Source organism: Rhodanobacteraceae bacterium, assembly GCA_016713135.1.
Taxonomy (GTDB): Bacteria; Pseudomonadota; Gammaproteobacteria; order Xanthomonadales; family SZUA-5; genus JADKFD01.
Window position 1 is genome coordinate 172,004 of record JADJPR010000010.1, and the last position, 57,671, is coordinate 229,674.

Annotated in this window: 40 protein-coding genes and 2 pseudogenes (2 of these 42 running past the window's edge); 22 read left to right on the forward strand and 20 right to left on the reverse strand. The window is 67.9% G+C overall.

The window, feature by feature from the left end; genetic code table 11:
* A protein-coding gene (locus IPK27_10745) for a diguanylate cyclase (GenBank protein MBK8068079.1) crosses the window boundary here: on the reverse strand, positions 1 to 152 show its 5' portion. Its footprint begins 2,845 nt before the window's first position; the window shows 152 of its 2,997 coding nt (coding positions 1–152); its start codon is at positions 150 to 152; its stop codon lies beyond the left edge, outside the window.
* A gap of 149 nt (positions 153 to 301) precedes the next feature.
* Between IPK27_10745 and IPK27_10750 the strand changes: the two genes are divergently transcribed.
* Both IPK27_10750 and IPK27_10755 read left to right on the forward strand, forming a co-directional pair.
* A complete protein-coding gene (locus IPK27_10750; GenBank protein MBK8068080.1) occupies positions 302 to 2,419 on the forward strand; it encodes an arachidonate 15-lipoxygenase in 2,118 nt (705 codons plus the stop codon).
* 150 nt (positions 2,420 to 2,569) lie between these two features.
* Positions 2,570 to 3,268 (forward strand): DNA alkylation repair protein, encoded by a 699-nt coding sequence (locus tag IPK27_10755; GenBank protein ID MBK8068081.1) that lies wholly within the window; start codon positions 2,570 to 2,572, stop codon positions 3,266 to 3,268.
* A gap of 98 nt (positions 3,269 to 3,366) precedes the next feature.
* Here the strand turns inward: IPK27_10755 and IPK27_10760 are convergent, their stop codons facing one another.
* Positions 3,367 to 5,754, reverse strand: a complete 2,388-nt coding sequence (locus IPK27_10760; protein MBK8068082.1) for a hypothetical protein — start codon at positions 5,752 to 5,754, stop codon at positions 3,367 to 3,369.
* 164 nt (positions 5,755 to 5,918) lie between these two features.
* Between IPK27_10760 and IPK27_10765 the strand changes: the two genes are divergently transcribed.
* The gene (locus IPK27_10765; GenBank protein MBK8068083.1) at positions 5,919 to 6,185 is read left to right on the forward strand and encodes a hypothetical protein; all 267 of its coding nucleotides are present in this window, start codon (positions 5,919 to 5,921) and stop codon (positions 6,183 to 6,185) included.
* Positions 6,186 to 6,256: 71 nt separating this feature from the next.
* Here the strand turns inward: IPK27_10765 and IPK27_10770 are convergent, their stop codons facing one another.
* From IPK27_10770 to IPK27_10780, 3 genes are all read right to left on the reverse strand, one after another.
* Entirely contained in the window at positions 6,257 to 6,499 is a 243-nt protein-coding gene (locus tag IPK27_10770; GenBank protein ID MBK8068084.1) for a hypothetical protein, read from the reverse strand.
* Positions 6,500 to 6,875: 376 nt separating this feature from the next.
* Positions 6,876 to 7,430: an NTP transferase domain-containing protein gene (locus IPK27_10775; protein ID MBK8068085.1), complete on the reverse strand. Its 555-nt coding sequence runs from the start codon at positions 7,428 to 7,430 to the stop codon at positions 6,876 to 6,878.
* Positions 7,431 to 7,466: 36 nt separating this feature from the next.
* The gene (locus IPK27_10780; GenBank protein MBK8068086.1) at positions 7,467 to 8,387 is read right to left on the reverse strand and encodes an XdhC family protein; all 921 of its coding nucleotides are present in this window, start codon (positions 8,385 to 8,387) and stop codon (positions 7,467 to 7,469) included.
* A 739-nt stretch (positions 8,388 to 9,126) separates the two neighbouring features.
* Here IPK27_10780 and IPK27_10785 point away from each other — a divergent pair.
* Positions 9,127 to 9,438, forward strand: a complete 312-nt coding sequence (locus IPK27_10785) for a hypothetical protein (protein ID MBK8068087.1) — start codon at positions 9,127 to 9,129, stop codon at positions 9,436 to 9,438.
* A 177-nt stretch (positions 9,439 to 9,615) separates the two neighbouring features.
* Here the strand turns inward: IPK27_10785 and IPK27_10790 are convergent, their stop codons facing one another.
* The 6 genes and pseudogenes from IPK27_10790 to IPK27_10815 form a co-directional block, all read right to left on the reverse strand.
* Positions 9,616 to 10,626 (reverse strand): hypothetical protein, encoded by a 1,011-nt coding sequence (locus IPK27_10790; GenBank protein ID MBK8068088.1) that lies wholly within the window; start codon positions 10,624 to 10,626, stop codon positions 9,616 to 9,618.
* 127 nt (positions 10,627 to 10,753) lie between these two features.
* Positions 10,754 to 11,638: an Hsp33 family molecular chaperone HslO gene (locus tag IPK27_10795; protein MBK8068089.1), complete on the reverse strand. Its 885-nt coding sequence runs from the start codon at positions 11,636 to 11,638 to the stop codon at positions 10,754 to 10,756.
* A gap of 159 nt (positions 11,639 to 11,797) precedes the next feature.
* Complete coding sequence (typA, locus tag IPK27_10800) at positions 11,798 to 13,615, reverse strand: translational GTPase TypA (GenBank protein ID MBK8068090.1); 1,818 nt, start codon at positions 13,613 to 13,615, stop codon at positions 11,798 to 11,800.
* A 244-nt stretch (positions 13,616 to 13,859) separates the two neighbouring features.
* Entirely contained in the window at positions 13,860 to 14,933 is a 1,074-nt protein-coding gene (locus IPK27_10805) for a 2OG-Fe(II) oxygenase (GenBank protein ID MBK8068091.1), read from the reverse strand.
* Between the two features lie 109 nt (positions 14,934 to 15,042).
* Positions 15,043 to 16,933: pseudogene (locus IPK27_10810) on the reverse strand (aromatic amino acid lyase).
* A gap of 29 nt (positions 16,934 to 16,962) precedes the next feature.
* A complete protein-coding gene (locus tag IPK27_10815; protein MBK8068092.1) occupies positions 16,963 to 18,375 on the reverse strand; it encodes a histidine--tRNA ligase in 1,413 nt (470 codons plus the stop codon).
* A 104-nt stretch (positions 18,376 to 18,479) separates the two neighbouring features.
* On the opposite strand from IPK27_10815, the gene IPK27_10820 reads away from it, so the two are divergent.
* The 8 genes from IPK27_10820 (at position 18,480) to IPK27_10855 (ending at position 28,731) form a co-directional block, all read left to right on the forward strand.
* On the forward strand, positions 18,480 to 19,250 hold the full coding sequence (locus IPK27_10820) for a hypothetical protein (GenBank protein MBK8068093.1): 771 nt from the start codon (positions 18,480 to 18,482) through the stop codon (positions 19,248 to 19,250).
* Between the two features lie 261 nt (positions 19,251 to 19,511).
* Entirely contained in the window at positions 19,512 to 20,273 is a 762-nt protein-coding gene (locus tag IPK27_10825; GenBank protein MBK8068094.1) for a glucose 1-dehydrogenase, read from the forward strand.
* Between the two features lie 353 nt (positions 20,274 to 20,626).
* The gene (locus tag IPK27_10830; protein ID MBK8068095.1) at positions 20,627 to 21,208 is read left to right on the forward strand and encodes a 2-oxoacid:acceptor oxidoreductase family protein; all 582 of its coding nucleotides are present in this window, start codon (positions 20,627 to 20,629) and stop codon (positions 21,206 to 21,208) included.
* Positions 21,201 to 22,454 (forward strand): pyruvate ferredoxin oxidoreductase, encoded by a 1,254-nt coding sequence (gene porA, locus IPK27_10835; GenBank protein MBK8068096.1) that lies wholly within the window; start codon positions 21,201 to 21,203, stop codon positions 22,452 to 22,454. Before IPK27_10830 ends, porA begins: the two co-directional genes overlap by 8 nt.
* 223 nt (positions 22,455 to 22,677) lie before the next feature.
* Positions 22,678 to 23,697: a pyruvate ferredoxin oxidoreductase gene (locus tag IPK27_10840; GenBank protein MBK8068097.1), complete on the forward strand. Its 1,020-nt coding sequence runs from the start codon at positions 22,678 to 22,680 to the stop codon at positions 23,695 to 23,697.
* A gap of 2 nt (positions 23,698 to 23,699) precedes the next feature.
* Complete coding sequence (locus IPK27_10845) at positions 23,700 to 25,322, forward strand: NAD(P)-binding protein (protein ID MBK8068098.1); 1,623 nt, start codon at positions 23,700 to 23,702, stop codon at positions 25,320 to 25,322.
* Positions 25,323 to 25,396: 74 nt separating this feature from the next.
* Positions 25,397 to 25,960 carry a sigma-70 family RNA polymerase sigma factor gene (locus tag IPK27_10850; GenBank protein MBK8068099.1) on the forward strand — a complete coding sequence of 188 codons (564 nt, stop codon included), beginning with the start codon at positions 25,397 to 25,399 and terminating at the stop codon, positions 25,958 to 25,960.
* Positions 25,945 to 28,731: a serine/threonine protein kinase gene (locus IPK27_10855; protein MBK8068100.1), complete on the forward strand. Its 2,787-nt coding sequence runs from the start codon at positions 25,945 to 25,947 to the stop codon at positions 28,729 to 28,731. Before IPK27_10850 ends, IPK27_10855 begins: the two co-directional genes overlap by 16 nt.
* A gap of 34 nt (positions 28,732 to 28,765) precedes the next feature.
* Here IPK27_10855 and IPK27_10860 read toward each other — a convergent pair whose 3' ends face one another.
* The 4 genes from IPK27_10860 to IPK27_10875 all read right to left on the reverse strand — a co-directional run bounded on the left by IPK27_10860 (position 28,766) and on the right by IPK27_10875 (position 35,527).
* Entirely contained in the window at positions 28,766 to 31,897 is a 3,132-nt protein-coding gene (locus IPK27_10860) for a choice-of-anchor D domain-containing protein (GenBank protein ID MBK8068101.1), read from the reverse strand.
* Between the two features lie 289 nt (positions 31,898 to 32,186).
* Positions 32,187 to 34,238: an elongation factor G gene (locus tag IPK27_10865; protein MBK8068102.1), complete on the reverse strand. Its 2,052-nt coding sequence runs from the start codon at positions 34,236 to 34,238 to the stop codon at positions 32,187 to 32,189.
* A 189-nt stretch (positions 34,239 to 34,427) separates the two neighbouring features.
* Positions 34,428 to 35,138 (reverse strand): RNA methyltransferase, encoded by a 711-nt coding sequence (locus IPK27_10870; GenBank protein ID MBK8068103.1) that lies wholly within the window; start codon positions 35,136 to 35,138, stop codon positions 34,428 to 34,430.
* Positions 35,135 to 35,527, reverse strand: a complete 393-nt coding sequence (locus IPK27_10875) for a VOC family protein (GenBank protein MBK8068104.1) — start codon at positions 35,525 to 35,527, stop codon at positions 35,135 to 35,137. Before IPK27_10875 ends, IPK27_10870 begins: the two co-directional genes overlap by 4 nt.
* A 385-nt stretch (positions 35,528 to 35,912) precedes the next feature.
* Between IPK27_10875 and IPK27_10880 the strand changes: the two genes are divergently transcribed.
* The 3 genes from IPK27_10880 (at position 35,913) to IPK27_10890 (ending at position 41,106) form a co-directional block, all read left to right on the forward strand.
* The gene (locus tag IPK27_10880; GenBank protein ID MBK8068105.1) at positions 35,913 to 36,446 is read left to right on the forward strand and encodes a DUF4440 domain-containing protein; all 534 of its coding nucleotides are present in this window, start codon (positions 35,913 to 35,915) and stop codon (positions 36,444 to 36,446) included.
* 349 nt (positions 36,447 to 36,795) lie between these two features.
* The gene (locus IPK27_10885; protein ID MBK8068106.1) at positions 36,796 to 40,170 is read left to right on the forward strand and encodes a hypothetical protein; all 3,375 of its coding nucleotides are present in this window, start codon (positions 36,796 to 36,798) and stop codon (positions 40,168 to 40,170) included.
* A gap of 243 nt (positions 40,171 to 40,413) precedes the next feature.
* A complete protein-coding gene (locus IPK27_10890; protein ID MBK8068107.1) occupies positions 40,414 to 41,106 on the forward strand; it encodes a nuclease in 693 nt (230 codons plus the stop codon).
* A gap of 101 nt (positions 41,107 to 41,207) precedes the next feature.
* On the opposite strand, the gene IPK27_10895 is transcribed toward IPK27_10890, so the two are convergent.
* Both IPK27_10895 and IPK27_10900 read right to left on the reverse strand, forming a co-directional pair.
* Positions 41,208 to 41,777, reverse strand: coding sequence for a hypothetical protein (locus tag IPK27_10895; protein MBK8068108.1), 570 nt, complete (start codon positions 41,775 to 41,777; stop codon positions 41,208 to 41,210).
* 532 nt (positions 41,778 to 42,309) lie between these two features.
* Positions 42,310 to 44,949 (reverse strand): CSLREA domain-containing protein, encoded by a 2,640-nt coding sequence (locus IPK27_10900; protein ID MBK8068109.1) that lies wholly within the window; start codon positions 44,947 to 44,949, stop codon positions 42,310 to 42,312.
* A 362-nt stretch (positions 44,950 to 45,311) separates the two neighbouring features.
* Here IPK27_10900 and IPK27_10905 point away from each other — a divergent pair, with 362 nt between their 5' ends.
* Entirely contained in the window at positions 45,312 to 46,487 is a 1,176-nt protein-coding gene (locus tag IPK27_10905; GenBank protein MBK8068110.1) for a hypothetical protein, read from the forward strand.
* A complete protein-coding gene (locus IPK27_10910; GenBank protein MBK8068111.1) occupies positions 46,477 to 47,616 on the forward strand; it encodes a trypsin-like peptidase domain-containing protein in 1,140 nt (379 codons plus the stop codon). The genes IPK27_10905 and IPK27_10910 overlap by 11 nt, the downstream gene beginning before the upstream one ends.
* 158 nt (positions 47,617 to 47,774) lie before the next feature.
* On the opposite strand, the gene IPK27_10915 is transcribed toward IPK27_10910, so the two are convergent.
* A complete protein-coding gene (locus tag IPK27_10915; protein MBK8068112.1) occupies positions 47,775 to 49,751 on the reverse strand; it encodes a S8 family serine peptidase in 1,977 nt (658 codons plus the stop codon).
* Between the two features lie 795 nt (positions 49,752 to 50,546).
* Between IPK27_10915 and IPK27_10920 the strand changes: the two genes are divergently transcribed.
* The 5 genes and pseudogenes from IPK27_10920 to IPK27_10940 all read left to right on the forward strand — a co-directional run bounded on the left by IPK27_10920 (position 50,547) and on the right by IPK27_10940 (position 54,369).
* Complete coding sequence (locus IPK27_10920) at positions 50,547 to 52,013, forward strand: amidohydrolase family protein (protein ID MBK8068113.1); 1,467 nt, start codon at positions 50,547 to 50,549, stop codon at positions 52,011 to 52,013.
* 58 nt (positions 52,014 to 52,071) lie between these two features.
* Positions 52,072 to 52,521: a nuclear transport factor 2 family protein gene (locus tag IPK27_10925; GenBank protein MBK8068114.1), complete on the forward strand. Its 450-nt coding sequence runs from the start codon at positions 52,072 to 52,074 to the stop codon at positions 52,519 to 52,521.
* A 45-nt stretch (positions 52,522 to 52,566) separates the two neighbouring features.
* Positions 52,567 to 53,001, forward strand: coding sequence for a GNAT family N-acetyltransferase (locus IPK27_10930; protein MBK8068115.1), 435 nt, complete (start codon positions 52,567 to 52,569; stop codon positions 52,999 to 53,001).
* Positions 53,002 to 53,069: 68 nt separating this feature from the next.
* A pseudogene (locus IPK27_10935) lies at positions 53,070 to 53,628 on the forward strand (NADAR family protein).
* 198 nt (positions 53,629 to 53,826) lie between these two features.
* On the forward strand, positions 53,827 to 54,369 hold the full coding sequence (locus IPK27_10940) for a cold shock domain-containing protein (GenBank protein ID MBK8068116.1): 543 nt from the start codon (positions 53,827 to 53,829) through the stop codon (positions 54,367 to 54,369).
* On the opposite strand, the gene IPK27_10945 is transcribed toward IPK27_10940, so the two are convergent.
* Positions 54,268 to 54,744: a hypothetical protein gene (locus tag IPK27_10945; protein ID MBK8068117.1), complete on the reverse strand. Its 477-nt coding sequence runs from the start codon at positions 54,742 to 54,744 to the stop codon at positions 54,268 to 54,270. The genes IPK27_10940 and IPK27_10945 overlap by 102 nt on opposite strands.
* A gap of 281 nt (positions 54,745 to 55,025) precedes the next feature.
* Positions 55,026 to 57,671: the 3' portion of a diguanylate cyclase gene (locus tag IPK27_10950; GenBank protein MBK8068118.1), read on the reverse strand. Its footprint extends 165 nt past the window's final position; the window shows 2,646 of its 2,811 coding nt (coding positions 166–2,811); its start codon lies beyond the right edge, outside the window; it ends in the stop codon at positions 55,026 to 55,028.

A 57,671-nucleotide genomic window follows, 5' to 3' on the forward strand; every position in this document is an offset into this window, starting at 1 on the left:
ACGTCCACCGCGCTCCAGATCTCGTCCGACAGCCCGTCCTGCGAGGTGTAGGCGGTGAACTGCGGCGCGCCCTGATCGGTCACGTCCAGCGGCGTGACTGCCGCCGACGCCAGGCTCCAGACGCCCGCGATCAGCCCGGCCCACGCCCTCATGCGATCGATCCCACCGAGTGCCCATCTCACGCCGCTGCCGATGGCGCCAGCATAGCCTTGCCGCCTTCTCGCCCGCGCCGTGAAATTCGTGTAGCAATGCAACCCGGATTCCGCTCCGGACTCCGCCGCCCACTGCCCAAGGAAGCGCCATGCCGTCGACCGTCAGCCTGCCCAGCCTGCCGCAGCACGCCACGCCCGCCGAGCGCGATCAGCGCCAGTTCCAGCTCTCGCTGGCGCGCACCGAATACAACTACATGCGCAGCTACCTGGAAGGCGTGCCGATGTCGGCCGATCTGCCGGACGGCGAGAAGTTCAGCCTGGACTTCGAGGCCCAGGTGCTGAAGGTGCTGCACGTGATGCTGAAGAACTTCACCGACGTGGTGATGTTGCTGCTGCGCCGGGAGCTGGAAAGCGACCTGCCGACCGACGCGGTCAAGGCGGTCGAGGAGGCCTACGCCAAGCTGGAGGACGGCTTCAGCCTGCTGCACCCGATCCGCGACATCAAAGAGTTCAAGGCCTTCCTCGAAGCTCTGGCGGCGCTGCCGAAGGCACTCGAAGGCATGATGAACCTGCCGAAGGACCTGGAGCGCATGGCCACCGGCCTGAAGACGCTGATCGAGCAGATGGTCAAGACCGGCCCCACCGAGTTCCTCAAGTCCTCGTTGTTCGACCTGCTCGACCACGACCCTGGCCGCGATTACCTGCAGGCGCAGTCGATCGCCGACTACGAAATGCTGTTCGATTCGATCGACAAGCCGCTGATGCTGACCCTGCCGCGGCAGCCCTGGATGACCTCGGACGACAAGCCCTGCCTGCAGGACTGGTTCCTGGGCTGGCTGCAGATCGCCGGTTTCAACACCACCCAGTTGCGCGGCGTGGTGGCCAGCGCCACCCCCGGCAGCCAGGCCATCGCGCTGGCGGAGCTCCAGGCCAAGCTGCCGCTGACCGATGCGATCCTGCAGTCGGTCACCGGCGACCGTTCGCTGACGCTGGATGGCGCGATTGCCGCCAATCGCCTGTATGTCTGCGATTACTCGATGCTGGCCGGCGCCTATGCCACCCCGCTGCACGGCGAGCAGCGCTACATGTGCGCGCCGATCGCAGTGTTCTACTGGAACCCGACCCCGCCGCCCGGCTATCCGCCCGGCGCTGGCGCGATGCAGCCGGTGTGCATCCAGTTGGCGCAGCAGCACGATCCGGAAGCCGCGCCGGTCTACACCCCCAACGACAGCGCCGGCGGCAACGATCCGAAGCTGCTCAAGTGGCGCATCGCCAAGTACCTGGTCAATGTGGTCAGCGCGATCCAGCACGAGGCCGTGGCGCACCTGGGCGACTGCCACCTGACGGTCGAGCCGGTGATCGTGGCCGCGCACCGCCAGCTCTCCACCCAGCACCCGCTGCTCAAGCTGTTCATCCCGCACTTCCGCTTCACCATCAACATCAACGACGACGCCATCCACAGCCTGATCGTGCCGGGTGGTGTGGTCGCCACCAACGTTGGTCCGGCCATCGAATGCACCCGCGATCTGGTCGCCAGCGCGCACCGCGCCTGGCGCTGGGACGAGAACAGCCCGGCGCGCGTGTTCGAGGTCCGCGGGGTCGACCAGTTGCCGGTGTTCCCCTTCCGCGACGACACGCGTCTGCTGTGGGCCGCCACGCGCAATTTCGTCTCTGGCTACCTGCGGGTCTACTACGCCAGCGATGCGGACGTTGCCGCGGACGAGGAACTGCAGGGCTGGGTGCGCGAACTGGTCTCGCCGCTGTATTGCGGCTTCAAGGGCCTCGGCGGACTCAGCTACGGCGACGACGGCAGCGTCAGCCTGCGCAGCCTCGACTACCTGATCGACATGGTCGCGCACATCGTTTACCTGGCCGGCCCGCAGCACGCCTCGGTCAACTACGCGCAATACCCGCTGATGTCCTACATGCCCAGTGTGGCCGGCACCATCTACAGCCCGCCGCCCACCCGCAGCACGCAGATCGCCTCGGTGGAGGATTGTGTGAAATGGTACCCGCCGCTGGACGTGGCGCTGTACACCTTCTCCTTCGAGTACCTGCTGAGCGGGGTCCAGTATGACACCTTCGGCCACTACGAGCACAACCCGCGCGACCCGTACTTCACCGATCCGCGGGTGCAGCCGCTGGTGGCCGAGTTCCAGAGCGAACTGGCACTGATCGAGATCGAGATCCGCAAGCGCAACGCCGCGCGCCCGGTGCCCTATCTCTACCAGGTGCCGTCGATGATCCCGAACAGCATCAGCATCTGAGCTGGAGACGGGAGCAGTTGCCGTCGGAAACCGCGTGGGGCGCGCATCGCAATCGCTGCGGTGGCGCGCCGCGCGCGCTGACGGGTCCACCAGGCCTCGCCTGTGCTGGTCCACGGGCGGGTGCCTGCCTTCTCCTGCCGGGGACGCATGATGACGACTGATCTCGCAGCCGTACTGGCCGACCTGCAATTGCATGCCAGCCCCACCTACCGCGAGGGCCTGAAGCGCTTCGGCATCCCAACCGAGCGTGCCATCGGCGTGTCGATGGTGGACCTGAAGGCGATCGCCCGGCCCTTGCGCAAGCGTCATGACCTGGCGCTCGCGCTCTGGCAGGAGGGCTTCTACGAGGCGCGCCTGCTGGCGGCGCTGGTCGACGATCCGGGGCAGGTGGACGTCGCGCAGATGCAGGCGTGGGCGGCCGGCTTCGACAACTGGGGGGTCTGCGATACCGCCTGTTTCGCCTTGTTCGATCGCACTCCGGCGGCCTGGGAGATGGTCGATGCCTGGGCGTGCCGCGAGGAAGAGTTCGTGCGGCGCGCGGCCTTCGCGCTGCTCGCCAGCCTGACCGTGCACGACAAGCGCGCGCCCGACGGCGCGTTTCTGCAGCGGCTCCCGCTGATCGACGCGGCGGCCGGCGACAACCGCATTTACGTCAAGAAGGCGGTCAACTGGGCATTGCGCTCCATCGGCAAGCGCAACGCCGTGCTGCACGCCGCAGCCGTGGAACTCGCGCAGCGTTGCGCCGCGCGCACCGAAACGCCGGCGCGCTGGATCGGCAAGGACGCCTTGCGTGAGCTGCGCCACCCCAAGGTCATCGAGCGCGTGGAGCGCAAACCGGTTCGCCGGTGACGCTACCCTTTGGTCGCTCGCACCGCCAAGCCGCGCGCTTCCGGATCGCGCGCCGCGGGTCTTTCTGGTAACCGTCGGTCCACCCTGGCTCTCCCGCCCTACTCACTGTCGTGCAGGCGGGCTGCGGCGCGCGCTGCGCGCATCAGCGCCACCCGTCGCTGCGCGCGCTGCGGCGCGCTGCGGGCCAGCGCGGCCCAGGTGTCCGCGGGCAGCGAAATGGCGTCCGTGTCCCAGTCCCCGGCGCCCAGCGTGGCCAGGATCGCCAGCTTGCCGGCGAGCGGACTCGCCGGGTGGAATTGCGCCTGGTGGCCGAGCGCCGGGTCGGGGTGGTCGATCAGCCATTGCACGGCCTGCGCAGTGCTGTGCGGGTGCAGTGCGGCCTCGCGCAGCCTGGGCGACGACGATTTCGCCAGTGCCAGCCAGAATTCGCCTTCCGGCAGGCCGGCGGTTGCGGCCAGGTCGGCCTGCAATTGCGCGTCATCGTCGTACCAGCGGGCGAGCGCGCGCGTCAGCTGCGCGCGGTTGGCGTGCGCCTGCAGCATCAGGGTCAGAGCCCAGTCCGAGCTGAAGCCCAGGCGCTGGTCCAGTTGCGCGATCACCGTGGGCGGCAAGATGCGCAAGTGGAAGAAGCTGTTCTGGAACGAGCCATCGTCCGGCCGGATGCCGATCTCCAGGATCAGCGCCAGCGTGTCCTCGATGGCTGCCGCGGCCAGCGCATCGTTCTGCAGCAGCGTGTCCAGGGTGCCGGCCGGGCTCTCGCGCATCTGCACGATCCGCTCGGCGATTTCCCGCGCACTCGCGCGCGAGGCCGCCTGGCGCTCGGCGCGGATCCAGTCGGCGGCGCGGCGGACCAGCAGGCGCTGCAGGTTCACCGGCAGCAGCGGGTTTTTCGCCAGCGACTCCGCCAGCGGTTCCATCTGCGGCACCGTGAGCCGGCCGGCCAGCAGTTGCAGCACCGGCGCGCTGCGCGTGTGCTGCGCAATCCGCAGCAGATCCAGCCGCGGCGGCCGGCGCGCCGCGATATCGTCGAGCGCGGCGTCCAGTTCCGCGGCCAGGCGCGTGGCGTGCGCACGCGGGTCCAGGCTCAGCCATGCGGCGGTGCGGATGCCCGCCATTGCCTGGGCACGGGCCCCGCCGCCTTTCACCTCGATCGCCAGCCAGCGCATCGCCAGCGCATCGTGCTGCGAGACGGTCAGCTTGCCCGGTGCCGCACCCAGCGCCTGGTCGAGTATCTGGTCGGCCAACGTGCGCTGTCCGTCCGTGCTCAGCTGCGGCCACAGCGTCTCGATCTGCGCGGTGTCCAGCGGGGTGTAGACCATCGCCTCGCGAACCTCCGCCACTGCATCCCGCAGGCGCGCGTCGATCGCCTCGGCGCCGGGTTCCCAGCCGAATCCGGTTTCCCAGCCATGCAGCCGCCACAGGCGCTCGCGCACGCCAGGGTCCGGATCGTCCTGCAAGCGCTCCAGCACCGCGTCGGCCAACTGCTCGCGAGAGGCCACCCGCAGGCGCACCTCGGCGTCCTGCGCGGCGGCCAGCGCCGCGACCATCGCCTCCGGGGTCTGGGGATTCTCCGCCAGGCTGCGCTGCAACGCGGGCGACAGCGTCAGTGGATCGCGCGCGGCCATGCGCTCTGGCGCGTGTCGCCCCAGCCAACGGTCCACCTGGCCATCGCCCAGCTGCGCCAGCGCCGCCATCACCGCCGCCGGCCGACCCGGCACCGAGGCGATCAGCTGCGCCAGCAGCGGATCCTCCTGCAGCAGCTCCAACTGTTCGGCCTGCGTGACCTCGGTGGCCAGCGCGCGCAAGGCCTTCCCGGCCAGACCCTCGGGCCCCGGCTGCTCGCGGAACACGGGCTCGCCGCTGCGCATGCGCGCGCGCAGCCAGCCCTCGTCCACCCGCAGCTCCCACAGCTCGGCGTCCGCCGCGGCGTCCAGGTGCTCCGGCGCGGTGTAGGCCTCGGGCAACAGGTGGCGCAGGGCCAGCGCGCGCTGCCCGTCGCTGGCGTCATCGGTCAGCGCAAGCGCGATATCGCCTGCCGGATAGTCGCTGCTCTTGTCGGAGATCAGCAGCAGCCGAGTGTCCACCGGGCCGCGCACTTCGAAGGTGTAGTCGTTGTAGACCGCCATCAGCACGCCGGGCACGCGCAATCGGCCGCCCACCCACAGTGCGCCCCAGCTGTACACCTGCGCTGCATCCATGTCGCCTTCCACCACCAGCACGCCCGGGCCGCCGACGTAGTCGTCGTACATGCCCTGCACGCGCAGCGATCCGCGCACCACCACGATGTCGCCGTTGTCGAAATGGCCACGAACCGTGAGGTCCCCGTCGTGGATCAGCACCCGCTCCGCCTGCTCCAGGTTGTAGACCATCTGGGTGTGCTTGAGCCGGCCGCGGACCGCGGCAATCTCCTCGGCCGTGGCCACGCGCAGCGGCAGATCATCCGCCTGCAGGCGGGGCGCATCCGGAAAGGGCAATTCGGTCGTCATGAACAAAGTCCACAGGCAAAGGCAAGGCGTGAGCATCGGTTCCTCCTGATCCTCGGGAACGCAATAACGGCCGGGAACGGACAAGCGCACGGATCCACGCGGACGCTGGCGATCGCCAGCCGTTCGCGTCAGGATTGCCCCAGGCGCACCGGAGCAAGGCCGCGATGAAGCTGGAATCCACCCTGGGCCACGCCATCAGCCAGTTCTGCGCGAACGGCTTTGCAGATCCCGCCCAAAACCACTGCGCCCATTTTGTCGGCCATGTGCTCGCGGTCGACACCGGCTACGACTGCCGTACCCACACCGGCAAGGCGGGGCAGGGCGCCTGCCTGCGCGTGCACGAACTGTTCGCCCACTGCCCGCGCGTCGGCTATTTCGAGGACGCCCTCCTGGCGTCTGCGTGTCCGTGCGCGGTGCGCAAGGCGGCATAGCCAATCAAAACGCCCCTGTCGATCCAGCAAAAGCCGCGAAAGCGGCTTTTTTCTGTTGTGCGGAATGCGGCCTACTCGCGGGTTTCCTTGAACGCCAGCCACTCTTCCCAGGCGTTTTCGGAATCGATGTCGGTGTAACCGCGCGATTTCTCGATGGCGCGCTGCGCAGACTTCGGCATCACCATGGCATTGGCCTCATCGGTGGCCGAGAGCACTTCCGCTTCCGTCAGTGGCGAGCCCTTCTCGTTCTCGAGGTAAGCGAGTACCGCGACCAGCGCGGGCACGTGGACGATCACCAACTCGTCTTCGTTCACCTCTTTCTCCTTCCCGGCCGGGGCTGTCGCGCCTCCGCTGCGTGAGTCGGCGGGGTCTGCGCCAGCCGCCATGGCCCAGGGACTGCCGGTGATGAGCAGAGCGCAGAGGAACAGGTAACCCAGCAAGGCCATCGGTCGACTCCATTCAAGCCAGGACCGGAAACGCCGGATCGCGACGACCCGCACGCGGCTTCCCGATTCCTCCTGCCCGCGACTTCTTCCCGTCGGCCGCGGGAAAGAGATCGCCGACAGCGTCTGTTCTTGAATGACGTGCTCTAACCGATTGAATCGACGAGCTTTCACCGGTGCTTGATGGCGCCCCCGGCGACAACCGGTCTACGTGAGAACGCTGGCGCCGGCCGGGCCGACGCTCGCCTCACGCAGTCCTCGCGCGCTCAGGGCCCTCGAGCCAGCGGACCAGATCGTCCGGCTGATCGAGATCGAATGCCAGCTCCGGTGCGTCCACCACCTGGCATTCACGGCAGTCCCGCAGCAGACGGCGGGCACCCTGGTCGCCGTTCAGGCTGGCCAGCGACGCGCGCCAGGCGGCGGGGAATACCGCCGGTACACCTGCAATGCCGGCATATCCGCTGGCGACGGGATGGCCGGGGTCGATACGCCAGCGCGACAGCAGCTGGCGCAGGTGGTCGGCTCTCAGCGCGGGCTGGTCCACGCCCAGGACCAACAGACCACCGGGTGCCGCGGCGCCGGCGCCGGCGGCCAGGCTGGCGCCCATGCCCGAGGCCCAGTCCGGGACCACCAGGCAGCGCAACGGCAGGCCGCAGAGGGCGTCGCGGCAGCGGTCGGCTTCGGCGCCCAGCGTCACCAGCAACTCGCTCGGCTCGCTGGCCAGAGCCTCCAGGGCGAGGTGCCGGATCAGGGCACGCCGGCGATCTGCACCAGTTGCTTCGGCTGGCCCAGGCGTCGCGATGCGCCGGCCGCGAGCAGCAGTGCCGCGTGCGTCAGCTCAGCCATGCGCGAACTGCTGGGTCAGCCTGGCGGCGATCGCCATTGCCACCGCCTCCGGTCCATGTGCGCCCAGCGGCAGCCCAACGGGCGCCTGTAGCCGTGATCCCAGCTGCCCGCGGGTCGCGTCGTCCAGTTCCGCGAGCAATTCGTCGCGTCGCGCCGGGGGGCCGAGCAGACCGACCAAGGGCAGGGACGACCCCGCCAGCAGTTCCAGGCAGCGCTTGTCCTCGTCGAACAGGTGGGTGGCGCACAGCGCCGCGTCATAACAATCGATTTCGAGCCGGGCCAGGGCCTCGGCGGGGCGGGATTCGATGCATCGATCCGCAGCCGCGAGGCGGCCATCGGCGTGGTAGCGCAAGCGATGCTCGATCACATCGACGCGCCAGCCGAGCGTGCGTGCGAGTGCGAGCAGCGGCGGGGCTTCCGGGCCACCGCCGAGCAGCAGCACGCGTGGTGGCGGCGGGATGCGCACCCACTGCTCGGCTGCATGCTCATGGATCAGCGGACGCACGCCGGTGCAGTCGACCCACAGGCTGCGGTGCTGCGCATCCGCCGCTGCCAGCGCGGTCAGCAGGGGGTGCGGCGCGGGCGCGGGCCACAGCAGTACTTCGGACGCGCCACGGCAGCCACTCTGCGAGCCGAACCAGCGGTCGTCGTCGCCGCGGGTGTCGTACTGCCGGCGCTGGCAGTCTCCGCTCGCGAGTGCGACCTGCGCATCAACGACCAGTTCCGCTTCCAGGCACCCGCCGCTGATGCAACCGGCGACGAGGCCGTCCGCATCGATCAACGCCAGGGCGCCGGCCTTGCGATAGCTGGATCCCTGGGTGGCGATCACCAGGGCCACGGTCGCCGCCCGTGGGCGCGCCGCCCAGGCTTCGAGCAAATGACGCAGCGTGTGCTGGCGGGGATAGCTGTGCACGGAGGCTCCGCAGGACTGCCGCCGAGCATAGCGGCCGCGCGAGGAGCAAGGCGAAGAGCAAAGATCGCGGGCGGAGCCCGCTCCCACGAGAGCGAGAAGGCGGAGAGCGAAGATCGCGGGCGGAGCCCGCTCCCGCGAGAGCGGGAAGGCGAAGAGCAAAGATCGCGGGCGGAGCCCGCTCCCACGAGAGCGAGAAGGCGGAGAGCAAAGATCGCGGGCGGAGCCCGCTCTCACCGAACATCCGATAACTCATTGATCTGAAGAGCAGTTTGTCCGCAAAGGACGCGAAGGACGCAAAGAAGAGCGGAAACCGCTTTCGCTTCCTTTGCGTTCTTTGCGTCCTTTGCGGACAAGAAGAGTGGCGCGGGTCGCGAAGAAGTTCGATGCGCGAATAAGCGCACCGGCAGGGGCGACCGGGACTCTCACCGAACATGTCGCAAAGCATTGACTTAGATAAGGTAAATTCGGAGGGCACGAGGGCACGCAAAGGCGCTCCTTCGCACCGAACCGGCTCTTGCGTGCCCTCGTGCCCTCGTGGCCTCGTGCCCTCCAGTTCGACGCGCGAACAAGCGCACCGCCACGGGCGACCGGGACTCTCACAACAGCGCCAAGCGTCAGCGACCATCGCGGGCACCGGCCAACTGCCAACCCGTTGGCAATCCTACGGTCAACCGCCCCCCTCCCCGCGCGTTAAAGGTCAGCAAGCCGGGCAATCCTGCCCGAGTCCACGAGGACCCCAATGAAGACCCACTACTTGGTAATGGCCCTGACGCTGTTGGCAGCCGCGAGCGCCCACGCCGGCACCCCGCGCGTCGACGCCCGGCAGGAGAACCAGGAAGCGCGCATCGACCAGGGCATCGCCACCGGCGAGCTGACACAGCGCGAAGCCAATCGCCTGGAAGCGCGCCAGCAACATATCGACAATGTCGAGGATCGCGCGCTGGCCGATGGCGTGGTCACGCGCCGCGAGAAGATCCGCCTGGAGGTCAAGCAGGATCGCAACAGCCGCGCCATCGCCCGGCAGAAGCATGACCGGCAGGATCGTTGGTGATCGGATCGCGAGGAGCTTGGCTCGCGTAGGCCGGAGTGCCGCATCGCGGCTCTCCGGCGCTCTGCCCGTGAGTCGCCGCGCGCGTCGACGGGCACAGAGACAGTCCAGCGCGTTGCCGGTGAGGCGCTTCGCGCCACACCGGCCTACGCATCGTCGCCAGACGCCAACGTTGTGGCCTCAGAAATCCTGCTCGTAGCGCACGTATGGCGTGCGGCTGAAGGCATCGGCTTCGTTGGCCTCGGCCACCGGCGAATTGCCCAGCCGCGGCGGATCCCCGCTGCTGAACAGGTTACGCGCGCCCACCGAGATAATGCCGGACCAGGGCGTCCGCCAGCTGACGCCAAGGTCCATGCTCGACCACCAGGGGCTGACGCTTTCCATGCCCTTGCGGATCATCTGGGTGGCCATGTCGGCGCTGAAATCGCCATAGGCCAGGCTGAATTGGACACGCCCGATGTCCGGGCTGTTCTCCAGCCGCGGTAGCCGCGACATTGCCATCGCCACGCCGATGCGGGATTGCTCGGACAGCGACAACTCGCTGCCCAGGGTGAAAGTCTGCGCTGGCTCGCGGGCAACAGAGGCCAACGGCGCCATCGGCAGCGAAGGCTGCGGCATGCCGACCGTGGCGGCCGGCCCGAGCGAACCAGGCAGGACCCAGATCGCCGGGCTTTCGCTGTAGCCCACGGTGAAACTGGCCTTGCCCACGCTGAGGGAGCCGGACACGCCGATGGCGGACTGCCCGCTTTGCGCCGCAAAACTCTCGCAGGCATCCGACTTCAGCGGCGCCAGCGGCGCCTGCATCAGGCTGCGGCAGGGGACGAAGTCGGTCACCGTGACCGCCGCCCCGAGGCCGATTTCCTCGGTCAGGCGCCATTGCGCCGTCGGCGAGACCGAGAAAGTTTCGTCGCCACCGACGTTTCCGCGGACCTGCGCCACGCCGAGCATGACGCTGCCCGCCGGTTCCGGCAGGAAGGGATTGGCGAGCAGCGAACCATCATTGTCGCCGAGCACGAACACCGGCACCCAGGTGCTGCCGTCCGCCTGCGGCCAGGGCGACGGGCGCGACTGGTCGTGGATCAGCACGGGCAGCGACGCTTGCGCGCCGTCGCCAACTTGCGCCCACACGGAGGTCGGTGCCAAGGCGGTTGCGATGGCGATGGCTGCATGCATCGATTTCAGTGCGGGCATCGGGGCTGCCTCGTCTTTTTCTCTCTGACCAGTCTCGGCCGGGGTGGTTCCCACAGTGCGCCGGTCTGGTCATTCATTTTGGGCCAACGATAGCAGAATCCAAGTCCCGCCAGTTGGTTTCAACGACTTACTGCGGTCGTTCCGGAGGATTGCCGGGTGCCGGCGGGTGGAACAACTGTTCGATCTCGACCGGATCGAAGCGGTAGGTCATGCCGCAGAACTCGCAGACGACCTCGGCGTGACCCAGGTCATGGGCTGCGGCGAAGGCCTCGTCGCGGCCAATCCGGCGCAGCACGTCGGCGACCTTCTCGCGCGAGCAGCGGCAGCGCACGTGCAGCGGCAGCGGGTGGCGGTCGATGCGCTGGGTGTCGTGAAACAGTCGGTGCAGCAGGACTTCGCTGGGCGTGCCGACCAGTTCCTCGGGGCCGACGGTGCCGAGCAGGTGATCAACGCGGTTCCAGCCATCGGCGTCCACCTGCCCATGCCCGCCCTCGTCGGGCAGGCGCTGCAGCAGCAGCCCCGCAGCGTGTTGTCCGTCGCCCGCCAGCAGCAGGCGGGTAGGCAACTGTTCGCTCTGCGCGAAGTAGCCTTCCAGCGCTTCGCCCAGCGTCTCGCCGGCATGCGGCACGATGCCCTGGTAGCGCTCGCCGCGCTGCCAGGGCTCCAGCGTGATCGCCAGCAGGGCACCGGCGGAAGCCGCGGCAAAGCCATGTTCGAAATCGACCGCACCCTCACGCGGCCGCGCGATGCCGCGCACATCGCCCTCGCTGGTGCACTCCACGTACATCAGTTCCAGGTCCGCGCCACCCTGCAACTGCAGCGACAGCCGTCCGTTGAACTTGATCCCGGTGATCAGCAAGGCCGATGCGCACAAGGCCTCGCCCAGCCAGCGACCCACGGCCGGCGCGTAGGGCTGGTGGCTCAGGACTTCGCGGTACCCGGCGGATAGCCGCACCGCGGCGCCGCGGACACCGAGTTCGGGGAGGACGAAGGCGTGGAGGAGTAGGTCCATGGAGCGGGTTGTGGGTTCTGGGTTGAGGGTTGTGGGCGGCAGAAGCTGGTGTGAGGGTTGCGGGCGCTGGCCTCGCTGCCCACAACCCACAACTCACAACCCACAACCGGCCCATGCAGCGACTGGAAGGCGCCGCTCCGAGGCGAAGTCGATAGCCCCTTACCCCGCCTTGCGCGCCGCCTGCTTGCGATCGTTCTCGGTCAGCAGCTTCTTGCGCAGGCGGATCGCGTGCGGAGTCACTTCGACCAGTTCGTCGTCCTCGATGAACTCCAGCGCCTGCTCCAGCGAGAACTTCACCGGCGGCGTCAGCATCAGGTTGTCGTCCTTGCCGGCGGCGCGGAAGTTGGTCAGCTGCTTGGCGCGCAGGGCGTTGACCACCAGGTCATTGTCCTTGGCGTGGATGCCGACGATCTGGCCTTCGTAGATCTCCGCGCCTTCCGGGATCAGCAGGCGGCCGCGCTCCTGCATCGCGTACTGGGCGTAGGCGGGCGAGGAACCGGTGCCGTTGCTGATCATCACGCCGTTCGGGCGCTTGGCGATGGCGCCCTTGACCACCGGGCCGTAGTGCTCGAAGGTGTGGAACATCAGGCCGGTGCCGGCGGTCAGCGTGCGGAACTCGGTCTGGAAGCCGATCAGGCCGCGCGAGGGGATCATGAACTCCAGGCGCGTGCGGCCCTTGCCGTCCGGTTCCATGTTGCGGATCTCGGCGCGGCGGGTACCCAGGCGCTCCATCACGCCGCCCTGGTACTGCTCTTCCAGGTCGATCACCAGGAGTTCGTACGGCTCCATCATCTGGCCGTCGATCTCCTTGACGATGACCTCCGGGCGCGAGACGGCCAGTTCATAGCCCTCGCGACGCATGGTCTCGATCAGGATCGACAGATGCAGCTCGCCGCGGCCGGAGACGCGGAACTTGTCGGCATCGTCGGTCTCGTCCACCCGCATCGCCACGTTGTGCATCAGCTCGCGCTTGAGGCGGTCGCGGATCTGGCGGCTGGTCAGGAACTTGCCGTCCTTGCCGGCAAACGGCGAGGAATTGACGCAGAAGAACATGCTGATCGTCGGTTCGTCGACGGTCAGCGCCGGCAGCGCCTCCGGCTGGTCCGGCGAGCAGATGGTGTCGGAGATGCCGATGCCCTCGACGCCAGTGATCGCGATGATGTCGCCGGCCTGGGCCTCGGGCACTTCATGGCGCTCCAGGCCCATGAATCCGAGCACCTGCAGGATGCGGCCCTGGCGCTTCTTGCCTTCGCGGTCGACCACCACCACCGGCATGTTGGTGCGCGCCTTGCCACGCTGCACCCGGCCGATGCCGATGATGCCGACGTAGCTGGAGTAGTCGAGCTGGCTGATCTGCATCTGGAACGGGCCGTCGGCGTCCACCCGCGGGGCGTGCACGCGGTCGACCACGGTCTGGAACAGCGGGTCCATGTTGCCTTCGCGCGCGTCGTGCGTGAGGCTGGCATAGCCGTTCAGCGCCGAGGCGTAGACCACCGGGAAGTCGAGCTGCTCTTCGGTGGCGCCGAGGCGGTCGAACAGATCGAACACCTGGTTGACCACCCAGTCCGGGCGTGCGCCCGGGCGGTCGATCTTGTTGACCACGACGATCGGGTTCAGGCCGCGCTGGAAGGCCTTCTGGGTCACGAAGCGCGTCTGCGGCATCGGGCCGTCGAGGGCGTCGACCACCAGCAGCACCGAGTCGACCATCGACAGCACGCGCTCGACTTCACCGCCGAAGTCGGCGTGGCCCGGGGTGTCGACGATGTTGATGCGCCAGTCGCCCCAACGGATCGCACAGTTCTTGGACAGGATCGTGATGCCACGTTCCTTTTCGATGTCGTTGCTGTCCATCACGCGGTCCGGGATCACCGCGCGCTCGCTCAGGGTGCCGGACTGCTTCAGCAGCTGGTCCACGAGCGTGGTCTTGCCGTGGTCGACGTGGGCGATGATGGCGATGTTGCGCAGCTTTTCGATCATGGGAACTCAAGTCACAGCCGGAGCGGGCAACGCGCATCGCGCGACGCCAGGTTGGCAGTTGGGCAGGAAAGACGGGCGCGGAGTATAGCCGGATGGCAACCGAGCCTGGCGTCAGGTTGTTGGCGGGGGTTCACTCGCCGGCCAGCGTTGCGTGAGTCGCCGGTTCAGCCCATGTGGACGAGCTTGCGGCGCTCGCGGATCGCCTGAGTCGGATACCGATGGATCGGTGCGATCAGGCAGCGGATCACGCGCCTCCCGCATGCGACGCGTCAACCAGCGGGCGCTCGCGGAACCAGAAGCTGAGCACGCGCTTCTCGCCGGCGAGCACCGGCATGCCGGCATGGCGCATGGCAGGATCGGGGCGCCCGTCGCGCAGGTTTCCGAAGACAAGCAGGCGATTGCGCGCGGCTGGCAGCTCGAGGCCCAGGCCGGGAAAGGCGGTGGACCCGCCCGTCACATCCTCGTTGAGGTACAGCAGCGCAGTGGTGATGCGTTGATTCAGCGGTTGGCGGCCGGCATCACTCGTTTGCGCCAGTGGATCGTGTTCTAGGCAGTCATGGTGCAGCCGGTACTCACCGCCCACACGGTAGCGAAGCAAGTTGACCGGCTCGCAACAACGCCAGTCGCAAGCTGCGGTTTCCGCTACCGCCCGGAGTACTGCGGCGGCGACAGGATCCAGCATCTGCCAATCGAGAACCGCCTGATCGCCGCGCCGGACGGGGTGAATCCGCCGTTGCCCGGTCAATGGATCGATCACATGCGCAGGTCGCAGCAGCGGCTGCGACAGTTTGTCGAGCCAACTCAAAGTCGACTCCGGCAGGAAACGGGAATACGCATGCACCTGGATCGTCTCGCCGGCGGGCCGCTCCGGTCGAGTGCGGCTCGTGCTGCGAAATTCGCGAATGGTGCTCAGCTCCTGCACCATCGCGCGATATCCGGCATCGGCGCGAAGCAGGTCGATGGCTTCGGCGAGCGCTGCGTCGGTGTCCGATGCGCGCAGGATCCGGATCGTTGCCAGGACCTGAGCCGAATTCGCCACATGTGCGCGGACTGCCGCCTGTGCGCGCTGCTCGGCGGCCGCCAACTGTCCGCCCTGCATCAGCGCCACCAACTCCAGTTGCGCTGCCGGCAGCAGCGCCTCGGACAGGCCGGCGTCGGCTGCGAGACCGGCCCAGAGCCGCGCCGAAGCGAGATCGTTGCGCTCGAAGAAGAACTTCGAAACCGCCAATTGGGCAGGAGGGTCTCCGCTTCGGGCACGCTCCAGCGCTGCGCTGATTGTCAGGGTCATGCGAGCCCACGCTACCTCGACTCGCAACATGATGCCATGTTGCATGGCCGGGACCACGCAGGAGCAGCAACCCGCCTCGCCGGCACGCCGCGACCGATGTACCCGCTGAACGCGCGGCGCGCGTGCAGCGGGCCAAGAGTCAGGCCAGCGCCGATCCCAGCGTCGCTTCCACCGCGCGCACCACCTCGCCCGATTCGACCAAGGCGATGGCGGCGGCGATGTCCGGCGCGAGCAGGCGGTCGTGGGCCATGAAGGCGATGCCGCGGGTGCGCACCAGATCGAGCACGCTGGCGCTGGCCGCGGCGGGGCGCACGTCCTTGAGCTGCTTCAAGTCGGTCTGCAGGCGCTTGACGTCCTCGGCCAGGGCCACGCTTTCCTCGCTGGTCACCTGCGACAGGTTGCGCAGCTTGGAGCGCAGCGCCTGCACGCCGAGGCTGGTCGCCAGGCTGTAGCTGGCACCCAGGATCTGCAGACGGAACTCCAGCGCCTGGGTGCCCACCAGCAGTTCCAGCGCGAGCACCTTTTCCAGGTCGCCGATCATCTCCAGCACATGACGCGCCTCGGTGGTGCCCATCGAGACGTGGTCTTCGGCGTTGGCGCTGGTCGGGACCGAGTAGACCGTCGCCGGGTGCGCCTTGGTCGCCAGTTCGTTGACCAGCGCCGCAGCGGTGTACTGCACGATCATGTGGCCGGAATCGGTGCCGTCCTCGTTGCCGATCAGGAATGGCGGCAGTCCGTCGTTGGTGGCCGGGTCGACCAGCTTGGCCAGGCGCCGCTCGCTGATCGAGGCCAGCACCGGGATTGCGCACTTGAGCTGGGTCAGCGCCAGCGCGATCGGCATGCCGTGGAAATTGCCGGCGGACACCACCGAATCCTGGTCGTCTTCCACCTCGGGGAAGATCAGCGGGTTGTCGGTGACCGAGTTCAGCTCGATCTCGACGATCTCGCGCACCCGCGCCAGGGTGTCCTTGACCGCGCCGTGCACCTGCGGCACGCAGCGCAGGGAATAGGCGTCTTGCGGCTGCACCTTCTTGCCGCCGCGGAAAGGCAGGTTGCGGGTGTAGTGGCGCGAGCGCGCGCCGCGCTCGCTCTTGGGTACGTAATCCCAGCGCACGTCGAAGGTGCGCCGCTCGCCCTCGGCGCCGGCCCAGGCCTTCGCGCTCCACGGCGCAAAGCGCGGTACGCGGTGGTACGGGATGTCGACCAGCCTGCTGCCGTCGATCAGCCTGCGGATGTTCGCAGCCGCGGCGATCTGGCCGGGATGCGGACGCAGATCGTGCACGCGCTCGTCGAAGGCCGCCGAGCGGCCGCAGAAGGCCTCCAGCGCCAGCGCTGCGTTGATGTCGGCCATGCGCGACAGCTCGCTCAGGCGGCCGAGCGCCAGGATTGCCGAGGCGAGCATTTGCCCGGTGCCGTTGTTCAGCGCCAGGCCTTCCTTGAACGACAGCGTCAGCGGCTTGAGGCCGGCGCGCGCCAGCGCCTCGGCGGCGGGCACACGCACGCCGTTCTCGAACACCTCGCCCTCGCCGATCACCGCCAACGCCAGGTGCGAGAGCGGCGCAAGGTCGCCACTGGCGCCCACCGAGCCCTTCTCCGGCACCACCGGGATCAGGTCCAGCCGGAGCAAATCGCGCAGCCGTTCGAGGGTCACCACGCGCACGCCGGAATGGCCCTGCAGCAGGGTGTTGATGCGGATCGCCAGCATCGCGCGCACCATCGGCAGCGGCAGCGGATCGCCTACGCAGACCGCATGGCTGATGATCAGATTGCGCTGCAGCTCGGCAACGATCGGCAGGTCTTCGGAACCTTCGCGCTCGCGCCGGCGCACATTTTCCAGCAGGCGGTCGGCATTCGAGCCGAAGCCGGTGGTGACGCCGTAGATCGGCTCGCCGCGCTTCAGTTCTCTTCGCGAGGAAGTCGGCCGACAGGTGCACGCGCTTGAGCGCGGTCTTCGACAGCCGCACCGGGCGGCGGTGCAGGGCGATGTCGAGCACCGACTCGATGCTGAGGCGGCGGCCGTCGAGGTCGATCGGGCGCGGAGCGGGCGCGGCGGCTGCGTTCACGCCTGGGCTTCCTTCACGCCACCGCGGCGGCGCAGCTCGCCGAGCGCCTCGGCCTGCTCGATTTCCACCCGCAGCGCCTTGATCAGTTCGCCGCGCGGCACCTCGAACTGTTCTTCCTTGGCCAGGTCCTTGACCATCACCACCGACTTGGCGACTTCGTTCTCGCCGACGATCACGGCGAAGCGGATGCCCGCCTTGCTGGCGTACTTGAGCTGCTTGCCGAGCTTGCCCGAATCCAGCACCAGCTCGGTGTTGATGCCCGCGGTGCGCAGCTGGGTGGCGATGTCCAGGTACACCGGCATCAGGCCCGGATCCATCTGCGTGACCAGCACGGTCACGGTGCTCTCCGCGGTGCCGATCAGGCCCGCCTCGCGCAGCTGGTAGTACAGGCGCGTGGCGCCGATCGAGATGCCGACACCCGGCAGGCGCGACCTGGTGTAGTGACTGGCGAGGTTTTCGTAGCGCCCGCCGGAGCACACCGAACCGATCTGCGGGTGGTCGGTCAGGATCGTCTCGTAGACCGTGCCGGTGTAGTAATCCAGCCCGCGCGCGATCGAGAAATTCAGCGCGTAATTCGCCTCCGGCACGCCGAAGCCCTTGACCAGGCGCAGCACCTCGGTCAGTTCCTCGATACCGGCTTCCAGCTGCGCGTTGCCGCCGCCGATCGCGCCCAGCATGTCCAGCGCCTGCGCGTGGCTGGTCGAACGCAGCGCGACGAACGCGAGGATCTCGTCGACCCGTTCCGCGGCCAGGTTGAAGCCTTCGCCGGTGAGTGTGCGGCGCACGTAATCGGCGCCGCGCTTGTCCAGCTTGTCCACCTCGCGCAGCACCAGGGTCTGCTGCTCTGCGTCAGCCACGCCGGCGCGTTCGAAGAAGCCGCGCATCAGCTTGCGGTTGTTGAGCTGGATGGTGAACGGGCCGACGGCGAGTTCACGGAACACGCTGGCGATCACGGCGACCACTTCGGCGTCGTAGCGGATCGACAGCTCGTCCTTGCCGATGATGTCGATATCGCACTGGTAGAACTCGCGGAAACGCCCGCGTTGCGCGCTCTCGCCGCGATAGACCCGCTGCATCTGGTAGCGGCGGAAGGGGAAGGACAGCGCGTGCTCGTGCTCGGCGACGTAGCGCGCCAGCGGCACGGTCAGGTCGAAGCGCAGCGCCAGTTCCGGCGCATCGCCCTGCTTGAGGCTGCCGGTGGACTGGACGAAGTACACCTGGCGCTCGGTCTCGCCGCCGCTCTTGGTCAGCAGCACATCGCTCAGTTCGAACACCGGGGTTTCCACCGGCAGGAAGCCGAAGCGCTCGTAGTTGCGCCGGATCGTGTCCAGCATGTCCTGGAAGGCGATCTGGTCCAGCGGCAGGAGTTCCATCGTGCCGGCGGGCGTGCGGGGCTTCACAATGCTCATCGTTTGCCAATGCAGGAAAGCGAGGCCGCGTAGGCTACACCGGCAGGGGCGGAACGGGGGCTCGGCGGGTAGACTCGGCCGCTGGCGCGCATCTGGGGACAGGCATGCACAGGACATGGGCCGGGCTGATTCTGATCGCTTGCTGGCATGCGACGCCGCTGCTTGCGGTCGACCTGAACCAGCAGGGGGTAGGCACGGGATTGATCTACAAATGCCGCAGCGCCTCGGGCGCGGACGTCTACAGCGACAAGCCCTGCGCGGCCAAGGCCGACATGCAGGAGATGAACATTGCACCGGCGCCGCTGCCGGATATCGCCGACATCGGGCCGCTCTGCGACAGCGAGGATGGTGCGCGACTGGACCTCTCCGGGCTCAATCGGGCAACCCTGTCCGCATTGCCTGCCGGGCAGCGCCAGAGCGTCAACGATGCACTCGCCGACTACGCCCGCTGGGGCTCGCGCGAAGGCGCGCGCTGGGGCCGCGGCAAGGACGATGCGCTGCATCTGTGCCTGCCAACCTTCGCCAACGAGATCGTGGAGTTCATCGCCACCCAGGACGGCAAGCTGATCCAGGTGCGCGGCGGCATGGTCGCCTACCGCAATGACCCGGACACGCCGGCCGCGCTGCTGGAGCGCTGCGCGCAGACCTTCAACCAGTGCCTGCAGGCGCCCGGCGCCAGCGCCGACACCTGCGTCACCCAGGTGCCCACCTGCGCCACTGCCGAGCCCTGGAAAGGCGGCCGCAACTGCTGCCCGCTGCAGTGCAAGGAGAGCTACCAGACCCGCCGCGCCAGCGGACTGTCCGGCGAGAGCGCCTTCCTTTCCGCCTTGTACGAGACGCCGAGCTGCGTGCCGGGGCTGGAGTTGGTTCGCTGAAGCGGCTGCGGTGGGGATCGGGGGTGGTTGGGCGGGGGCGGGGGGTTGTCGGTTGGGGCCAGGCGAGGGGGTGGGGTGGTTGTTGGGTGTTTTGTTGGCAGCAACAGCGGCGCCGGAGGAGCGGCGCCAGGACACCGCGGCTGCCGACGACCTGCGCTCCCGCGGCGCCGCTTGGCTTCGCTGCCACCAACAACCAACAACCAACACCAACACCAACACCACACCACCCCCAACACACACACACCACACACCCGGACCCCAATGACCCAATACAACTATACCGGCCGCACGGCCCTGATCACCGGCGGTGCTGGCGGCATCGGCAGCGCCACGGCGGCGGCATTCGCGGCGGCGGGGGCGAGTGTGGTGGTGGCGGATGTCGCCGCCAGTGGCGCGGAGGTGGCGCGCGGGATTGTCGCGGCCGGCGGGCGGGCCGAGTTCGTGCGTTGCGATGTGACCTCGACGGCTGAGGTCGCGGCGCTGGTCGAACGCACTGTGGGCACTTTCGGTGCGCTCGATTTCGCCTTCAACAACGCCGGCATCGAGGAAGAGCACGCGCGCCTGGCGGATTCGGACGAGGCCCTGTTCGATCGCATGATGGCGATCAACGTCAAGGGCGTCTGGGCCTGCATGCGCGCGCAACTGCGGGTGATGGCGGCGCAGAAGCACGGCGTGATCGTCAACACCGCCTCGGTGGCGGGCCTGGTCGGCGCGCCCAAGCACGCCATCTATGCCGCCACCAAGCACGCGGTGGTCGGCCTGACCAAGAGCGCGGCGGCCGAGTACGGCAAGGTTGGCATCCGCGTCAACGCAGTCTGCCCCGGCGTGATCCGCACCGCGATGTTCGAGCGCGTGGTGCAGCAGGGGCTGGCGGACGAGCAGGGCATCCGCCGCCTGCACCCGGTCGGGCGCATCGGCGAAGTCGGCGAGATCGCCGACGCCGTGCTGTGGATGTGCTCGGCCGGTGCCGCATTCATGACCGGCCACACGCTCACCGTGGACGGCGGCATGACGGCCGTGTGATTCGCGCCGCTGGGGGAATAACTGGTTCAACGCGGAGACGCAGAGGACGCAGAGGAGCGCAGAGAGAGACGATTCCAGATCACGGTGGACTGCAGGGTCCGTGGAGCCGTGCGCCCTGCACGCGATGCGCCCATGCGACCGCCTCCACTTGCGCAGCCCTTTGCGCCTTTGCGTTGCGATCCGCAGCCCTGTGCCCTTCCCACCCCGGCACTTTTCTTTCTCTGCGCTCCTCTGCGTCCTCTGCGTCTCCGCGTTGAACAACTTCCCCCCGCCGCCAGCCTTGTGCTGCATCAATGCCGTGAACCCGGGACTGCCGATACTGGAGGCCGGCCGGCAGCGCGGGAGTGGCGTTGATGTTGCAGATCCGGATTCATGGGCGTGGCGGCCAGGGTGTCGTGACAGCAGCCGAGATGCTGTCGATCGCCGCCTTCGAGCAGGGCCGCCACGCGCAGGCTTTTCCGAGTTTCGGATCCGAGCGCACCGGTGCGCCGGTGATTGCCTATTGCCGCATCGACGATGCGCCGATCCGCTTGCGCGAGCCGATCCTGGCGCCCGACGTTCTGATCGTGCAGGACCCGACGCTGCTGCACCAGGTCGACGTGTTCCAGGGCCTGCAGCCGGGTGGCTATGTGCTCATCAACAGCCGCCGCAGCTTTCACGACCTCGGCCTCTCCGACATCGAGCAGCGCTACCGGCGCGAGCGCCTGGTCACGCTGCCGGCGAGCGAGATCGCGCTGCGCAATGTCGGCCGCCCGCTGCCGAACGCGGTGCTGCTCGGCGGCTTCGCGGCGCTGTCCGGGTTGATCTCGCTGCCGGCCGTCGAGCACGCCATCCGCACCAAGTTCAGCGGCAAGGTCGCCGATGGCAATGTCGCCGCGGCTGCGGAAGCATTCGCCCACATCCGCCGCGAAATCGAGGAGCTGGCCCATGCTTGAACAGATCGAGGGTTCACGAGCAGTCGCCACGGCGGTCGCGCTGTGCCGGCCCGAGGTGATCTGCGCTTACCCGATCTCGCCGCAGACGCACATCGTGGAGAGCCTGGGCGAGATGGTGAAGAGCGGTGAGGTGGCCGACTGCGAGTTCATCAATGTCGAGAGCGAGTTCGCGGCGATGAGCGTCGCCATCGGCGCCAGCGCGGCCGGCGCGCGCAGCTACACGGCGACCGCCAGCCAGGGCCTGCTGTTCATGGCCGAGGCGGTCTACAACGCCTCGGGCCTCGGCCTGCCGATCGTCATGACCATCGCCAACCGTGCGATCGGCGCGCCGATAAACATCTGGAACGACCACAGCGATTCGATGAGCCAGCGCGACTCAGGCTGGATCCAGCTCTTCGCCGAGACCAACCAGGAGGCGCTCGATCTGCACATCCAGGCTTTCAAGCTCGCCGAGGAGCTGTCGATGCCGGTGATGGTCTGCATGGACGGCTTCATCCTCACGCACGCCTACGAGCGCGTCGACATCCCCGAGCAGGCGGATGTCGACGCCTTCCTGCCGCCCTACGAGCCGCGCCAGGTGCTGGATCCGGCCGAACCGGTGTCGATCGGCGCGATGGTTGGGCCCGAGGCCTTCATGGAGGTGCGCTACCTCGCGCACGCCAAGCAGCTCGCCGCGCTGGACGTGATCCCGCGGATCGCCGCGGAGTTCGAGGCGCGCTTCGGGCGCGCCTCCGGCGGCCTGGTGCGCGGCTACCGCATCGACGACGCGCAGACCATCGTCGTGGCGCTGGGATCGGTGATCGGCACGCTCAAGGACACCATCGACGGGATGCGCGACGAAGGTATCCCGATCGGCGTGCTCGGCATCCAGTCGTTCCGCCCCTTTCCGCTCGCAGCGGTGCGCGAGGCGCTGAAGGGCGCGAGCAATGTCGTCGTGCTCGAGAAGAGCTTCTCGGTGGGTCTTGGCGGGGTGCTCTCGACCGATGTGCGCGTGGCGCTCTCGGGGCTGCAACTGCACGGCTACACCGTGGTCGCGGGCCTAGGCGGACGCGCGATCACCCGCGCCTCGCTCAGGCGCACGCTGGACGAAGCCATCGCCGGCACGCTTGGCCCGCTGACTTTCATGGACCTCGACTGGCGCATCGTCAACCGGCAACTGGCGCGCGAGGCGCAGATGCGCCGCAGCGGGCCGATCGCAGAGAGCTTGCTGCGCGATGTCGGCCCGATCGCGGCAAAGGTCATCTGACCCGGATACTCCGCGAGGCCGCAAGAAAATGGCACATCTTCCAAACTGCGACTCGAAGATCGGTTGCTCAACGCAGACAGTCCGCTGCCTTCTCACCCTGCTCTTCTTTGCGCCGGACGTTGCTCGTCGTCGCAATGGAACCACCATTCCTCCTCCTCGCGCCTCGGTTCCGGCGCAAAGCCCTTCGCGATCATCCGCGTGTCCTCACGGAGTATCCGGGTTCATGACTACTGAATCCCCGATCCGCTTCTACCAGACCGGGACCTTCACGGTCGGCAACCGCCTGCTCGACGCCACCCAGCGCAGCGTGCAGGCCTCGACCGAGCGCAGCAACGCGCTGACCAGCGGCCACCGCGCCTGCCAAGGCTGCGGCGAGGCGCTCGGCGCGCGCTATGCGATCGACGCCGCGATGCGCGCAACCGGCGGCCAGTTGATCGCGGCGAACGCCACCGGCTGCCTGGAGGTGTTCTCCACGCCGTATCCGGAAACCTCCTGGCAGCTGCCGTGGCTGCACTCGCTGTTCGGCAACGCCGCGGCGGTCGGCACCGGGATCGCCGCGGCGCTCAAGGTCAAGGCGCGCAAGGCGGGCCTGGCGCAGAGCCCGGTGCGGGTGATCGCGCAGGGCGGCGACGGCGGCACCACCGACATCGGCTTCGGCTGCCTGTCCGGGATGTTCGAGCGCAACGACGACGTGCTCTACATCTGCTACGACAACGAGGCGTACATGAACACCGGCGTGCAGCGCAGCTCCGCCACGCCTTTCGCCGCGCGCACCAACACCACGCTCGCGGTCGGCCCGCATCCGGGTGCAGAGGCAGGGCAGGGCAAGGATTTGCCGCGCATCGCGATGGCGCATGAGATCCCGTACGTGGCCACCGCCACCGTCGCCGATTTGCGCGACCTCGAAGCCAAGGTCGAGAAGGCCATGGGCATCCATGGTGCGCGCTATTTGCACATCCTGGTGCCGTGCCCGCTCGGCTGGGGCGCCGCCAGTTGCGACACCATCAAGCTCGCGCGCCTGGCGCGCGAGACCGGCCTGTTCCCGGTGTTCGAGGCCGAGCGCGGCGAGGTCACGCGGGTGACCAAGATCCGCCATCGCGTGCCGGTGGACGAGTATCTGAAGCCGCAGAAGCGCTTCGCCCACCTGTTCGGCCCGCACGGCCACCCCGAGATGCTGGCGCAGATCCAGGCGCAGGCCGACCGCAACATCGCCCGCTACGGATTGCTGGAGAGCGTGGCATGACCATGCAGAAACCTTTCGCGATCACCCTGGACCCTGGCTCCTCGCTGGCCAACAAGACCGGCACCTGGCGCACCGAGCGCCCGGTGTATGTCGACCGGCTGCCGCCGTGCAACGCCCAATGCCCGGCGGGCGAGGATATTCAGGGCTGGCTCTACCACGCCGAGAGTGGCGACTACGAAGCCGCCTGGCGACATCTGACGCGCGACAATCCCTTCCCGGCGATCATGGGGCGCGTCTGCTACCACACGTGCGAAACCGCCTGTAACCGCGCCAAGGTCGACCAGGCCGTCGGCATCAACTCGGTCGAGCGCTTCCTCGGCGACGAGGCACTGAAACGCGGTTGGTCCTTCGCGCCGCCGGCGAGCGAGACCGGCAAGCGCGTGCTCATCGTCGGCGCCGGCCCGTCCGGCATGTCGGCGGCCTATCACCTGCGCCGGGTTGGCCACGCGGTCACGGTGATCGAGGCCGGTCCGCTGATGGGCGGCATGATGCGTTTCGGCATCCCCAAGTACCGATTGCCGCGCGAGGTGCTCGACGGCGAGATGCAGCGGATCGTTGCGATGGGTGTGACGGTGCAACTGAACACCAAGGTCGCCGACGTCGCGCAGACGATGCGCGAGGGCGGCTTCGACGCTGCCTTCCTCGCGGTCGGCGCGCACATCGCCAAGCGCGCCTGGATCCCGGCCAAGGACAGCTCGCGCATTCTCGACGCGGTCGCCGTGCTGCGTTCGATGGAAGGCGGCGAGGCGCCGCTGCTCGGCCGGCGCGTGGTGGTCTACGGCGGCGGCAATACCGCGATCGACGTCGCGCGCACCGCGCGCCGCCTTGGCGCCACCGATGCGGTCATCGTCTACCGCCGCACCCGCGAGAAGATGCCGGCGCACGAACTGGAGGTCGAGGAGGCGCTGCAGGAAGGCGTGATGGTCAAGTGGCTGTCGACCATCAAGGGCGAGGATGGCGGCGTGCTCACCATCGAGAAGATGGCACTCGACGAGAAGGGCAACCCGCAGCCGACCGGCGAGTACGAGACCCTGGAAGCGGACTCGCTGGTCCTCGCACTCGGCCAGGACGTGGACCTGTCGCTGCTCGACGGCATCCCGGACCTGCGCCGCGAGCACGGCGTGGTGCTGGTCGACGAGCACATGATGACCAGCCAGCCCGGATTGTTCGCCGGCGGCGACATGGTGCCGGCCGAGCGCAATGTCACGGTCGCCGTCGGCCACGGCAAGAAGGCGGCGAAGAACATCGACGCCTGGCTGCGCGGGACCGTGCTGGAGCGCGCACCCAAGCACGCGCCGGCGAGCTTCGAGCGCCTCAATCCCTGGTACTACGCCGACGCGCCGAAGACCGTGCGCCCGCAACTCGACCTCGCCCGCCGCACCAGCAGCTTCGACGAGGTCCAGGGCGGCCTGACCGAGGACAACGCGCTGTTCGAAGCGCGCCGCTGCCTGTCCTGCGGCAACTGCTTCGAGTGCGACAACTGCTACGGCGTGTGCCCCGACAACGCCGTCATCAAGCTCGGCCCCGGCAAGCGCTTCCAGTTCAACTACGACTACTGCAAGGGCTGCGGCGTATGCGCCGCCGAGTGCCCCTGCGGGGCGATCGAGATGCACCTGGAGGCCTGAGCCAGCCTGCGCCGCATCCGGGCCTTCGCGCGGAGCGCTCCGCGATCCGACGGTCCCGGTGCAATACTCTGCCCATGAGCGAGGATCTCACCGAACTGCTGGTCCAGGCGGGCGCCGATCCTGCCAAGCGGGCTCGGCTGTTCGCTCGCGTCTACGACGAGTTGCGCCAGATCGCCCGGCGGGAATTGGGATCCCATGGTGCCGACAGCACCCTGGAAACCCGCCCATTGGTCCATGAGGCTTACTTCAAACTCTTTCCGACCAGCGGCGGCACGCATTTCGAGAACCGACGGCATTTTTTCGGAGCGGCCGCGCGGGCAATGCGGCAGGTGGCGATCGAGCACGCGCGCGCACGCCTGGCAGAAAGACGGGGTGCGGGCCAGCGTCCGGTGGATCTGGCTGCGTTGGCCGAAAGCACACTGCGCGTCGACAGCGAGGCCGAGAATCTGGTCAGGCTTGACGAAGCGCTGGCGCAGCTCGGCGAGGTGGACGCGCGCGCCCTGGAGGTCGCCGAACTGCGCTTCTTTGCCGGGCTGGAAGTGAGCGAGATCGCGGCGATGCTGGGTGTCTCCGAGCCGACCGTGAAGCGCGACACCCGGTTCGTGCGCGAATTCCTCGCCGAATGTCTGGCCAACTGATTCGAGATCTGGCGCAAGTGGCGGCAAGCTCAGGCCAGTCCCCGGATGGCGGACCACGGGCGCCGGTGGCGGTGGACATCGAGCGCTGGCGGCGCATTCGTGAGCTCTCGGAACTGGCGGCGTCCCGGCCCACGGACGAGCGTCTGAACTGGCTCGCCTCAGTGGAGGCGGACCCGGCCGTTCGCGCGCGGGTGCTCGACCTGTGCGATGAAGAGCCCGTGGGCGTATCTGCCGAAGCATCGGAGTGGACGCCGGAGGCAGTATCAGCCTCCGTGGAGGCGCTCGCTGGCGGCGTCGTCCCCGGGGCGCGTGTCGGTGCCTGGCGCCTGCTCGAAAGGGTAGGCCGCGGCGGGATGGGCGAGGTCTGGCAGGCGGAGCGGGTCGACGGTGGTTTTCGCCAGGAAGCGGCCATCAAGCTGATGCGTGGATTTGGTGAAGCAGCGCGTTTCGAAGGAGAGCGCGCGATCCTGGCGCGCCTGGAACATCCCAACATCGCGAGGTTGCTGGACGGCGGCACGCTGGCAGACGGACAGCCCTGGCTTGCCCTGGAATTCGTGCGCGGTCGGGACCTGCTCACCCATTGCGACGCCGGCCGATTGTCCTTGCGGCGCCGGATCGAGCTGTTCCTTGGCGTTTGCGCCGCGGTGGCGAGTGCCCACCGATTGCCGGTTGTCCACCGGGACCTCAAGCCGTCCAATGTCCTGGTGACGACGGATGGGCAAGTGAAGTTGCTCGATTTCGGGATCGCCAAGTTGCTGTCGGGCGCCTTGGCGCAGCAAGCCTGCGAAACCGCGGCGATGCCGATGACACCCGCCTATGCGGCGCCGGAACAGCTGCGCCGGGAACCCGTGAGTACGCAGACGGACGTTTACGCACTGGGTCTGCTGTTGCACGAACTTCTGGTCGGCGCGTTGCCGCGGGAGCGGCGGGCGACCGGCGATGGCGATGCGCTGGTCCGGATCCTGACGCAGGAACCGCCGCCTGCGAGCGGCACGCTCGATCGCATGGAGCGCGCACGTCTGGTGTGCGTGGCGACTGCGCGTGGCAACTCGGCCGCGGGCTTGCGCGGGGTGCTGCGCGGCGACCTGGACGCGATCATGGCCAAGGCACTGCGGCTGCGGCCCGAAGACCGTTATCCCTCGGTTGACGCGCTGGCAGCGGACTTGAATCGCTGGCTGGCGCAGCGACCGGTGGATGCTCGACGCGGCTCATGGCGCTATCGGGCGGGACGCTTTGCGGCGCGCCATCGATGGGTGGTCGCGCTCGCATGCCTGCTGCTGTTGTCACTCGTTGCCGGCATCGGCACCGCGGCCTGGCAGGCTGGCGAGGTCGCTCGCGAGCGCGACCTTGCGCTGTTGGAGAGTCAGCGCGCCAGCGCCGCGCTGGCCTTCCAGCGCGAGATCTTCCGCCGCGCGCGGCCGGCCCAGCACCGCGGACGCGAGCCCACCGCGTCTGAATTGCTCGACCTGGGCGAACAAATGCTCTCCGGGCGCAGCGAACTCGAACCCGGCGTGCGCGCCACTCTGATCGAAGAGTTGTCCCGTTCGCGCGCTTCGCTGGGTGCCTACGAAGCCGCGCACAAACAGGCACTCGAGGCACGCGCCATCTTCGAGTCGCTCGGTGATCGTCAAGCTACCTTGCGCCTGGACATTCACCTGGCGTCGCTCGAGGAGCGCCTGGGCCTCAGAAACGCAGCGAGGATGCGTATCGACCGCGTGCTGGCCGCGGCAGCTGACACAGACCTGTCCCCAGCGGATCTCTACGCGGCCTGGTACCAGCGCGGAATCCTGCTGGGCAACGGCGGCGATATCGACGGCGCGGACCGCGCGATCGCGCGGGCAATCGAACTGGTTGGCCTCAGCGCGTCGCCGCCGGCCACGGTGGTCGGCATGGAAGTCGTGCGTGCGGGGTACCTCTCCGCCTCCGGCCGGGCCGAGGAAGCGCTCGAGCGGCTCGCCGCCACCCGCGCGCGGTTGCAGTCCCTGGGCGCCTTCGACGACGCTGCACGGCAACAATGGCTCCAGGGCGAGGGCGTGGCGCTGGAGCAACTGGGCCGCTCGGAGGCGGCACAATTGGCCATCGACGCGCGGCTCGAGCTCTCGCGACGCATCTACGGGCCGCGCCATCCTGCGGTGGCGGCCGACCTGCGCCAGCTGGCGCGTTTGGCGCTGCGGCAATACGACCCGAAGCGCGCGCTGTCCCTGGCAGAGGCTGCCTTGCCGCTGATGCGCGAGCACTACGGTGACGGCCACTCGGATGTCGCATCGGTGCACCAACTGCTTGCGCTGGCGCGGCTGCGCACGGGCGATCTCAGCGGTGCCCGCCAGGATGCACAAGCTGTGATCGACATGCGTACCCGCCTGGATGGCGAGGCGCATCCGCGCACCTTGGCCGCGCGCGGGGCGATGGCGATGATCGACGAGGCGGCGGGAAGCCTGATGGATGCGCAGCGCGCGGCCGAAAGCATCCGCGCGCAGAACTCCTGGAATCAGCTGAACGGACTGACGCGCGCGCGCCTGGATGGAATCCGCCTGTTCCACGCCGAATCGCTGAAGCGCTCCCGCTGCGAAGCACTCTTGGGTGCCCACGCACAGGCGACCGATCCTGCTGGTATCCGCCTGCTCGCTTTGTACCTCGCGGCCTGCTGGCGCGGCGTGGGCGCACACCCGCAGGCCGAGGCACTGCTGGCCGGATTGTCCCCGGAACAACCGGGCGAGTTCGCTGGCGACCCGGCGTTGGTGCGCTTGCGCGCACAGGCGCTGACGCGTTGAGTGTCCGGACCGGCGCGTGGACCAGCGATCGCCGCTACTCGAAGCCGCTGGCGAAAATCGACGGAATCACGCCCGTCCCCTGCATCATGAGCGTCGCGGGTGATCCCACCGCGTCGCTCGGGACCGAGAGCAGGTCGGCCGTGGCCCCAGCCATCGCGGGCGCGAAACGCAGGACGAACTGACACATGGCGCCCGCCGCAAGGGTCTGGCCACTGCACTGGTCCGATTGCAGCGAATAGTCGATTCCGCCGCCGAGCACCAGCGTGCCGAGCGCCAGGCTGACCGGCGACAGGTTGCTCAGGATCACGGTCTGCTGAAGACCGGGTTCGCCCACGCCCGCGATTCCGAAGTTCACACTGGCGGGCGACAGGCTGGGCGCTGCAGGCGCGCCCCGGCCACGCAGGTCGATGGCCGCGGGACCGTTGTCGCCCGCATGCATCACCGCCACCGATTCTTCGAAGAGTCCCTTGGCCGTGGGGGCAAAAGTGGCCTGCAGGCTGCATGACTGTCCGGCATCGAGCACGAAAGGTGCGGGCGGGCAGCTGTCGGAACCAAGCCCGAAGGGCGCAGCCGGAACACCGAGCGCCTGGATCGTGAGCGCTGTGTTGCCCGCACTGCTCACGGTCACCATGGCGCCGGCGCTTTGGCCCACCGCGAGAGTGCCGAAGTCCTGCAAGACTGGCGTCAACGACAACGCGCTCAGAGTACCCTTGCCCAGCAGGGTCAGTGGATGCGGCGAGTCTGGTGCGTCGCTGATCAAGGTCAGTTGCTGGGAAGCATCACCGAGCTCGGCGGGGGCAAAGCGATAGTCGAGAGTGCATGAAGCGCCGGGCGGCAGGGCGAAGGGCGGCGCGGAGCAACTGCCGCCGACCTGCGAAAACGGGGCTCCGGCAGATTCGATGGACTGGATCGTGAGCGCCAGGTTGCCGACGTTTTCGAGGGTGGCCGATTTCACCGGCGTCTGCCCTCCAGGCTGAGCGCCGCCCAGGTCCAGCGGGTGGTTGCCGATCACCAGTGCCGGCAGGGCGCCGGTGCCCGTCAGTTCGAACGCGGCGACCGTGGGTGTCGTGTTGCTCGAGACCCCGATGATGGCCACGGCAGGTCCCAGCGCCTCCGGGGTGAACCGATAGACCAGGGTGCAGGCCACATCTGGCGGCAAGGCGAAAGGCGGAGTGGCGCAATCGCCGCCGACGCGCTCGAACGGACCAGTAGGTTCATCGATGGATTGCACCAGCGCGTCGGTCACCCCCGTGCTCGTCAGGGTCTGGGTCAGCGTGACCGAGGGCGTCGCCACCGCGACTGTCCCGAAATCGAGGGAGGCGCCATTGCTGAGGGCCAGTCCCGGACCGTCGGCGAAGCCCGACAGCGACACGCTGTGCGGACTGTTCGATGCCGTGCTGCTGACGGTGAACAGCGTACTGTGGAACCCGCTGCTGGTGGGCCCGTAGACGTATCTGCGGGTACAGGATTGGCCCGGCGCCAGGGCAAACGGGGGCGCGAGGCAGGTGCCTCCGGCGACGCTGGAGAAGGGCGCAGTCGGCGATCCGATGGATTGCACGGTCAGGCTTGCCGCGCTGGCATTGCTCAGCGTCAGGACGGCCGGGCTGGTGGGCACGCCGACAACCGTCGACCCCACGAACAGATCGCCGGGTGTGATCGTCAGTTGGGCCACGACGCCGCTGCCGGTCAGAGAGGCAGTCTTGGGGCCGCCTGGGTCATTGCTGGTGAAGGCGATCGTCTGTCCGGTGGCGCCGACGCCGGCAGGCGAGAAGGTATATCGCAGGGTGCACGAGGCACCCGGCTGGACCACGATCGGCAGCAGGTTGCCGCAATTGCCGCCGCTGACCCGGGCGAAGGGTGCAGAAGCAGCCTGGATGGCGCTGATGGTCAACGGGCTGGTGCCGCTGTTGCCGACGGTGAGGTCGCGCGCGGCACTGGTGCTGCCCACGGCAACTGCACCGAAAGCGAGCGGGCTGCCCAACTGCATCGAGGCTGCTGCCTGGCGGTAGGCCACGACCTGTCCATCGTCGCCAGCGGCCCCCGGGGCTGCCAATGCACTGAAGGCCAGCAACTCTTGCGCATCGATGGCAAGGCGAGTCCCGAAATCGGCCAGCGCACTGCTCGGCGACTCGGGATAGCGCAGCGTTTGTCGCTCAGCCCAGAACAGGCCGTTCTGTTCGTAGACGTGCACCCGGCCACGGCGCTGGGTGACAGGATCCAGTTGATCCGGGTCCGCCACCGCCAGACGCGTGCCCATGACCGCCAGGCCGGCGCCGAAACGGTTGGCGCCAACCGGCCCCAGACGTTGGGTCAGGCCCCAGTTGCCGCCCGAACGGTAGTAGACATGCACCGCCCGCCCGTCCGGCGCCGGGCCGGTGGGTGCACTCACGAAGGCGTAGTCGCCCGTCACCGCAACTGCGCTGCCGAATGCGATGGTGGGATCGGTCGAGGTGGGGGAGAAAATGGCCTCGTTCTGCCAGTCCGCGCCTACCCGGCGATAGGCCATGGCGCGGCGCACATCGGGAATGCCCACGACCAGCCGGTCGCCGGCCAGTGCCACCGCCTGCCCGAAGGACCGGCCGAACTCCGCCGGTGGGCTGATGGAGGACGCGAGGGACCAGCTGTTTCCAGTGCGGACGTAGTGGTAGACGGCGCCACGCCCATAGGCAGTGCGTCCCGGCGCGCCGACCACCAGGCGATCGCCCTCGATCGCCACGCTCGCGCCGAAGTTGCCGGTGACACTGGGTGCGGCCGGTCGGTCGATGCGTTGCTGGAGGCTCCAGATGGCGCCGCTTCGCTGGTAAATGCGCACCGAACCGACGTCGGCCAGGCCTCCGATGTTGTCTCCGGGCGAGCCCACCGCGAGGGTGTCTCCAGACAGTGCGACGCGGCCCCGGGCATGCGCATTGGCTGTGATCGTGGGTTGCGGTGTCCATCCCGGCAGGTCGATCGCCTGCTGCAGCAACCAGGTGCCGCTGCCACGAACGAAGAGATAGACGTCGTTGCCGCTCGCGTCGGAATCGACCGCAACCAGCGTCTCGCCCGACAGCGCAAGTGCGTCGCCAAAGCGCGAGCCCTGGCCGACGGCGTGGACGTGTTGCTCGAAAGTGTAGTTCGTCGCTGTGTGTGCTGTGCCACCCGCGAGGGACAGCAGGACGATGGGCATGCGCAGTCGATCAACGTGAGAGCGACGGGAAGCGTTGGGCATGGCGCGGAATCCGGATTCGGGTTTCCATTGCCCATGCGCAATCCCGAGCACTGGCGGATCACGCGCATACCAAGTTGGATCGGTGCTCGAGCTTCCGACGGTGAACCGATGCGGCCGCAGGTCCGCGCAGTGCGCGGGTCAGGCCAGTCAAGGCCCCCGCGACACCGGATGCCTGCCGCTACGTGCCCGTTCGCCCCGCGCCTGGCTGGGAGGGGCAGCGAGTGCCGCCCCAGCCAGCGCGTGTTGCTTACTCTTCCTCTTGCTTCGGCTTGTACGCGTCCACCAGTTGCCGCTGAACATTGCCGGGGACGGCTTCGTAGTGGCTGAGTTCGATGGTGTAGCGGCCGCGGCCGGCGGTGACGGCCTTCAGTTCGTTGCTGTAATCGCCGATCTCGGCCAGCGGCACCTGGGCCTTGACGATCAGCTCGCCGCCGCGCAATGAATCTGTGCCATTGATGCGCGCGCGCTTGGTCGAGAGGCCTCCGGTGATGTCGCCCATGTGCTCGGCGGGCACCGTCACGTCGAGGTTGACGATCGGTTCCAGCACCAGCGGGCGGGCTTTGGCGATGGCGTCGAGGAAGGCCTTCTTGCCGGCGGTGGTGAACGCCACTTCCTTGGAATCCACCGGGTGGTGTTTGCCGTCGTAGACGATCACGCGCACATCGTGCAGCTGGTAGCCCGCCACCGCGCCGGTCTCCAGTACCTGGCGCACGCCCTTCTCGATGGCCGGCAGGAACTGGCCGGGAATGGTGCCGCCCTTGACCTCGTCGACGAACTCGAAGCCGGCGCCGCGTGGCAGCGGCTCGACCCGCAGGAAGACCTCGCCGAACTGGCCGGCGCCGCCGGTCTGCTTCTTGTGGCGGTGGTGGCCATCGGCATTGGCGGAGATGGTTTCGCGGTAGGCGATGCGCGGCGGCCGGGTGGTCACCTCCACGCCGTAGCGCTCCTTCATGCGCTCCAGGATCACGCGCAGGTGCAGCTCGCCGAGGCCGCGGATCACGGTCTCGTTGAGTTCCTTGTGGTGCTCGATGCGGAAGCAAGGATCTTCCTCGGCCAGCTTGGTCAGCGCGTTGGCCAGCTTCTGCTCCTGTCCTCGGGTGGCCGGTTCGATGGCCAGGCCGAACATCGGCTGCGGGAAGTTGATCGGTTTTAGGTGGATCTGGTCCTCGTCGTGGCTGTCGTGCAGCACCGCGTCGAAGTGGATGTCCTCGATCTTCGCGACCGCCGCGATGTCGCCCGGGATCGCGTCCTCGATCTCGACGTGGTCCTTGCCCTTGAGCTTGAACAGGTGGCCGACCTTGAACGGCTTCTTGCCGTCGTCGATGAACAGCTGGGTATCGCGGCGCACCGTGCCCTGGTAGATGCGGAACACCGAGAGCTTGCCGACGAAGGGATCGTTGATGATCTTGAACACATCGGCGACCACGTGCTTGCCGGCATCCGGCTCGGTGCGGAAAGGCTCGGCATCGGCGCCGGTACCCTTGACGAACAGCGGTGGGTTGGCCTCGGACGGGTTGGGCATCAGCTTCTCGAACAAATCGAGCAGTTCCCTGACCCCGGCGCCGGTGCGCGCGGAGCCAAAGCAGATCGGCACCAGGTGGCCCTCGCGCAGGCATTGCTCGAAGGCATCGTGCAGTTCCTGCCCGGACAGCCCGGCCTCGCCTTCCTCGAGGTAGTGGCCCATCACGTCTTCATTGATCTCGACCACCTGATCGATGATCCGCTGGTGCGCGTCGGCGACACTGCCGAAGTCGGCCTCGCCACTGGGGTTGAAGAAGCAGTCGACCACCGTGGAGCGGCCCTTGGCGGGCAGGTTGATCGGCAGGCATTCGTTGCCGAAGGACTCGCGCAGCTGCTCGACCAGCATCTCCAGGTCGACGTCCTCATGGTCCATCTTGTTGACGATCAGCAATCGGCACAACCGGCGCGCCTTGGCGTACTCCATCATGCGCGCGGTCGAGTACTCGACGCCGTTGCTGGCATTGACCACGATCGCGCACGTCTCCACCGCGGCCAGCGCCGACAGCGTCTTGCCGCGGAAATCCGGATACCCCGGGGTGTCGATGAGATTGACGTGGATGCCGCCATGATCGATGGGGGCGATCGACATGTTGATCGAATGCTGGCGTTCGCGCTCCATCGGGTCGTGGTCGGAGACCGTGTTGCCGCGTTCTATCGAGCCCTGCGTGGTGATCGCGCCGCCGGCAAACAGCAGGGCTTCGAACAGCGAAGTCTTGCCGGCGCCGGCGTGGCCCACGAGGGCGACATTGCGGATCTGGCTGGTGGTGTAGGCGGGCATCTGCATTCTCCCTGGCTGGCTGGAAGCCCGGTCGAAGCGCTGGTCGCGCCGTCGACAGGGCTGGATCTGTCGCTGCGGGACTTGCGATTGCAGCCCCGCGAGCTGATCGCGATCGATGATGCTGACCGCTCCGACACTACGCCTTGACCAGGATCGAACCAAGGGCGAAACGTGCTGCGGTGCAGCAGGTCAGGGCCGGCGTAGGCGCTCGATGGCGCCGCGCAGCAGTTGCACCTCGCCGCGGTCCGGGCGCGCGCGCTGCAGCAGGCGTTGCAGTTTCGCGAGCGCGAGCGTGCGGTTCTTGTTGGCATACCAGCCGGCTTGCAGCAGAGTCTCGTCGAGCGCCGCGAGCATCTGTTCGAAGGCCTCGGTCGGTGCGTATTCGACCACCGCCGGGCGACGCGCATCCAGCGCGGCCAGGCGCAGCTCATAGCAGACCAGCTGCACCGCGGCAGCCAGGTTCAGCGAACGGCAGCCGGGGTCGCTCGGGATTTCGATGCGCGCACCGCACAGGCCCAGGTCGTCATTGCCCAGGCCCGCTTCCTCGCCGCCGAACACCAACGCGACCTCGCCCGCGACGGCCAGCACCTCGCGCGCCGCCTCGCGCGGCCACACCCGGCGCAGCGGGATGCGCCGCTGGCGCGCGCTGACGCCGTAGACCGCGGCGCAGCCAACGATGGCGGCGCCGAGGTCAGCCGTGGTCTGCGCGCGATCGAGCAGGTCGCCAGCGCTGACCGCGAGGCGGTAGGCGCTGCCATGCGGATACTGTTGCGGCCGCACCAGGCGCAGATCCCCAAGGCCCATGGTCTTCATGGCCCGCGCGACCGCGCCGATGTTGGCCGGCTCCAGCGTGTCGCACAGCACGATGCGCACCTGCGGCAGCGGGGTCGCCGCGGTCATCCGGGCGTGCGCTCCGGCGGCTGCCACAGCTCGATGCGGTTGTCCTCCGGGTCCATCACCCAGCCGAACTTGCCGAACTCGGATTCATCGACCTTGTCGTCCACCCGGCAGCCCTCCGCCCGCAGCGCGGCCAGCACCGCGTGCAGGTCATCCACCCGGTAGTTGACCATGAAGGGCGCGGGGCTCGGGTCGAAGTACCGCGTGTCCGGCGGGAAGATGCTCCACACCGTCATGCCCTCCGGTTCTGGGCGCTCGGGCGTGTGCCAGCGGAAACTCGTGCCGCCCCATTCCTGGATGTCGATGCCCAGGTGCTTGCGATACCAGTCCTTCATCCGCTCTGGATCGCGTGCCTTGATGAAGATGCCGCCGATGCCGGTGACGCGTTGCATGCGATGTCTCCTTGGGTGAGTTTGCGGCGGGCAGAGGGTTCAGTTGCAGAAGCGGGGCAGGGGGCAGGGGGCTAGGGACGGAGCCTGGGGCGGTTCTGCCCTGTTGCGGCGGCGGGTAAGCGTAGCCCGGTGGTACGCGCGCAGCGCGTTCCCCGGGTGCTTGCGACAAGTGCCCCAAGTGCCGCTGCGCAGCACAACGCGCTACGCAAGAATGCTGCACCACGACTGACTCCAACCATGCCGCAGTGCATTCCCCCTGCCCCCTGACCCTTGCCCCGCCTTTCCTGGCGCAACTGACGGCACCACGCCGCATTCACAAACGCCCCTCGCTTGTAGCCGCGGTCCGCGGGATGATGCAGCGCTTTGCCGCCTCCGGGAATCCACCATGCGCCTCGCCGCTTTCCTCGCACTCGCTCTCTCCGGTACTCCGCTGCTCGCCCAGCAGGCGCCGCCCCCACCGACTCCGATGACGGCCGCCGAGTGCGAGGTATGGTCGCGCGAGCGCAGCTTCGCGGCCAGCGTGGAAGCGCACGATCCGGACGCCTTCCGCGCGCACATCCATCCCGAGGCGGCGTTCATCGAGAGCGACACCCAGGTGGCACGCGGGCGCGACACCATCGCGAAGAACTGGGCCGGCATCCTGGCGGGCGAGGACATCGTGCTGCGCTGGCACCCGGGCCAGGTCACCATCGCCGGCGACGGCAACATCGCGATCTCGCGTGGGCCCTACTGGATCCTGAATCCCAAGCTCGACAAGGAACCGCGCTACCTGATCGGCAGTTTCTCCTCGGTCTGGGTCAAGGGCGCCGACAACCGCTGGCTGGTGCTGTTCGACGGCGGCGGCGGCAACCAGCCGCAGCCCGGCACCGAAGCCGACGTGGCCCAGGTCAAGGCGGGGTTGAGGGCGACTTGCCCTTGAGGTGAAGCGGGGCAGGGGGCAGGGGGCAAGGGGACTGGCCTACTCCACTTGCCGAACGTGACGCAGGTTGCGGCTTTTGCCTGACGCATTGCCCTGATGTTGCGACAAGAGTGGAAGGCGCGACGGGCTGGGTCCCCTGACCCCTGACCCCTGCCCCGTGCCCCGCTTCCGTCCTGCAGCCGGCTGGCCCCCGCCAAACGCGGAGACGCAGAGGTCGCGAAGAGAATCCTGAAATGGCTCTCCTCTGCGTTCCTTTGCGTCCTTTGCGTCTCTGCGTTGAACTTTTCCGTACACGCCATGCGCCCGTTCTGGCCTTACACTGGGGCCTGGACCTCCGGCGGGACAAACGATGCTGCGCGCGCTTCCCCTGTTGCTGTTGCCGCTGGCCGCGTCCGCCGCGGACCTGCCCTTCGTCAACTTCGAGAACCATCCGGTCCACGCGCTGGACCTGAGCCCGGACCGCAAGCTGCTGGCGGTGGCGCACACCGCGGATGCGCGGGTGCAGTTGATCGATGTGTCGCAGGCGGAGCCGGTGCCGGTGGGGCACGTGGTGGTGGGCTACGATCCGGTCTCGGTGCGCTTTCGCAACGACGGCGAATTGTGGGTGGTCAACCACGTCTCCGACTCGATCAGCGTGATCGACGTCGCCGCGCGCCATGTGCACGTCACGCTGCGCACCGCGGACGAGCCTTTCGACGTGGTGTTCGCTGCCGGCAAGGCTTTCGTCTCCTGCTCGCAGGCGAACCAGGTGCAGGTGTTCGATCCGGCGAACCTCGCGGCGGCGCCCACGGCCATCGACATCCGCGGCGAGGACCCGCGCGCGCTGGCGGTGAGTCCGGACGGGCGCACGGTGTACGCGGCGATCTTCGAGTCGGGCAATGCGACGACCATCCTGTCGGGTGGGTTGAACAACGGGGTCGCGGCGATCGGCAACGTGGTCAACGATCCGCGCGGGCCTTACGGGGGCGTCAATCCGCCGCCCAATGCCGGTGCTGCTTACGACCCGCCGATCGCCCCCGGCGCGACGCCGCCGCGCGTCGGGCTGATCGTGCGCCGCGACGCGCAGGGGCACTGGCGCGACGACAACACCGGCGACTGGACCGATTTCGTCTCCGGCAGCCTGTCCACCGCCTCCGGCCGGCGCCCGGGCTGGAATCTGCTCGACCATGACCTTGCCGTCATCGACAGCAGCACGCTGGCGGTGCGCTATGCCACTGGCCTGATGAACATCGGCATGGCGCTGGCGGTGAACCCGGCCAGCGGCGCGGCCACCCTGGTCGGCACCGAGGCGCGCAACGAGATCCGTTTCGAGCCCAAGGTCAACGGCACCTTCGTGCGGGTCCACTATGCGCGGGTGCAGCCGGACGGCAGCAAGGCGATCGCCGACCTCAATCCGCACCTCAGCTACACCCAGCACAGCGTGGCGCAAGCCACCCGCGACAGCAGCATCGGAGATCCGCGTGCGATCGTCTGGCGTGGCGATGGCCAGCGCGGCTGGGTCGCAGGTCTGGGCTCCAACAATGTGATCGCCATCGATGCGAATGGTGCGCGTGTCGGCGCGCCGATCGAGGTGGGGCAGGGTCCGGTGGGCCTGGCGCTGGACGAAGCGCGCGGTCGCCTTTACGTGTGGAACCACTTCGAGGTTTCGCTCTCGGTGGTGGATGTCGCCGCAGCGCGCGAGAGCACGCGGCTGGCGGTGTTCAACCCACTGCCGGCGGCCATCCGCGCCGGTCGCCCCTTCCTCTACGACACCCACCGTACCAGCGGCCTCGGCCAGGTGTCCTGCGCCTCCTGCCATGTCGACTCGCGCATGGACCGCCTGGCCTGGGACCTGGGCGATCCCAGCCAGCCGGTGCAGACCTTCGACCAGAACTGCATCACCGTGGTCGGCTCGCCGCGCTGCGAGAACTGGCACGCGATGAAGGGGCCGATGACCACCCAGACGCTGCAGGACATAATCGGCCACGAGCCGCACCACTGGCGCGGCGACCGCGCCGGCATCGAGGCCTTCAATCCGGCTTTCGAGGGCCTCCTCGGTGACGACGTGCGCCTCAGCGGAAGCGAGATGCAGGCCTTCGAGGACTTCCTCTCCACCATTCATTTCCCGCCGAATCCCCACCGCAACCTCGACAACACCCTGCCGCAGAGCCTGCCGCTGCCCGGCCACTACACCAGCGGGCGCTTCCAGATGGCCGGCATCCCGCTCGGCAGCGGCGATGCTGTGCGCGGGTTGTCGCTCTACACCACCGGCTTGCTCGACGCGCCGCTGCAGTGCGCCTCCTGCCACACGCTGCCCACCGGCATGGCGGTCAACGGCCCGCTGATGCTCGGCGTGCTGAATGTCTCGGTCGGCGGCAGCATCATGCCTATCGGGCCGATGGGCGAGAACCACCTCGGCATCGTCAGCACCGACGGCTCCACCAATGTGTCGATCAAGGTGCCGCAGCTGCGCAACCAGCACGAGAAGGTCGGGCTGGAGCTGACCCAGACCGAGAACCTGGCCGGCTTCGGTTTCCTCCACGATGGCTCGGTCGATTCGCTGTCGCGCTTTTTCTCGGCGCGCGTCTTCAGTGTGCGCTCGGATCAGGACGTGGCCGATTTGATCGCGATGCAGATGGCCTTCGCCGGCTCCGACTTCGGCAACGTCAACCCCAACCTCGGCGCGCCGCCGCCGCTGTCGAAGGACGCGCACGCGGCCGTCGGCCAGCAGGAGACGCTGACCACGCCGAGCACCGACCGTGCCGGGCAATTGCTCACCCTGGCGCGCGGCAACAAGGTCGACCTGGTCGCCCACTCGGGCGGCGCGGGCTACGCCTTCGACGTCGCCAGCGACCGCTTCCTGACCAGCGACGGCAGCCCCGCGCTCAGCGTGGCTGAGCTGCAGTCGCGCATCAGCGCCAGCGCGCCGCTGACGCTGACCGTGGTGCCGCGTGGCCTCGGTCTGAGGCTGGGTATCGACCGCGACGGCGACGGCATCGGCGATGCCGCCGAGATCAAGCAAGGCTCCAATCCGGCCGACCAGACATCGACCACGCTGAAGCCGATCGGCGGCCTCTGGTACAACCCGGCGCGCAGCGGCCACGGCGCCGACATCGGCTTCGCCGGCAACACCCAGTTCGTTACCTGGTACACCTACAACGACGATGGCAGCCCGGCCTGGTACCAGGCGGTCGCGCCGCGCGGGAACCCCTGGGTGGCCGAACTCAAGCGCTACACCTGGAACGGCAGCGCGGCGGTTGGCACCACCGTGGGCGAGCTGCGCATGAGTTTCACCGACGCCAGCCACGCCAGCTTCGAATGGCGCCTCGGCACGCGCAGCGGCAGCGAGCCCTTCGTCGCCCAGCTCGGCGCGTACACCCCGTCGAACCCCAATCGCAACGGCACCTGGTACCACGCCGGCGAGCCCGGCTGGGGCTTCAGCCTGTACACCGGCGGGGACCTGCGCGTCGGCATCGTCTACCACTACGACAGCAGCGGCGCCCCGCGCTGGGTCCTCGGCCAGTCCAGCAATGCCGCCAGCGAACGCATGCCGATGCTGAGCTACCGCGGCTTCTGTCCCGACTGCGCAGCGGTGGCGCCCACCACCAGCGCCGCCGGCCACGTCGACTTCAGCTTCAACGGCGCCCGCGCCGGCACTGCCATCGCCGCCCTCGACCAGTGGCAGCGCGGAAGCGTGCCGATCGGGCCGCTGTCGGAGGAGGTTGTGCATCCGGCGCAGTACTAGGCTGTGGGTTGTGGGTTGTGGGTTGTGCGTAGCAAGTGCCGGGCGCCGTGGACCTGTGGGAGCGGACTCTGTCCGCGATCCTTCCCGCGGTCGCCAGCAGAAGATCGCGGCTGAAGCCGCTCCCACTGGCACGCGGCTAGCCTGTTTCGCTGCCCACAACTCAGAACCCACAACCCACAACCGGCCCAGAACTCGCAATCAGGCAAGGTCCTGAAACACCCCGCCAACTCACCAAGAATAACCATGCAACCCCTCCTCACCCGCCTCACCGCCACCCTGGACGACCAGGTCCTGAGCACCGAGGAAAAGCACGCGCTGCAGGCGCATCTGCGTGAGCGGCCGCTGCGGCCGGACCAGCTGCGCCAGTTGCGCAACCACGCCTTCGACCTGGTGATGGAGCGGGTACGCGGGCTGGAGAGTGGGGTTGCGATGCCGGCGCTGGTGAAGTGGCTGGCGGACATGGTCAAACTGCTCGACCAGTCGCTGCAGCAGGAGCCGGTCGAGACCGAGGTCTGGTTCAGTCCCGGCGACCAGTGCCGCGACGCGGTGATCAGTCATCTCGATGGTGCCCGGCGGCGCGCCGACATCTGCGTGTTCACCATCGCCGATGACGAGATCACCGATGCGATCCTCGCCGCGCACCGCCGCCGGGTGCAGCTGCGGGTGATCAGCGACGACGACAAGCGGCACGATTCCGGCAGCGACATCGAACGCCTGCGCAGCGCCGGCGTGGCGATCGCGCTCGACGACACCGCGGCGCACATGCACCACAAGTTCGCGCTGTTCGACGGCCGCTGGCTGCTCAACGGCAGCTTCAACTGGACCCGTAGCGCGAGCAGCGCAAACGAGGAGAACCTGGTCGCTACCAATGATCCGGAGCAGCTGCGCCATTTTGGTGACCAGTTCGACGCGCTGTGGGCGAGGTTCGCCGGATAGGCGCGCCGCCATCCCGGGGCCCGAAGAGAGGCCGCTACCGATGCGCGAACCAGCGCGCCGGCAGGGCCGGGGCTCCCTCGGGTCTGCATCCGGGTACCGCGCTACTCGAATCCGTCCGCAAACAGGTTTTCCGGCAGCGGTGCCACCAGGCAATTGGAGATCTCGCTGGTCGAGCCGGATGGCGATGTCGCGGTTGCGGTGATGAACCCGGGCAGCGGGAGCTCGTCGAGCACGACGCTGAAGTTTTCGGAGTTGCTCGTGAAGGGCGCTTCGATCGATTCGATGAACTTCTCGCCGCGCCGGCCGCCCAGGGCGCCGCCGCTGTCGCTGCACGACTGGCTGCGATAAAAGGCCAGGCGATACACTACGGGCGTCGCGATGCCGGTAGGTACATCGAGCACGCCATCGATCGTGATGCTCGAATCACCGGCCGATCCACTGGTCAGTAGCGGCGTGTTCTGGCCTTCGTTGGCGCCCGTATCGACGTCGTTCAAATCGTTTGGGTTGATGCCGTTCGGGTTGCCCGTGTCGCTGAGATCGATCGCCGTCGTCCCGGTCTGACCGAGAAAGCGGTTGCCGAAAAGTTGGTTGCGGTCACTGTTGCTGCCACTCACGAAGATCGACACGCTGCCGCCCGTGAAGTCGTTGCGCACATTGCCGCCGATGGCCACATCGCTGACGTTGACCAGTTCCACGCCGCGCTCGTTCGACGCGGAGTGGAGCGATCGGGTGTGAGACCAAACAGGTTGGAGGCGGCGGTGCTGCCTGCGCCCGCGCTGCCGCCGATCCGTACGCCGGCCTGCGTGTAGCCGCCGATGACATTGCGGTCGGCCAGGTTGCCGCCAAGCTGCAGCACGCTATTGCTGGCGAGAATGCCAATGCTGCCACCGACGCCGGCACCATCGGTATGGAAGCCGATCCAGTTGCCGCGCACGCGCAGGGTGCCGGTCGCGCTACAGTTGCCGGCGTCGTTGGCCTGGGTGGCGATGGTCGCGCTGTTGCCGCCATGGATTGCGAGGCCGCGGACCTCGACCAGTTCGCTGGTGCAGATCCGCAGGGCGTGGCTGAACCCAGTCGCGGCGAGTTCGATCTTGAGCACTGCATCGGAGGCCAGCCCGGCGGCGTTCGGCACCGCGCCCAGCTGGGTGTAGCCGTCGATGGTGGTTGCGCTGGTGATCGGTGGCAGCAGCGCGGCAAGTCCGATCAGGTGCGGTCCATCGCCAGGGATCGCGAAGCGGATGGTGTCGGCGCCGGCCTGGGCGTTCGCCAGTTGGATCGCTTCTCGCAGGGTACAGGTATTGCTGTCGCCGCCTGGGTGCAGCCGCCGTCGGTAACCGCGCTGTCCTGCGCGCTGTCGACCGCGATCCCGGGCGGCGGATCGTTTGCGGCGATGCATGGACCCATCTCGCTGGTGCCGTCGGCGCGCGTGACCGTAGACGTGATCTGCTCGAACTGAACCAGGTCAACATCGCTGATCAGCGTCCGATCGAAGCTGTTGCCGACCAGGGAGAAGCTGCCGAGGTAGTGCTCGCCGGGCCCGTGTCCGCCGGGCAGGCAGTTGTCGGACGCGTACAGCGAAACCGAGGAGGTTTCGAAGCCCACTGCCGGCGAGTCGAAGCTGCCGACTACGCGCAGGCCGCTGTCGGTTCGCTCGGCGAGCGTCAGCAGCGGGAAGTTCTGTAGCCCGTTCGGGCCGGTGTCGCCGTCGCCGGGATCGTTCGGCGTCTGGCCGTCGAGGCCAAGGTCGATCGGAATCAGGTTGCTGCCGCGGAAGCTGTTCGCGGCGAGCACATTGCCCAAGCCCGCGCTGGAGAGCAACTGAATGTGGGCGGAGTTGAAGCGGAACTGGTTGGGTGCGGCCTCGCTGCCGACGACCACGGCCGTGGCACCGCCGCTCATCAGCAGGCCGCTGCCGTTGGGGCGCGCCAAGGTGCCGCTGCGGTCGCTGCCGATCAGGTTGCCGAGCACCTGGCTCTCAAGCACATTGACCCCGGACAGGCTGATCGCCGTGGTGTTCGAAGCGATCACGTTCCGGTCAGCAGGCGCCTCGCCGCCGATCTGCAGGCGCACCCCGGAACTGTTGATGCCGCGGGTGTTGCCAGCAGCGGTCGCGCCGTCGGTGGCCAGGCCGATGAAGTTGCCGGCGATGCGGCTGTCGGCGCCGCCGCAGCCGTTGAAGGCATTCGTGAATCGCGTCAACGACAGCCCGCGCACTTCGATCGCGCTGTTGCACAGGTTGAAGGCCGTCGAGTTGGTGCCCGCATTGACGCCGTCGATGCGAATGCGCAACACGGCATTGCTCGCCTCCGGATCGCTGTTGGCAACGCTGCCGGGCTGGGTGTAGCCGTCGATGGTGACGCCGCGGTTCACCGCGGGCAACGACGAAGTCGGCTGGATCAGGATCTCGCTGCCGCCGGCCAGCGGCGGTACCGCGAAATGGATGCTGCGCAGGCCGGTGCCAGTGAAATTGTTGGAGTCGATGATCGCGTCACGCAGCGAGCAGTGGGCGGCATTGCAGCTGCCGTCGGCGACATCGTCGGTGGTGTTGACGACCAGCGGCGGCGGATCGAGCGGGAAACAGGCGGAGAACTCGCTGGTGCCGACAGCGCTGCGGGAGGCGGTCAGCGTGATCACCGTGCCGGCGGGCAAGGTGTCGCTGGTGACCTGGGTATAGGTGAAGTTCTCGGAGGTCGAGGAGAAGTTGCGCGTCTGCACGCCAAGAAAGCGCTCGCCATCGCCGTTTCCGCCCGGGTGGCAGGCGCTGCTGGCATAGCTGCGGATCTGGTAGCCGATCGATCCGGGATGGCCGACATCCAGCGTGCCCGAGAGCGACACGCCGGTCGGTACGCGTTGCGCGGCGGTGATCACCGGAAAGTTCTGCAAATCGTTTGGACCCGTGTCGAGATCGTTGACGTCGTTGGGCGTCACGCCGTTGCCGCCCAGATCGATGCCCAGCGTGTCGCTCTGGCCAATCTCGACGCCGGCCAGCACGATCCCGCGCGCGCTGTTGGAGATCGAGACGCCGCGCGTGTAGTGGCGGATGCGGTTGCTCGCGAGGTTGCCGAGGGTGATTCCGGTGGTGTCGACGATGCCGATCGCATCCGAACCGCCGAAGTCGCCGCTGCCGTCGCGGCCGGTGCCGAACAGGTTTCCATCGATGCTCGAGCCATTTGCGCCGGTGCTGTTGAGGATGACCCCCGCGCCGGAGCCGGCGATTACATTGCGGTCGGCGGCGGCGCTGCTGCCGAGCGCCAGCGGCGCGCGTGCGATCACACCGGTGGTGTTGCCGGGCGCGCTGTTGCCGGGCGTGGTCAGTCCAATGAAGTTGCCATGCACGGAAGTATTGCTCGCGGTGCAGAAGGAACTGGCGCTGTTGAACCCGACGGCAATCCCGCGCACGAATTGCGTGATCGACAGCCCGCGGATGCTGACATCAGCTGCGCAAACCGCCAGGCCCACCGAGTTGGCCCCGGCATTCACGCCGTCCAAACGGATGCGCAGCACCGCGTTGCTGATCACGGCGTCGTCGTTGATCCGGGTACCTCCCTGCGAATAGCCGTTGATCGTCAGCGGCGCCGTGATGTTCGGCAGCGAGTTGGCCGGCTGGATCAGGATTTCGCCACGGATCGGGACCTGGATCGCGAAGTTGATGGTATCCGCCGCCGGCGTCGCGTTCGCGGCGTTGATCGCCTGGCGCAGGGTGCAGGTACTGCCGCAAGTGCTGCCGGAAGTGTCCGCGCTGCTGGTCACGATGAAGGTGGCCGCAGGCAGCGCCGCAGGCGCCAGGCAGAAGGCGAAGGCCAGCAGTGGCAGCAGACGGCGGGTGCGGGCGCCGCCGTTCATGCCACTTCTCCGCTCAGAATGGTCGACAGTGGCCGCCGAGACGCAGGCGTCGGTCGGTGTCCAGGTTTCGGGGGGGGCCTGCAAGAGGCGTCGGACGATGGCTGCAGGGTGCACGAGCAGACTCCAGTGGTCGCGGTGGCTGCACTTTGCGCGTACCTGAATCAGTGGGTTTGACCCCAGGTTGCCTCTGTTTGACTTGCCGTTGCAGGTCCGCAACTTGCTGTTTTGGCGCGCCTTGGCGGGTCCGATGCAGCCCCCCGGTCCCTTGCCCGGCATTCCGCCGGCTGACCGTGCGAATGGTCCCGCCTTGCGCCCTCCACCCTCCGCTGCAAGACTCCGCGCTCGCTGAACAGAGCAATCCCATGTCGATCGCTTCCATCCTGTGCCCGCCGCCGATCCGCAAGCGCCTGACCGTGGCGCCGCGCGACTACGCCCGGCGCGACCGCGCAGTCGAGCTGCACGAAGCCGGCGAGTACCTGCCGGCGATCCACGAAACCCTGGCCTACCTGCTGCCGGCGGTGACCATCCCGGACCTGGCGCGCGAGCCGCTGTGCTTCGTGCAGGGCACCGCGCGGGTGCGCGTCAAGCTGGACGAGGACCGCCTGAGCATCAGCACCGCGCTGATGGCGCTGAAGCCGGACGGACAGAGCACCGCGGCGCTGCGCTATGCGCTGACGCGGCTGTCCGCGACCGGCCAGCTGTTCCAGCCGCGCCTGCACGGCGATACCCTGTCGCTGGAGTTCTGCGACCGACTGTCGCTGCTGCACCCGCTGAAACTGGTCGAGGTGCTGCAGCGGCTGCCCACCGAGGCCGACAGCAACGATGCCTGGCTGCAGCAGCGCTTCGGTGTCGAAAGCCCGGACCGCGAGCCGGTTGCGGTGCTGGACGACGCCGAGTGGGCGCAGGCGCAGACCATCTGGAACGCGCACTGGAGCGCGATGGACGAGCTGATGCTGGAGTCGCGCCGGCGCCGCTCGGTACGCTTCCTCGATGCGCTCGGCTCCTGCGCGGCCAACCAGATCCGCTACACCTTGCCGCTGCACGGTCCGGTGCGCGCCGACCTCAACGAGGCCGCCGACACCTTCACCGACAAGGACGAGAACCCGAACAAGCGCGACGCGGCGCTGGCCAAGTGCATCAAGGAGATGCGCCAGGTGCCGATGGACGCGCTACGCCAGTGCCTGGGTCACGCCAGCTACGCGATCAACCCGCTGCACGAGGGCACGCCCTCGCTGCTGACCTCGATGCTCGGCGCCGGCCAGCGCATGCAGAGCACCGGCGAGATGCGCGCCGCCGGCCGTTACCTGGAGGCTGCGCTGGAACTGATCGCCGACTACCTTTACCTGCTGGCCGACCACACCTGGCCGGAAGATGTGGACGCCGCGCTGCGCAGCGGGCTGGAGCTGGCCTCCGGCAAGCCCTGGCGCGAGGCCGCGGATGCCCTGTGGAACCACGCCAACCTGACTGCCCGCGTCTACGGCAGCCATGGCGAGCGCGAGCGCGACGACGAAGACGGCGAGGTGGAATATGGCGAATGATCCGGTCCACTCGCTCGAGGACATCGAGCGCCTCGGCGTCTACCAGGTCTACACCGGCACCGGCACCGGCTCGGGCTTCCTGATCGACCAGACGCATTTGCTGACCAACTGCCACGTGGTCCAGCCCTATCGCGAAGTCGCCATCGAGATGCGCGACAAGAGCCGCATCATCGGCCGCGTGCGCCGGGTGCACCCGCACCGCGACCTGGCCATCGTCGAGCTGTCGCGCGCGGTGGACGGCGAGGTGCTGGCGCTGAGCGATGGCGAGCAGCTGCGCACCAAGCAGCCGGTGCACATCCTCGGTTTCCCGGTCGGCCTGCCGCTGTCGCTGACCGAGGGCGTGATCTCGCATGTGCGCCAGTTGCTGGACGAACAGTACTTCCTGCAGACGGATGCAGCGATCAACCCCGGCAACTCCGGCGGCCCGATGCTGGACGACCAGCGCCGGATCATCGCGGTCACCACCTGCAAGCTCAACGCGGCGGACGCCGTGGGCTTCGGCATTCCGGTGGCCGATGTGCGCCAGTTCATCGACGAGTTTCGCGCGCAGCAGGTGGATTTCGGCGTGCAGTGCCCCACCTGCCAGGAACTGATCGACCGCGCGGTGCGCTACTGCCCGAGTTGCGGCTCGGACCTGGAGACCCACCACGATTTCGGCGAGTACTTCGAGACCCCCGAGCTGCACCCGCTGAGCGCCTTCGTGGAAAGCGCGCTGGCCGCGTCGAACATCGACCCGGTGCTCGCTCGCCACGGCAGCCACAACTGGTCCTTCCACGTGGGCAGCGCGCCGGTGAAGATCTGGGCCTGCTGCTCGGAGCACCTGAACTTCTCCTCGCCGATGGCGCAGACCCCCGGCAAGGGCCTGGACGAGCTGTTCCGTTACCTGCTCAGCGCCGAACACGCGCCGTATGCCTTCGACCTTGTTGGCAGCACCGTGCGCCTGAACCTGGTGGTGCACATCTCGGACGTCTTCGCGCCCAGCGAGCACGCGCACCTGGTCGAGCGCGTGCGTGGCTTCATCGCCAAGGCGGATGCCACGGACAACCTGCTGATCCGCGAATACGGTTGCCAGCCGGCGCCCGAGACCCAGATGGACGTGCTCAAGGGGGAGCACGGGGGCGAAGGGTAAGACCTGGTGTTGGTTGTTGGTGTTGCCAGGAGCAGTCTCGTGCGCAGGCCGCGCAGGCCCGTGTCTGCGCAGGCCGGTGTATCGCGCAGCGATTCAGTGCGCCCTCGGGCTCCTGGTTCCCACCCACACCGGCAACCCGCACCAGCACCCGCCGTCAACTACTCGAAACCGTCCGCGAACAACCCGTCGGGAACGCTCTCGAAACCGTCGTCGAACAGCGCATCCACGGGTGCGCGGCAGTTGTAACAGACCAGCGCGAAGTCCTGGCGCGGGGTGACGGGAACGTAGGGGCTGAGTGCGTCGGCGGCGATGGTCGCTGCGAGCACCCGCAGTTGGACGCTGCCGCCCGCGTGTTGCTCCGGGCTGAGGAAAACGCCTTCGAGGTTGTTCTTGCTGTCGGCGCTGCCGCCCTCGGCCGAGTATCCGCTGGCCGCGTCGATCACATTGCCGCGCCAGATGGTCGTGCCCACCTGTGCGCTCAAGTCCAGATCGTTGGTCCAGGATGGTGTGCTGCCGCCGGTGCCGGGGCCGGGAGCATCGGTCCAGGCCAGCATGACGCGTACCGGCTTCTGTGGATCGTCCACTTCGAGGCTCACGCTGAAATCGTCGCCGCTGTTGGCGAGCACCGTCTCTTGGTCGTGCAGCCACACATCGACGCCAGGGTTCAGCACCGCATCCAGGTCGATTCGACCCCAGCCCGAGAAACGATTGGGACGCTGTGGCATCACGCCGCCGTCCGCGTCCAGGCGTCCGGTCAGGTTGGTCGCCACCGCGGAGAAGACCGCCTTGATCAGGGCCGGGCTCGGCTCCTGGCGATGGATGTTGCGGTATCGCTCCCAGTACAGCGCGCTCGCCCCGGCCAAAAGCGGCGAGGCCATGCTGGTGCCGCAAAGCGGTCCGAAGGAGCTGTCGCCGTTGCCCAGGGTGCTGTCGGTGGAACAACCCGGCGCCACGATGTGGGGCACGATGCGGCCGTCACAAGCTGGGCCGTGCGCACTGTTGGCGGACACATCGAACAGGGCGCCGGCCTGCGTGCTGCCGCTCAGCAGCCGAGTGGAGCCGACCGCGAACAGGTTTTTCGCTTCGTCCGGAGAGCCCAGCGAACTCGGCGCGCACTCCCCCGCGAGGCGGTCGCCATTGCCGTTCATGATCGACCAGACCGTCAGGATCGGCTGATTGCCCGGGACGCTGGCATCGCCATCGCGCACGATCATGTCGACCTGCATGGTCGGTATGTCGTAACCCTGCGGCGTGCTGGCCGGCCCCCAGGAGTTGTTTGCGAGTTGCGCGCCGCTCGCCACCGAGTCCTTGTAGATGCTCAACATGCCGTTGGCAACCATGCCGCCCGCGCCAGCGCCGAGGAAGGGTCCGTAGCGCTGCTGCACCAGGCTGGCGCCAGGCGCCACGCCCTGACCGCGCAGGAAACCGCCAGCATCCAGCGCCCCGGAGCTGCCGCGGCCTGCCACCGCGCCAGCCACGTGGCTGCCATGGTTGTCATTGAAGGCGACGCAGCTCCCGTTGGTGCCGGTACACGGCACCATCGCCGCGGCAAGATCCACATGCGTGGTGCGGATCCCGCCATCGACAATCGCGACAACCACACCTGCGCCGGTCAGTCCGGTGGGTCCCAGCCAGGCCTGGTAGCCGGGAAACACGATCTGGCTGCCGTTGTAGTTGCCGACGATCGCCTGGTTGCTCATCTCGCTGCGCGGACCGCCATCGGTGGCAATCCGCTGCAGGGTGTAGACGCCGGGCGTGCCGGCCGCGCTGAGCAGCGCGGCACCCGCCAGGTCCAGTTCCAGCAAGCGCAGGTCCGGAGTGAACGCATGCTGCTGGATACGCTGCGCGCCACTGGCGACGAGTGCGGCAATCACCGAGTCCGCGCTGGCGGCATCGATCAGGCCCATCGTCCGCACCGGCGCTGGATCCAGTCCGCGGCTCTGTGGCGGCACCCGCTGCGCAGGCAGCAGCGCGCCGGTCCAGCGGATGCTGGCGCTGCGCCCGCGCAGGCCTTCGAGCTGCGCTGCCGTCGCCCATACGATGTAGCTGAACGGCGCAAGATAGTGCACCGGGCGCACCCCAGCGGCGCGCAGTGTGTCCAGGTCTTCCGCTCGTGGCGGGCCATGCAGCTGCACCAGACGGAAGTCCGGCCCGGTCGTGGGCCGGGGGCTGCAGCCAGGGATCGCTGCTGGCAGGTCCGGCCGGCGGGTCGATGCGCAGCCCGTCGATGCTCAGTGCATGCGGATTGGCCAGGCGCAGTGCAAGCGTGCCCGCAGGCAACGAGCGCCCGGCCGAGGCCGGCATCCACACGAAACCGCCGTAGTCGATCGCCTGCGGCGGCAGCGCCGCGCGCAGTTCGGGCGTCGGCCGGTCGATCCGCAGCCAGTCCTCTGCCATCGCAGGGCAGCGCAGATCAGCGCGGAGAGGCAGGCAAACAAACGCTTCATCGAAAAGTCACAGCGCGGCAAGCGACAAGGCGCCAAGCATAGCCGCTGGTCGGGCGACCAAGGTCAACGAGCGTTGCGCAGGCGGTCGATTCGCTCGGCACATGCGGCCGCCGTCGACGACCTGCGAGAGTCCCGGTCACCCCTGCCGGTGCGCTCATTTGCGAATCGAACTGGAGGACACGAGGGCACGAGGGCACGAGGGCCCGGAGCGCCGAGGAGCCGAGCTCGGTGGGAAAGCAACGAGCGCCTTTGCGTGCGACAGGGCGGGACGCGGGGGGCCTTTCTCGTGCCCCTCTTGCCCTCCGGATTTTTCCTTATCAAATCAATGTACAACGGATTCTTCGGTGAAGGCGGCTTCAGCTGCGATTCTTCCCGGCCACCGCGAGGATCGCCGACGCTGTCGGCTGCGAAGACTTGCGTGACTCCACACAGCGCGCCGCGCGGGTTAAGGTATCGGCGACTACGCCGAACAGCCCGCCCGCCATGTCTCATCGCATCGATCCCGAAGGCCTGCGCCTGCCAATCAAGCTCGACACCACCAGCAACGGCGAGTTCGCGCCGGTACCGCTGGAGCCGGTGCACCGCCAGGCTAATCGCCAGGCGCTGGAAGACGCCACCCGCAACGCTCGGCGCCTGGGGGTGGACCGGCGCAGTTTCCTGGTCAGCCTCACCGGCGCGGCCACCACGCTGCTGGCGATGAACCGCGCCTATGCCCAGGCGGGCAAGTCCGGCGGCTGCTACGCGCTGCCGGATGCGGCGGCGCTGGAAGAGGCCGCGGCGAACGAGGTGCTGGCCGGCAAGGAGTTCATCTTCGACGTGCAGGGCCATTTCGTGAACCCCACCGGCACATGGACTGCGACGGTGCCGCCCAAGGTCAAGCCGCTGAGTTTTGCCGACACCGAAGGTTGCGCCGCAGCCGCGTTGCCGGGGCGGCTGGACCATCTGCAGTGCCTCGGCCCGGATGCCTTCATCCGCGACGTGTTCACCGATTCGGACACGGATTTGTGCGTGCTGAGCTTCGTGCCCTCCACCCGCGAGGCCGAGCCGCTGACCATCGCCGAGGCCGCCGCCACCGCGGCCATCGTGGAGCAACTCGAAGGCACCCACCGGCTGTTCCTGCACGGCCGGGTCAACCCCAACCAGGCGGGTGACCTGGAAGCCATCGAGGAGATCGCCTGCCAGTACCGCCTGAGCGCGTTCAAGACCTACACCCAGTGGGGCCCGGACGGGAAGGGCTACTTCCTGGACGATGACGTGGGCCTGGCGATGATCGAGAAAGCGCGCGACCACGGGGTGCGCAACATCGCGGTGCACAAGGGGCTGCCCTTCGGCAAGCAGTCCTACGAGCACAGCACCTGCGTGGATGTGGGCCGCGCGGCCAAGCGCCACCCCGAGATGAACTTCCTGATCTACCACTCCGGTTTCGTCACCGAGAAAGGCGAGGGCGCCTACGATCCTCTGCGCGCGGACGGCGTCGACCAGTTGATCAGCTCGGTGCGCGCGGCGGGCCTGGGGGCCGGCAGCAATGTCTACGCCGAACTCGGCTCCACCTGGCGCTTCCTGATGCGCGATCCGGACGCCGCCGCCCACACGCTCGGCAAGCTGCTGGTGCACCTGGGCGCAGACAACATCCTTTGGGGTACCGACTCGATCTGGTACGGCAGCCCGCAGGACCAGATCCAGGCCTTCCGCAGCTTCCAGATCTCGCCCGAGTTCCGCGAGCGCTACGGCTACCCCGAGATCACCCCGCAGATCCGTGCCAAGATCTTCGGCCTCAACGCGTTGCGCGTGTACCAGGTGGACAGCGCGGTGCTGCGCCAGCACCTCGCGCACGACCGCGTCCAGCGCCAGCGCAGCGAACGCATGAACGCGCCCGATCCTGCCTTCCTCACCTACGGCCCGAAGACCCGGCGCGAGTTCCTCAGGCTGAAGGCGCTGGGTGGGTCGTGAGGCGCGGTTGCTTGCGTGCTTTGTAGACTGGGCGGGTTGATTCGACGGAGCAAGCGACGTGAAATGGTCCCTGATGACGGCAATGGTCTGCATGCTCGCCGCCTGCGCGAGCACACCCGATGCGCGTGGCATCCCGACGGTCGCCAGCCTGATCGAGGCCGAAACCGGATTCGCGCGGTCGATGGCGGATCGCGATCTCAAGTCGTTTGCCGCGTTCATCGACGAGGACGCCGTGTTCATCAACGGCGGCAAGCCGCTGCGCGGCAAGGCGGAGATCCTGGCGCACTGGGAGAAGTACTTTGCCGATGCGCAGGCCCCTTTCAGTTGGGCGCCGGTGCTGGCGGAGGTCAGTGCGAGCAATGGCCTCGGTTACACGGAAGGGCCTGTCCATGCGCCGGACGGAACCACCATCGTCACCTTCTCCTCCACCTGGCGGCATACCGTGGATGGCTGGCGGGTGATTTTCGACAACGGACACGCGGTCTGCGACTGCAGCCCTGCGCCTTGATCGAACCCGGGCTGCGATCCCTTGAACGCCCCAAGCCTGCGCAACATGCCGACCTACGAGATTTGCTGCGATTCATCGCGCTTCGACATTCCGGCCATTCACGCTTTCCTGACCACCAGCTATTGGTCCCCCGGGATCCCGCTGTCGGTGGTCGAGCGGGCCATCCGCCATTCGCTGTGCTTCGGCGCGTTTGCCGGAGACCTGCAGATCGGCTTTGCGCGGGTGGTCACGGACCGCGCCACCTTCGGCTACCTGGCCGATGTCTATGTCCTGCCGGAGCACCGCGGCCGCGGCGTCTCGCGCCGGATCATGGACGCGGTGGCTGCACATCCGGAGCTCCAGGGCCTGCGGCGATTCATGCTCGCCACGCGGGACGCGCATGCGCTCTATGCGAAGTACGGTTTCCAGCCCCTGTCAGCACCGGATCGGCTGATGGAAGTGCTGAAGCCAAACGTCTACGCCCAGGGCACCGCAGGGTGATTTCGATGGCAGCCTGGCTGCCGCATCATCGCGGCACATCCGCGCCTGATCGCGGCGCCCGTTGGACCATGCATCCATGCGCAATATCCAGGATCTCCAGGCAGGCCATCGACGACGGGGCGCATCCCGGCTTCCTGTTCTTCTGGGGCCACCGGGCGCCGGCCAGGGGCGTGAACCAGAGCTGCCTTAGCCAGTGGTATCCCGCGCCGTTCACATCCGGAACATGCCTGTATCGCACGGCGGAGCACTTCATGATGGCGCGCAAGGCGGAGCTGTTCGGTGACCCGGCGCTGGCGGCGGACATCCGCGTAGCGCCCGATCCGTCCCGCGCCAAGGCCCTGGGGCGTCGCGTGCGGGGCTTCGAGGAATCGGTCTGGATCCGCGAGCGCTTTGACATCGTTGTCGAGGGCAATGTCCTCAAAGTTCGGCCAGAACCCGCCGCTGAAGAAATTCCTGCTCGGTACCCACGACCAGGTGCTTGTCGAAGCCAGTCCACTCGATGCGATCTGGGGAATCGGCCTGGATGCGGAGACGGCCAGGGTGACCCCGCCAGCCCAATGGCGAGGCGAGAACCTGCTGGGGTTCGCATTGATGGAAGTGCGGCGGCGCCTGCTGGCGCGCGGCTGACGCTTCGATTGCGAGCTTTGCCTCCCGGGCTCTGAAAAGAGCGGAGGCCACGCGTCTCGCAGCAGCAAGCGAGTGAAGTGGAGCGAAGGAGCCTTGGCGACAGCAGACAGGTCAAGACAGTGCGCAAGGCCGGCATGCGCCTCCCGGAATTCTGCAATGATTGGTGCAACTTTGGCTTCGAGACGCGGCTGAGGCTCAATGAGAATTCACGGCACGCTGACCAAATGGAACGATGAGCGCGGTTTCGGGTTCATTTCCCAGGGTTCCCGCGAGATCTTCGTCCACATTTCCGCGTTTCCGCGCGATGGTGTGCGTCCCACGCTCAATGAGCTGGTGTCGTTTGAAACTGAATCGGGCCCAGGTGGAAAAATACGTGCTGTCAGGGTGATGCGTCCCGCCGGCGCAAGAGAATCGGCTGCGCCCCGGCGGCTGCGGGGTAATCATGCGCCGCGGCGCCGCTCTGCTGGTGGATTGGCGTTCTTGATTCTGGCCACGCTTGGCATCTTTGCCTATGCACGATTTCACGATCAATTCCGCCCGTCGCCGTTCACGGGTACGCCACAGCCGCGCGCTGGCGCTCTGTTGGAACAACCCAGCCAGTTCCGGTGTGATGGCCGGACGCAATGCCCGCAGATGCGGTCATGCGCAGAAGCCGAGTTTTTCCTTGCCAACTGCCCCAATACCAAAATGGATGGAGACGGTGATGGAAGACCATGCGAGCAACAATGGTGCAACTACTGAAAGCGAATGGACTGTCGCGCAGCGGCAAGCGAGATTCTGTCGGCTGTCGCGCTTTTCGGGAGAATGAAGGGAGATCGGGAACCAGCATGGGCGTGGATTTGCCTGGGCAACAGTCGCTCTGGCAAGCGCGCCGAGGCCAATGCAGCAGCCGATGTGATCCTGAAATCGATCCGGATCGAGTTGCAGTAACCGAAGCAGCGGTGCTCGCGACGCGGTAATGCTGTTTCTCGACGCGCTGCAGATGTTTCTCGATACGTCATCGAGGCCTCGCGACGACTCATTGGCGGGCGTTTCGCGACAGTTGAGCGTGGGATTGTCCCAATCATCGCGGCGGAAACCGACGGTCCTGACGCGCACAGCCCGCGCATCGCGCATCCTCCGGGTGCTTGCCGCAAATACCCGGTGAACCGCTGCGCGGTACTACGGGCCAGGCATTTCGCCACCTGATTCGTACCAATCCTCATCGCCGATGGACCGGCGATGCGAAAAGTGTTCGGACAAGGTCCGGACCCACAGATGCCGCGAGCTTGCTGTGCGTGGGTTTGGACCTTGTCCAAACGCTGTTGCTCTTGGGGCGCTCCCGTGATGAGGATTGGTACGAATCAGGTTTCGCCATGCACCCGTTTGAGCCTGGCACACCCGGCCACCCGCCAGGCTCACCCGCTCACCACGCGATCCCGCCCGCGCTGCTTGGCTTCGTACAAGGCCTTGTCGGCGCGTTCGAAGAGGCTGGCGCGGGTGAGGCCGTTGCCTGGTAGCTGGCTGGCGACACCCACCGACACGGTCACCTGCAGATCGGACCGGCTGACCGCCTGCCTGAGCTGTTCGGCGGTGGCTGATGCCGCGGCCAGGTCGGCGCCCGGCATCACCACCACGAACTCCTCGCCGCCGTAGCGGGCGACCAGGTCTTCGCTGCGGCGCAGGGTGCCGCGCAGTACCTGCGCCAGCGACCGCAGCAGCGCATCGCCGGCGGCATGGCCATGACGATCGTTGTAGGCCTTGAAGTGATCGACATCGATGACCAGCAGCGCGAGCGGCCGTTGCTGCAGTTCGCACGTGGTCCAGACTGCGTCCAGGTATTCGTCGAAGCGGCGCCGGTTGGGCAACTGCGTCAGCGCGTCGTGGTGGGCCATCGCCTCCAGTTGGCTGTTGGCCAGTGCCAGCTCATGGGTGCGCGCCTCGACCAGGCGCCGCAGCACGCGCGTGCGCCGCAGGTAGAGCAACCAGCCGAGGGCGACGATGGAAAGCACCAGAGCCGCGGCCAGCGTCACGCGCACCCACGGGCGTTCATGCCACTTCGCCGAGAACTCGATGCCATAACGCTCCGCGCCGAACACATTCCCGAGTTCGTCGCGTGCCTCGATCTCCAGCGCGTACTGGCCCGGTCGCAGGCGCGTGTAGGTGTAGCCCGCGCTCGCGGACCAGCCGGAGAATTCCGGCTCGTAGGGCAGCAGGCGCCCGCGGTAGACCGTGCTGCCGGGTCGCCGCAGGCCTGACAGCGCGAACTCGAAGCGCACGCCCAGGTCATCCGGCGCCAGCACCACGCGCTCTCCCGGGGACAGCGGCAAGGGGTGTTCGCTGCCCCGCGCGTCGATCAGGCGGGCGGTGGTCATGCGCAGCCTGGCATCCGATTGCGCCACGGGGCGGACGGCATCCTGGTATTGCATGACGCCATCGCTTCCGACGATCAGCAGGGTGCCGGGCGCAATCGGTTCCACGTCGATGATCGGGCCGATCTCGGGGTGGCGGAAGGGGATGCGCCGCCACTCGCCGTCATCGACGAACAACTCGGTGCTGGTGTAGGCCCAGTGCCGCCCCGAGCCCGGCTCGATTTCCAGACCCAGTGCCTCGGACCGTGTGCGCATGGCCAGCAGGGGGGCGAATCGCGGATCTGCTTCGAAAGCGCTGCCATCCCAGCGATGCACCGACTCGCCGGTGCTGGCGATCAGTTGCCCGGCCTCCTGGTGCACGAATGCGTAGCCATCGCCGGCGTCCGGCAGCGGCACGCGCTGGCCCCCGCCGAGATTGCCTGCCTGATCGAGGTCGAAACGCCACACGCCTTGGTCCGCGGTGCCGGCCCAGACGCTGTCCTGATCGGTCTGGGCGATGCTGGTCACCTGCCGGTTGCGCTGCTCCGCGAGTGGCTGGAGCTGCCATCCCTCATCCAGGCGCACTTGCCTCAGTCCATGCTCGGTGCCGACGAACACGCGATCATCGCGGAAGCGGTCCGCCTGGAGGACGCGCGGGTAGAGGGCGGGGTCGATCACCTGGCGCGCGGGATTCATCTGGACCAGGGCATGGCTCTCGGCGAGCAGCGCCGGCCCGCGTTGTGCGGGCAACCAGTCGTAGGTGGCGGTTGTGGCGAGACCCGAAGGTCTCAGAGACGTCGCGCCAGCGTCCGTCGCGAGTCGCCAGACGTCCGAATCGCTGAACAAGGCAATGCCGTCGGCCGATTCGCGCGCGCCGTTGAACGAGGGGCGGCCCGGATCCATCGAACCCAGCGTTGTGAACGCGCTTGGCCAGGGAAAGCGGTAGACCGCACTGGTGGCCGCGACCAGCACTTCGCCGTCGCGGTAGGCGATGTCGGTCAGGAACCCCGGATGCACCGCGAAGCCGAGCAGGCTGCGCAGGTCCGCGCCGAGGACGTAGACCTCGCCAATGGCGGTGGAAAAAGCCAGGGAACCGTCGGGCAGCCGCGCCCCACGATGGATCGACGCCTGCGGCAGCCCCTCGGGCAGCGCCAGGGTCTCAATGCCGTCGCCACTGACCCGGAACGCACCGGTCACCGCGCCCAAGGCCAGGCACGTGCCTGGCCGGTCCGGAATCAGAAGGGAAACCAGGTCGCGCAAGGCCGCGGTATGTGCCAGTGCTTGCCAGTCGCCATCGCGCCAGCGGCGAAAGCCTTCGTCGCGGAACTGCAGCCAGGTGTCGTCGCCGCACTGGCCCACCGCGCCGAATCGCCCGGCGTGGCTGACATGCCGTTGCGCTCCAGTGGCGGGATCGAAGGTGAACGCGTCGTACAGGGCCACGAAGTGCAAGCCGTCCCGCGTGCGCACCACGTGCCAGATGTCGCCGAATCCATCGACCGCCGACCCCGCGGGACGCGCGGTCGCCAATTCCACGTATGTCGCCTGTCCATTCGCATCGCGGTCGATGTAGCCGTAGCTTTCGTAGCCACCGACATAGACCCGGTTGCCATCCGCCATGAGGGTGCGCGCCAGCTGCCCGTTGGTGCGCAGCAGCGACCAGCGCTCGCCGTCGAAGATGAGTACCCCGTCGGTGCTGCCCACGTAGACCATGCC

What these genes read in the sequence shown, in the direction of transcription:
- IPK27_10845 (MBK8068098.1), top strand. Translation starts at nt 23,700, where the DNA reads ATGCAGAAACCTTTCGCGATCACCCTGGACCCTGGCTCCTCGCTGGCC.
- IPK27_10900 (MBK8068109.1), bottom strand. Translation starts at nt 44,949, where the DNA reads ATGAACGGCGGCGCCCGCACCCGCCGTCTGCTGCCACTGCTGGCCTTC.
- IPK27_10905 (MBK8068110.1), top strand. Translation starts at nt 45,312, where the DNA reads ATGTCGATCGCTTCCATCCTGTGCCCGCCGCCGATCCGCAAGCGCCTG.
- IPK27_10825 (MBK8068094.1), top strand. Translation starts at nt 19,512, where the DNA reads ATGACCCAATACAACTATACCGGCCGCACGGCCCTGATCACCGGCGGT.
- IPK27_10830 (MBK8068095.1), top strand. Translation starts at nt 20,627, where the DNA reads ATGTTGCAGATCCGGATTCATGGGCGTGGCGGCCAGGGTGTCGTGACA.
- IPK27_10920 (MBK8068113.1), top strand. Translation starts at nt 50,547, where the DNA reads ATGTCTCATCGCATCGATCCCGAAGGCCTGCGCCTGCCAATCAAGCTC.
- IPK27_10750 (MBK8068080.1), top strand. Translation starts at nt 302, where the DNA reads ATGCCGTCGACCGTCAGCCTGCCCAGCCTGCCGCAGCACGCCACGCCC.
- IPK27_10840 (MBK8068097.1), top strand. Translation starts at nt 22,678, where the DNA reads ATGACTACTGAATCCCCGATCCGCTTCTACCAGACCGGGACCTTCACG.
- typA (MBK8068090.1), bottom strand. Translation starts at nt 13,615, where the DNA reads ATGATCGAAAAGCTGCGCAACATCGCCATCATCGCCCACGTCGACCAC.
- IPK27_10790 (MBK8068088.1), bottom strand. Translation starts at nt 10,626, where the DNA reads ATGCCCGCACTGAAATCGATGCATGCAGCCATCGCCATCGCAACCGCC.
- IPK27_10805 (MBK8068091.1), bottom strand. Translation starts at nt 14,933, where the DNA reads ATGTTGCGAGTCGAGGTAGCGTGGGCTCGCATGACCCTGACAATCAGC.
- porA (MBK8068096.1), top strand. Translation starts at nt 21,201, where the DNA reads ATGCTTGAACAGATCGAGGGTTCACGAGCAGTCGCCACGGCGGTCGCG.
- IPK27_10820 (MBK8068093.1), top strand. Translation starts at nt 18,480, where the DNA reads ATGCACAGGACATGGGCCGGGCTGATTCTGATCGCTTGCTGGCATGCG.
- IPK27_10815 (MBK8068092.1), bottom strand. Translation starts at nt 18,375, where the DNA reads ATGAGCATTGTGAAGCCCCGCACGCCCGCCGGCACGATGGAACTCCTG.
- IPK27_10940 (MBK8068116.1), top strand. Translation starts at nt 53,827, where the DNA reads ATGAGAATTCACGGCACGCTGACCAAATGGAACGATGAGCGCGGTTTC.
- IPK27_10865 (MBK8068102.1), bottom strand. Translation starts at nt 34,238, where the DNA reads ATGCCCGCCTACACCACCAGCCAGATCCGCAATGTCGCCCTCGTGGGC.
- IPK27_10785 (MBK8068087.1), top strand. Translation starts at nt 9,127, where the DNA reads ATGAAGACCCACTACTTGGTAATGGCCCTGACGCTGTTGGCAGCCGCG.
- IPK27_10795 (MBK8068089.1), bottom strand. Translation starts at nt 11,638, where the DNA reads ATGGACCTACTCCTCCACGCCTTCGTCCTCCCCGAACTCGGTGTCCGC.
- IPK27_10765 (MBK8068083.1), top strand. Translation starts at nt 5,919, where the DNA reads ATGAAGCTGGAATCCACCCTGGGCCACGCCATCAGCCAGTTCTGCGCG.
- IPK27_10875 (MBK8068104.1), bottom strand. Translation starts at nt 35,527, where the DNA reads ATGCAACGCGTCACCGGCATCGGCGGCATCTTCATCAAGGCACGCGAT.
- IPK27_10855 (MBK8068100.1), top strand. Translation starts at nt 25,945, where the DNA reads ATGTCTGGCCAACTGATTCGAGATCTGGCGCAAGTGGCGGCAAGCTCA.
- IPK27_10910 (MBK8068111.1), top strand. Translation starts at nt 46,477, where the DNA reads ATGGCGAATGATCCGGTCCACTCGCTCGAGGACATCGAGCGCCTCGGC.
- IPK27_10850 (MBK8068099.1), top strand. Translation starts at nt 25,397, where the DNA reads ATGAGCGAGGATCTCACCGAACTGCTGGTCCAGGCGGGCGCCGATCCT.
- IPK27_10885 (MBK8068106.1), top strand. Translation starts at nt 36,796, where the DNA reads ATGCTGCGCGCGCTTCCCCTGTTGCTGTTGCCGCTGGCCGCGTCCGCC.
- IPK27_10930 (MBK8068115.1), top strand. Translation starts at nt 52,567, where the DNA reads ATGCCGACCTACGAGATTTGCTGCGATTCATCGCGCTTCGACATTCCG.
- IPK27_10760 (MBK8068082.1), bottom strand. Translation starts at nt 5,754, where the DNA reads ATGACGACCGAATTGCCCTTTCCGGATGCGCCCCGCCTGCAGGCGGAT.
- IPK27_10890 (MBK8068107.1), top strand. Translation starts at nt 40,414, where the DNA reads ATGCAACCCCTCCTCACCCGCCTCACCGCCACCCTGGACGACCAGGTC.
- IPK27_10755 (MBK8068081.1), top strand. Translation starts at nt 2,570, where the DNA reads ATGACGACTGATCTCGCAGCCGTACTGGCCGACCTGCAATTGCATGCC.
- IPK27_10870 (MBK8068103.1), bottom strand. Translation starts at nt 35,138, where the DNA reads ATGACCGCGGCGACCCCGCTGCCGCAGGTGCGCATCGTGCTGTGCGAC.
- IPK27_10880 (MBK8068105.1), top strand. Translation starts at nt 35,913, where the DNA reads ATGCGCCTCGCCGCTTTCCTCGCACTCGCTCTCTCCGGTACTCCGCTG.
- IPK27_10860 (MBK8068101.1), bottom strand. Translation starts at nt 31,897, where the DNA reads ATGCCCATCGTCCTGCTGTCCCTCGCGGGTGGCACAGCACACACAGCG.
- IPK27_10945 (MBK8068117.1), bottom strand. Translation starts at nt 54,744, where the DNA reads ATGCGCGATGCGCGGGCTGTGCGCGTCAGGACCGTCGGTTTCCGCCGC.